Below are 55,614 nucleotides of genomic sequence, written 5' to 3'. Positions count from 1 at the left end.
TCCCGGCCCGGTGACACCACCCCCCGGGTCATGGTCGACAGGGGGCAAAAGTCATGCCGGGCCAGAAGGCCGGGAGCCTCATGATCGAGGCCGTCTAGAAGGTAACGGGGGCGGGCGGCTCTTGCGGGCCAGGTCCGTGGCAGGCGGCGGTCCGCTGATGAAGGGCGGGGCGGCGGTCCGTTGACGAAAGCCGAGGGGCGCAGGGCACGCCGGGCCTGGCGGCGGCCCGGCTCGCCGAGACGCCGCCGGCACGTCCCGCACCCCGCGTGCGGAAGCGCCTGAGCCGCGCTCACGTCACGGGAGTGCGCCCCCCGGATGCCGGTTGCCCGGGTCGGTGTCAGGCGCCGGAGGGCTGCGGCTGGGCCCGGCTGACGTCGTACACCCCGGCGACCTTGCGCATGGCGCGCATCAGGGCGGGCAGCTGGGCGGCGTCCGGCAGGTGCACGGTGTAGGTGTGCCGTACCTGCTGCTGGGTGGGGGGTTCGACGGTCGCGGAGACGATCTCGGCGCCCTCGACGGCCATGGCCTCGGTGAGGTCGGCGAGCAGGTGGGGCCGGACGAACGATTCGGCGACCAGGGTGACCCGGCACTCGGCGCCTTCGCCCCAGCGCACGCCGACCTCCTCCCGTCCGGCGTCCTTCATGCGCGTGACGGCGGAGCACCCGGCCCGGTGCACGGTGACCACGCCGCCGCGTACGGCGAAGCCGGTGATCTCGTCCGGTGGGACGGGTGTGCAGCAGCGGGCGAGCCGCACGGACGCGGCGGGGCGGTCGGCCAGGACCTCGGCGCGGGCCGCCGGGGGCCGCTCGGCGGACGCCCCGGACACGGGTCCCGGGGCGGCGGGTTCGGGCGCGCCGGGCCGGTCGTGGCCGGCCGGGGCTTCGGTCGCGGTGCCGTGCTCCTCGGCGGGGCGGGCGGCCAGCCGGCGCCGGATGGCGATCCGCGCGGCGGGCGTGCGGGCGTGGTCGAGCCATTCCCGGGACGGTTCGGAAGCGGGGTCCTGGCCCATCAGCAACTGCACCGTGTCGCCGTCCGTCAGCACGGTGCCGAGGGTGGCGAGGCGGCCGTTGACCCGGGCGCCGATGCAGGCGTGGGCGTCCTCGCCGTACTGCGCGTAGGCGGCGTCCACGCAGGTGGCCCCGTCGGGCAGGCCGAGGGTGCCGCCGTCGGGGCGGAAGACGGTGATCTCGCGGTCCTGGGACAGGTCCTCGCGCAGGGTGGACCAGAACGTGTCGGGGTCGGGGGCGGCCCGCTGCCAGTCCAGCAGGCGGGAGAGCCAGCCGGGGCGGGTCGGGTCGGCGCGTTCGCCGTCCGGCGCGGACTGCTCCTCCGGGGGCGCCGCGTAGGGGTTGCCCAGGGCGACGACACCGGCCTCGGCGACCTTGTGCATCTGGTGCGTGCGGATGAGGACCTCGACGACCTGGCCGTCCTCCCGTGCCACGGCGGTGTGCAGCGACTGGTACAGGTTGAACTTGGGGACGGCGATGAAGTCCTTGAACTCCGAGACCACGGGCGTCATGCAGGTGTGCAGTTCGCCGAGGACGCCGTAGCAGTCGGCGTCCTCGCCGACCAGGACCAGGACGCGGCCGAAGTCGGCGCCGCGCAGCTGCCCACGTTTGCGGGACACGCGGTGCACGGAGAGGAAGTGGCGGGGCCGGATGAGCACCTCGGCGGTGATGTCCGCCTCGCGGAGCACCGCGCGGACGTCGTCGGCGACCTCGGCGAGCGGGTCGTCGGAGCGGTCCGCGTTGGCCAGGATCAGCCCGCGGGTGTGTTCGTACTCCTCGGGGTGCAGGATGGCGAAGACCAGGTCCTCGAGTTCCGTCTTGAGCGCCTGCACGCCGAGCCGTTCGGCGAGCGGGATGAGGACGTCGCGGGTGACCTTGGCGATGCGTTCCTGCTTGGCGGGACGCATCACGCCCAGGGTGCGCATGTTGTGCAGCCGGTCGGCGAGTTTGATCGACATCACGCGCACGTCGTTGCCCGTCGCGACCAGCATCTTGCGGAACGTCTCGGGCTCGGCCGCGGCGCCGTAGTCGACCTTCTCCAGTTTGGTGACGCCGTCGACGAGGTAGCGGACCTCCTCACCGAACTGCTCGCACACCTGATCCAGCGTCACCTCGGTGTCCTCGACGGTGTCGTGGAGCAACGAGGCGGTCAACGTCGTGGTCTCGGCGCCGAGTTCGGCGAGGATCAGGGTCACGGCGAGCGGATGCGTGATGTACGGCTCGCCGCTCTTGCGCATCTGGCCGCGGTGCGAGGACTCGGCCAGGAGGTAGGCGCGGCGCAGCGGGTCGAGATCGGCGTCGGGGTGGTGGGCGCGGTGGGCCTCGACGACGTGCCCGATGGCGTCGGGAAGGCGGCTCCGGGCAGCGGGGCCGAGGAGCGCGGCGCGGCCGAGCCGGCGCAGGTCGAGCCGGGGGCGGGTCTTCCGGCGCGGTCCCGCCGGTGTGTCGTGACCGGCTGTCGCGCCACCCGGCGTCGCGGGATCGACGGCCTCGGCATTCATGGGCACCTCCGGCTGCGTGGACCGGCGGACGGGGCGTCCCAGGGCGGACTCGGGCTCGGGGGACGCTGAGCGTCCTCCCGTCCGGGCCGGTGCTTGATGCTACCGAGCCCAGCATGCGCGACCGGTCGGCTCCGGCCGAGCGTGAAACGGATCACCCATTCGAGCGATGGACGGCGCGGCGACGCTTTCACGCCACCGGACAGCCGGCTGCCCTTGATCCCGAAGCCGGACTCGGCTCCCGGCCCCGCGAAGGATGCCGGGAGACGCTCACGCCTCTGGGATGTCAAGCCGTCACCGTCCTCGACCGAGCGCCTTCTCCAGCCACTCGGGCTCGATCCAGCCCTCGGCGACGATCACCGCCGGTCCGGTCATCTCGATCTCCCCGTCGGGCCGCTCGGTGATCACCAGCGTCCCTCCGGGCACGTCCACGGTGTAGGTGGCGGGGGTTCCGGTCACCGCGGGGTCGGCTCCGTCCCGGCGGGCGGCGGCCACGGCGACGGCACAGGCGCCGGTGCCGCAGGACCGGGTCTCTCCCACGCCGCGCTCGTGCACCCGCATCGCCACGTGGCGCGGACCGCGGTCGGCCACGAACTCGACGTTCACCCCGTCCGGGTAGGCGTCGGCCGGGCCGACGGGGGGCGGCGCCAGCAGGTCGCCGGCGTGCGCCAGGTCCTCGACGAAGGCCACGGCGTGGGGGTTGCCCATGTTCACGTTGCGGGCGGGCCAACTGCGGTCGCCGACCCGCACCGTGACCTCCCCCTCGGGGAGCAGGGCCCGGCCCATGCCGACGGTGACGTCGCCGTCCTTGGCGAGGTGCACGGTCTTCACGCCCCCGCGGGTGGCGATCGCGAGGTCGCCCTCGGCCGCGTACCCGGCGTGCTGGAGGTAGCGCGCGAAGACCCGCACGCCGTTGCCGCACATCTCGGCGATCGAGCCGTCGCCGTTGCGGTAGTCCATGAACCACTCGGCCTCGGCCGCCAGGGCGCGCGCCTCCGGGTGGGCGGCGGACCGCACGACGTGCAGCAGTCCGTCGCCGCCGATGCCCGCGCGGCGGTCGCACAGGGCGGCGACGGCGGCCGGGGGCAGATCGACGGTGTTCTCGGGGTCCGGGACGATCACGAAGTCGTTCTCGGTGCCGTGCCCCTTGAGGAAGGCGGTCCGCGTGCTCATCCCTCGATCGTACGGGGTGGTGCTCCGGGGCGTTCACCGCCGTCCGGCCGGGTCAGCGGAGCCGGGCGACCCGCCAGACGGCCAGCGCCACCACGCCGACGACCAGCACGGCGTAGGCGCCGACGACACGCCAGTCGGGGCGGCGTCCGGAGCCCCGGGAGGGCAGGCCGGGCCAGGTGTGCCCGACCCGGCGGGCGGCCATCATGCCCCACCCCGCGGAGCAGGAGCAGATCAGCAGGCCCAGCATGGCGATCACGGCGCCGCTGTCGCCGAAGTCGAAGGCGAGCGGGAAGGCGAACATCAGGGAGCCGACCGCGGCCAGGCCGACGATGGGGGCGAGCTGCCACAGGCGCAGCCGGCGCTGCGGGCGCAGCTCGACCTCGACCTCGTCGCCGCCCGCGAACATCTCGTCCGGCTCCGGGCCGTCGTCGGTCACACCGCCCTGCGTCTCCTCCGGCCCGTCGGGGCTGAGACGGTCGGTTTCCTGCTCCGGTGCACCCCGCTCGGTGGTGAGGTGCTCGGTACCGTGTGCGGTGTCGCGAGGGCCGGCCTCCATCGCCACGCGCCCTCCCAACTTGGACTCCACTTGGTCGATCGAAGCTCGATGATGGCACGCCGTCACAGGCCCCGATGACGGCCTGGGCGTCCCGATGCCAGGACGTGATCAGGCTGTAACCGGTCGTTCGACCAACGACAGCGCGAGCTGCGGAAGTTCCCCCAGGTCCTCCGCGGCCCCACTCAACCAGTGCACCCGCGGGTCGCGCCTGAACCATGAATCCTGACGGCGCGCGAAGCGTTTGGTGGCGCGCACGGTCTCCGACCGTGCCTCGTCGAGGGTGCACTCGCCCGCGAGTGCCGCGAGCACCTGCTGGTAGCCGAGCGCGCGCGACGCCGTACGCCCCTCGCGCAACCCCTGCGCCTCCAGTGCGCGCACTTCCTCGACCAGTCCGGCCTCCCACATGCGGTCGACCCGGCGGGCGATGCGCTCGTCCAGCTCGGGCCGGGCCACGTCGACGCCGATCTGGAGGGTGTCGTAGACCGCGTCGTGGCCGGGGAGGTTGGCGGTGAACGGCCGGCCGGTGATCTCGATCACCTCCAGGGCACGGACGATCCGGCGCCCGTTGCTCGGCAGGATGGCCCGGGCCGCCTCGGGGTCGGCGGCGGCGAGCCGGGCGTGCAGCGCGCCGGAGCCGCGCAGCGTGAGCTCCTCCTCCAGCCTGGCCCTGACCTCGGGATCCGTGCCGGGGAACTCCAGGTTGTCGACGGCCCCCCGGACGTACAGCCCGGAGCCGCCCACCAGGACGGGCCAGCGCCCCTCGGCGAGCAGGGCGTCGATCCGTGCCCGCGCGAGGCGCTGGTACTCGGCGACGGAGGCGGTGACGGTGACGTCCCAGATGTCCAGCAGGTGGTGCGGCACTCCGCCGCGCTCCTCGGGCGTCAGCTTGGCGGTGCCGATGTCCATCCCTCGGTAGAGCTGCATCGAGTCGGCGTTGACGACCTCACCGCCCAGCTGTTGCGCCAGATAAACGCCCAGATCGGACTTTCCGGCCGCCGTGGGGCCGACGACGGCGATGACGCGGGGGGTGGGGGCTGCGCTGCTCACCGATCCAGTCTCCCAAACCTCCGGCCCGGCCCTCGAACGAGTTACGTGACGGGGCCCGGGCGGGGTCGTTCCCCGTTGCAGCGCGCGACCACGCGCCACGACGCGGGACGCCGCCCGCACGAGTACCGTATGGAGTTGACATGGGCGTTTTTGCACGGCTTCTTCGGAGAACCAAGGCCGGAACGGCCGAGGCCGCCGGAACCGCGGAGACGGAGGAGGTCCGGCCGGACGGGACCCCGGCGGACGACGGAACGGAGACCGGCGAGCGGCCGGCGGGCGAGTCGGCAGCCGACGGGGCGGCCGAGGACACCGCCGGGCCGACCCCGGAGGCGGAGCGCTCCGCCTCGGCTCCGGAAGCGTCGGACGGCGGCCGGGCCTCGGGGGCCGCCGGCGGCTCCGACGGCATCGGGATCCCGAAGCAGCAGTCCGCCGAGGCGGCCGGCAGCGACGCCGGTGAGGGCGCCCGCACGTAGACGTCCGCGACGGAAGGTGAACCATGGGTCTCCTGGACAATCTGAAGGCCAAACTGGGCCCGGCGAAGGGCAAGGTCTCCGACCTCGCCCAGCAGCACGGGGACAAGATCCAGAGCGGCCTGGACAAGGCCGCGAAGACCGTCGACCAGCGGACCAAGGGCAAGTACAGCGACCGGATCCAGACGGGCACCGGCAAGGCCAAGGGCGCCGTGGACCGGCTCGCGCAGAAGGACGACCCCGGCAGCAAGGGCACGGGTGGCACCACGCCGCCCGCGGGGCCGCCGCCCGCTTCCTGAGCGGAGCGGCAGGACGACGCCGGACGGCCGGAGGCAGGTGCGCCTCCGGCCGTCCGGCGTTGCGCCCGCTCCGTCCGTGCGGCGTTGCGCCCCGCTCCGTCCGTGCGGCGTCGTGGCGTTCCGGGCGTCGGGCCGTGTGAGTCTTCGCCGGGGCGGCGCGCCCTCGGACGGCGGTTCGACGCCGGCAGGATCCGGCGGTGCGGGGGGGGCCGGGGGCCGGGGGCCGGCGGGTCCGCGGACGGGACGGACCGCATCACGTCGTCCCGTTCGGGCGGCGTCCCGACGGTCCGTGTCAGGACCAGGTGATCCGTGTCAGGACCAGGTGGCCACCAGGTAGCCCACCCCGTAGGGGGCGTCCTCGTACAGCAGCGCGCCCTCCAGGCCGGCGTCCTCCGCCGCGCCCGCCAGCACCTGCCACGGTGCCCGTCCGGACACCTTGAGTTCCCGGGCCAGACCGGGGTCCAGGGCGCGCAGGGCCGCCGTGTCGACCGTCTCCAGCGCCCGCGCCACCCCGGCGTCGAAGGGCGCGGCCCGCTCGTCGAGGTACCCGGGCGCCTTGAGCGTGCGGCAGGCGCTGGCGTCGCCCAGCACGAGGAGCGCCACCCGCTCCGCCCGGGCACCGAGTTCGCGTCCCCGGTCCACGCACCGCTCCGCGGTGAGGAATTCGCCCACGCCGAGTCCCTCGACCGGGGCCCCCGTCCATCCGCTGCGGGCCAGCAGCCAGGCCCCCACGGCCAGCGCGGGCGGGAGGTCCTTCCCCCCGGCGGCGTCGGGCCGGGCGCCGGTACCCGTGTCACCGCCCGCGTGTGTCCCGAGCCGCACGTCGAGGTCGACGCCGAAGCCGCGGAAGGTCCCCGCCGTGCCCCCGGGGAAGGTCTCCGGGCCGGCGCTGTCCGTGGTGCCGTCCGTGGCGCTGTCCGAGGGGGTGTTCGAGGGGGTGTCCGTGGGGCCGACCACCACGAGCAGGTCGGGGCGGGCCGCGGCGAGCACCCCGATCGCGTCCGCGCAGGCGGCGCGAGCGGTGTCCAGTTCGGGGGCGGCGCCCGCGGCGATCTCGGGCAGCAGCAGCGGCGGGCAGGGGCAGACGGCGGCGGCGACTAGCATGATCGGCAGCGTAGCCCGCGCCCCGACGGCGCGGGCTACCGCACGCCCGTGGCCAACTTCCCCGGTACCTCGCCCCGCCACGGGAGCCGTCGCCGACCGGCCGGCCGAACCGCCGCGACCGTGCCCGCGTGGGCGGGCACAGTGGGCCGGGGCCGGGTCGTCCCGTCGGCCGACTCGCGACGGCCCCGCCCCCGCATCCCGGTCCGGGTCAGTCGCCGCCGCAGCCGCCGGTCACGGCCGGAAGCGGCTCGGGGACCCCGACCTTCGGCAGCCCGAGCATGACACCGGCGGGCTGGGGGCTCTTCTCCGCGGTGCGCCTCTCCCAGGCGTCGCCCGCGCGGGTGCGCCGCACGTCCAGGACGGCGCCCTCGGCGAGGAGGTGGTGCGGGGCGGCGTAGGTGATCTCGACGGTGACCACGTCACCGGGGCGGACCTCGCCGTCCGGCTTGGTGAAGTGCACCAGGCGGTTGTCCGGGGCCCGGCCGGAGAGGCGGTGGGTGGTGTCGTCCTTGCGGCCCTCGCCCTCCGCGACCATCAGGTCGACGGTCCGGCCGACCTGCTTCCTGTTCTCCTCCCAGGAGATCTCCTCCTGGAGGGCCACCAGTCGCTCGTAGCGCTCCTGGACGACCTTCTTGGGGATCTGGCCGTCCATCTCGGCCGCGGGGGTGCCCGGGCGCTTGGAGTACTGGAAGGTGAACGCCTGCGCGAAGCGGGCCTCGCGCACCACGTGCAGGGTCTGTTCGAAGTCCTCCTCGGTCTCGCCGGGGAAGCCCACGATGATGTCCGTGCTGATCGCCGCGTGCGGGATGGCGGCCCGGACCTTGCCGATGATCCCGAGGAAACGCTCCTGCCGGTAGGAGCGGCGCATCGCCTTGAGGATCGGGTCGGAGCCGGACTGCAGCGGCATGTGCAGCTGGGGCATCACGTTGGGCGTCTCGGCCATGGCGGCGATGACGTCGTCGGTGAAGTCCCGGGGGTGCGGGGAGGTGAACCGGACGCGCTCCAGGCCGTCGATGCCTCCGCAGGCCCGCAGCAGCTTGCTGAACGCCTCACGGTCGCCGATGTCGGAACCGTAGGCGTTGACGTTCTGTCCGAGCAGCGTGATCTCCGAGACGCCGTCGGCGACCAGGGCCTCGATCTCGGCGAGGATGTCGCCGGGGCGGCGGTCCTTCTCCTTGCCGCGCAGCGCCGGGACGATGCAGAAGGTGCAGGTGTTGTTGCAGCCGACGGAGATCGACACCCAGGCGGCGTAGGCGCTCTCGCGGCGGGTCGGGAGCGTGGAGGGGAACGCCTCCAGCGACTCGGCGATCTCGACCTGCGCCTCCTCCTGGACGCGGGCGCGCTCCAGCAGCACCGGCAGCTTGCCGATGTTGTGCGTGCCGAAGACGACGTCCACCCACGGAGCCCGCTTGACGATGGTGTCGCGGTCCTTCTGGGCCAGGCAGCCGCCGACGGCGATCTGCATGCCGGGCCGGCTCGCCTTCCTGGGAGCGAGGTGGCCGAGGTTGCCGTAGAGCTTGTTGTCGGCGTTCTCCCGGACGGCGCAGGTGTTGAAGACGACGACGTCCGCCTCCCCGTCGGCGCCTCCCGGGGCGCGGACGTAGCCCGCGTCCTCCAGCAGGCCGGCCAATCGCTCGGAGTCGTGGACGTTCATCTGGCACCCGTAGGTGCGGATCTCGTACGTCTTGGCTGCTCGAACGTCCACTGCCGTGCTCCGGTCGCTGCTGCTGGTCATTGCTCAAGGGTAGGCGCTGCGCGAAGCCCTCCGCCCCCGTCCTCCCCTCCGGCCCCCGCGACGGGATCCCGGGCCCGGCGGGCGCCCCGCCCGAGGAACGTCGCGCGTGAGACGCTCCATGGCCCACAGGCTCACATCCGTGCGCGGCCGTCTCGTCCGTCCGTGGGCGGACGGCGGGCGGCCGGGCAGCGGGCGGGCGGCTGGACGGCGGTCAGCGCAGGGGGCGGCAGTACAGCGCGTCCGGGGTGCGCCAGGAGCCGATGCGGCCGGTGTAGGCGATGCCGGCCAGGTACTCCCCGTCGGCGCACTGGCCCTTGTGGTGGCCGTGGGCGAAGTCGCCGCCCCGGGGAGCCGGGCCCCGGTTGTCACCGCGGTCGAACCACACCGTGCGGCCGTTCCCGCCGAGCCGGTCGGGGGTCGCTTCGAAACAGAGGGCCGAGGAGACGGCCGCACCGCGCACGGCGTACCCCGCCATGAAGTACCCCGCGGGGCACTGCAGCTTGGTGTAGCCGCCGGCCCAGTCGCGACCCGCTTCCACGTACCGCTCGTCGACGACGACGCGGTGTCCGCCGCCCTTCGCGGCGAGGTCCCCGGCGGTCACGTCCGAGCACAGGCCGCGGCCTCCGGTGTGGCCGAGGCCGATCAGGCGCTGTCCGTCGGGGCAGACGGCCTTGCGGGCACCGGGGTCGAAGTCCGGCAGGGCGCGTATCCGGCGGGACTGGACGACGTCCCCGTGGTCGGGGCTGAGCTGGGACCAGTCGGCGGCCGGGGGCACCGGTCCGGTGCGGCCCTCGGCCCGCACCAGGCGGCTCCAGGCGGCGGCCCGCCAGTCGTCGCCGTCGTGCACGCCCATGCGGTGGCCGGCCGCGTCCCAGTGCAGCAGGGCCCAGCCGTTGCCCCGGCGGTTCTCGTGCCAGCCGACCAGCGGCCAGTACGCGAAGTCGGCGTCGCTGCGGATCAGGTGGTCGACGAAGTTCTCGAACCAGGCGCGGGGTGCGGCGGCGGTCTCCTCGCGGCCCCCGACGCCGAACTCGCTGATCCAGACGGGGGCGGTGAAGTGCCGGTCGGTCTCGGCGGCGACGAACAGGGCCTGCCGGTTCACGACGTCGACCAGTTCGGCCGGGGTCAGGTCCTGGTAGCGGGGGTCGCTGGTCTCGCCCAGGCCGGTGGCGCCGGTGTGGCGGGGGCCGGTGTAGCCGTAGAAGTGGGCCGAGTAGACCAGTTTCCCGGAGTCGACGAGGGTGTGGGAGAGGTGGCGGGCCGGTTCCAGGGTGGGCCGCCCGTGCGGGAGGCCGTCGACGGGGAGGCCGGTCCAGTTGATGCCCTCGACGACGATCAGCAGGTCGGGGTCGGCCTCGGTCAGGATGCGGTCGGCGACGCGCTGCGAGGCGGCGAACCAGTCGTGCCGGTCGCCGAGCCCCCAGTTCGGGTCGTCCCAGACGGAGCGGCGCACCTCGTTGTACAGGTCGGCGCCCACGACCCGGTCGTTGTCCCGGTACCGGCGGGTCATGAACAGCCAGTCGTCCTCCCACTGCCCGGTGGTGCGGCTCGCGTTCCAGCGTTCGTTGCCGTCGACGCCGCAGCACCAGCGCGTGGTGTTGGTGTGGTTGTTGAGGATCACCGCGAGCCCGGCGGCGGTCAGTTCGCGCACCACCGTGTCGTACACCTGGAGCGGGGTTCGGCCACGCAGGGAGGGGTTGGCGGCGACGGCGTCGTCGGTGACGGGGACGGTGTCGTGGACCATCTCGTTGGAGAAGGGCAGCCGGACGCTGTTGATCCCGATCTCCCGGAAGCCCGCGATGATCTCGGCGATCGGGGCGCGGTCCAGGCCGAGCGGGACACGGCCCGCGTTCTCGCCGGCGTGGTGGTTGGCGTCGTCGTCCCGGCTGCCGGAGCCGTTCCAGGTGCCGCTGGCGCCGTGCCAGTTCCCGGAGCGGAGCTTGAAGCGGTCGCCGTCGGCGTCCACGATCCAGCGGCCCCGCGTGCTGAGCGGCGGGGTCCAGCCGGCCTCGGCGTCGGTGACCGCGCGCGGTGCGCCGGACGACGGGCCGGTGACCGGGACGGGGGTCGGGGGCGGCTCGCCGGCGGTGGTGGTCACGTCCCGGTGGTCCGGCGCCGCCGCCGCGGTGACCGGGGACAGGGGCGCCAAGAGGAGGGCCGCGGCGAGTGTGGCCCTGACGAGAAGTCCGCGCACGGTGACCGCCCTCGCTGCCGGATGCGACGGCACCGGACGCCCGATGCCATCGTTGTCATGGATCCGTCATAATGACGGACGGGCCGACAGAGGTCCAGACATCCGCACGGCGAACCGGCCCCGTCAGCCCCGGTCGTCCGGTTCCCACCCCTGACGCCGCAGCACCGCCGCCACGTCCGGCGCCCGGTAGTGCTCGCCCTTCAGCACCTTCCCGTCGGAGCGGCGCTCGACCTGGCCGTCGGGGCCCAGCTTCGTCATGTTGGAGCGGTGCACCTCGGCGATCACCGCGTCCAGGTCGATGCCGTGGACGAGGGCCGTGCCGTAGGCGACGTACACCACGTCGGCCAGCTCGTGCGCCAGCCGGTCCAGGGGGCCGGACACCGACACCTCGGCGACCTCCGCCGCCTCCTCCGCCAGCAACTCGCCCCGGCGGGCGGCGAGTTCGGGCGGGACCCGGGACGGCACCTCGCACGTCTCCAGGCCGAAGGCCTGGTGGAAGGCGCGGACCAGGTCGGCGGGCGATGCACTCATGCCGCGACTCTAGCGGCCCTCCCGGCCCCCGCCGGTCCCGCGCATCCGGAACCCGCGCACACCACAGGCCGCGCGACGGGACCCCGCCCGCACCACCGAGCACCCCGCCCGTCCCGTACGTCCCACCCCCGTCAGCGAGGCCGGCCGCCCGGCACTGCCCTGGTCAGCGGGGCCGGTCGGCTGGCAGGATCGCCGCATGCTCCACGCGCTGTCCCGGACCGGCAGGCGCCGGGCCCTGCGGGGCGCGGTCGCCGCCCTCCTCGTGCTCGGACTGCTGCTGTGGTGGCAGAAACCCTGGGCCGAGGAGCCGCCCGGCGGCACGGTGACCATGAGCACGGGCACCCGCGCCGGCGTCTACCAGAAGTACGGAGAGCTGCTGCGTACCGCACTCGGCAGGCACCTTCCGGACCTGGACATAAGCCTGCAGACCAGTGACGGCTCGCAGGAGAACCTCCGGCGGGTCGCGACCGGCCGTGCCGACTACGCGATCGCCGCCGCCGACGCGGTGGAGACCTACCGGCTGCGCGGCGGACCGGGCGCGGACCGGCTGCGCGGGGTGGCCCGCCTCTACGACGACTACGTGCAGCTGGTGGTCTCCCCCGACTCGGACATCCGCACCGTCTCCGACCTGCGCGGCAAGCGGGTCGCCATAGGGCCGCCCAAGTCCGGTGTCCGGCTCATCGCCAACCGCGTCCTGGAGGCGGCCGGCATCGACCCGGAGTCCGGCATCCGGCCGTCGTCCGAGGGCATCGACATCGGGCCGGAACGCCTCGGGCGCGACCTGGACGCCTTCTTCTGGTCGGGCGGGCTGCCCACCGACGGCCTGAAGGACCTGGCCGAGGACTCGGCGCTGCGCTTCGTGCCGATCGAGGCGAGCCTGGTCGCCGAACTGCACCGCAAGGGCGGGGCCACCCGCCACTACCGGGCCACCAACATGCCCGAGTCCGCCTATCCCGGCAGCCAGTACGGCGCCGCGGTCCCGACCATGGCCGTCTCCAACCTGCTGATCACCCGCACCGACGTGGATCCGCGGATCACCGAGTGGCTGACCCGCGTCGTCCTGCAGAGCCGGGACAACATCGGCGCGGACGTGCACTCCGCCCAGCTGGTCGACGTGCGCACCGCCATCTACACCGACCCGCTCCGGCTGCACGAGGGCGCCCGCCGCTACTACCGGTCCGTCAAGCCCTGAGGCCGGTCCTGCCCGGCGTCGAACCCGTTCCGCGGCACGGTGACCGTGACGCGCAGCCCGTGCGGGGCGTGGTGGTCGTACGCGATGGAGCCGCCGGACGCCGTGAGCAGGGCCCGCGAGATGGACAGACCGAGGCCGGAGCCGTTGACGTTCTGGTGCCGGCCGCTGCGCCAGAACCGGTCGCCCACCCGGGTCAGCTCCTCGTCGGTCAGCCCGGGTCCGGAGTCGGTGACGACGACGGAGGAGGTGTCCCGGCCGGAGGTGACGGACACCTCGACGGTCCCGTCCTCCGGCGTGAACTTCACCGCGTTGTCGATCACCGCGTCCAGGGCGCTGGACAGCGCGACCGGGTCCGCCCAGGCGGTGGCCGGCGGGCAGGTGCCGACCAGGCGGACCCCCTTCGCCTCGGCGGTCGGCGCCCAGGCGGCCACCCGTTCGGCAGCCAGCGCGCCGATGTCGGTGACCTGCAGCTGGGGCTCGCTGTGCTCGGCCAGGGCCAGCCCGAGCAGGTCGTCCAGGACCCGGGCCAGCCGCTTGCCCTCGGCCTGCACCGAGGCGATCTCCTCGTTGCCCTCCGGCAGCTCCAGGGCCAGCAGTTCGATGCGCAGCAGCAGGGCGGAGAGGGGGTTGCGCAGCTGGTGGGAGGCGTCCGCGACGAAGGCGCGCTGCTGCTCCAGCACGCTCTCCACGTGGTCCGCCATCTCGTTGAACGACCCAGCCAGCCGCCGCAGCTCCGGCGGCCCGCCGGCCACCGCCACGCGGGACTTCAGCCGCCCGGTGGCGATGTCGTGCGTGGTGGCGTCCAGGATCCGGACCGGCCGCAGCACCCAGCCGGTCAGCCGCAGGGCGGCACCGACGGCCAGCAGCATCGCCGCCGCCTCGCCCGCCGCGATCAGCAGCCAGCCCCGCAGGATGCGGGAGCGCATCTGCCCGGTGGGCGAGTCGGTGACCACCACCGCGACCACGTCACCGTCCCGGATCACCGGCGAGGCCACCACCAGGTTGCGCCGCTGCCAGGGCCACACCTGCTCGGGGTCGTGGCTGCGGCGGCTCAGCAGCGCCTCCTGGAAGGCGTCGCGGACCTCGCCCGTGCGGGGCAGGAACCAGTCGGCCGGCGCGTGCGCCATGGGTGAGTCGTTGAGGTAGAAGACCCCGGCTTTGATGCCGTAGACCTCGTGGTAGCTGCGCAGCTCCCGGCCGAGGGTCTCCTGGCGCTCGTTGATGTCCCCCGCGACCGGGTCGGTGGGCTCGGTGACGAACTGGGCCAGCGCCGCGAACCGCGCCGTGTCGTCGATCCGGTCCACGATGACCTTCTGCTGCTGCGCGCCGGCCAGGCTCACGGCGAGCGGCACGCCCAGGGCCAGCAGCACCGCCGCCATCAGGACGATGAGCAGCGGGAGCAGACGCGTGTGCACCCGGCCCCGCTACGGCGCGGGCGCGACGAGCCGGTACCCGACGCCGCGCACGGTCTCGATGAGGGCGGGCATCCGCAGCTTCGAACGCAGCGAGGCCACGTGCACCTCCAGGGTGCGTCCGGTGCCCTCCCAGGAGGTGCGCCACACCTCGCTGATGATCTGCTCCCGGCGGAAGACGACCCCGGGACGCTGGGCGAGCAGGGCCAGCAGGTCGAACTCCTTGCGGGTCAGCGGGACCACCGCGCCGTTCACGGTGACCTGGCGGGTGGGCAGCTCGATACGGACCGGCCCCAGGCGCAGCTCGCTCCCGCTCCCGCCGGGGACCTCCTCCTGGACGGAACGGCGACTGACGGCGTGGATGCGCGCCAGCAGCTCGCCCGTGTCGTACGGCTTGACCACGTAGTCGTCGGCGCCGAGGTTCAGGCCGTGGATGCGGGAGCGCACGTCGGAGCGGGCGGTCACCATGATCACCGGCGTGCTCGTGCGCTTGCGGATCCGGCCGCAGACCTCGTAACCGTCCTGGTCCGGCAGTCCGAGGTCGAGCAGCACGACGCCGAAGCCCTCGGCCTCGGGGACCAGCGCCTGGAGGGCCTCCTCGCCGCTGCGCGCGTGAGTGACATCGAAACCGTGCCGCGCCAGCACCGCGGACAGGGCGGCGGCGACGTGGTTGTCGTCCTCGACGAGCAGCAGTCTCATCCGGTCCCCTCTCGGTTCATCCGCCGTACGATCGATGCGTGTAGAAGTACGGGTGCACGCGCGCGTGCACCTTGCAGTCACGCCGATGCAGGAGGACGGCGTCAAGAGCGTTCCGGTTGCGCTTGGGTACCGTTACACGCACGAAATCACCCCTGCTCACAAGTGCTACGACAGGTGTCCGATTGCTATCGGATCGTGATGCTCAGATTCCCCTCAGATGTAATGACGCAGGTCTGAACGGTTACTACTGTCCTCCGAAACCGAGGAGGACGGAGCCTGAGAGCGATGACCGAAGTATCGGTGGCCAAGGAAGATGTGGCCGCGACCGGCGACCTGGTCGTCCTGAAGAGCGTCAACAAGCACTTCGGCGCGTTGCACGTACTCCAGGACATCGACCTGACGATCGCCCGAGGTGAAGTCGTCGTGGTCATCGGGCCCTCCGGGTCCGGGAAGTCCACCCTGTGCCGCACCATCAACCGTCTTGAGACGATCGACTCCGGGTCGATCACCATCGACGGCAAGCCCGTGCCGGCCGAGGGCAAGGAGCTCGCCAAGCTGCGCGCCGACGTGGGCATGGTCTTCCAGTCCTTCAACCTCTTCGCGCACAAGACCGTGCTCGAGAACGTGACGCTGGGCCAGGTCAAGGTCCGCAAGGCGGACAAGAAGAAGGCCGAGGAGCGGGCGCGCGCCCTGCTCGACCGGGTGGGCGTCGGCGCCCAGGCGGACAAGTACCCCGCGCAGCTCTCCGGCGGCCAGCAGCAGCGCGTCGCCATCGCGCGCGCCCTGGCGATGGAACCCAAGGTGATGCTCTTCGACGAGCCGACCTCGGCGCTCGACCCGGAGATGATCAACGAGGTGCTGGAGGTCATGCAGCAGCTCGCCCGGGACGGCATGACCATGATCGTCGTGACCCACGAGATGGGCTTCGCCCGTTCGGCCGCCAACCGCGTCGTCTTCATGGCCGACGGTCGCATCGTCGAGCAGGCTACGCCGGACCAGTTCTTCAGCAATCCGCGCAGCGACCGCGCCAAGGACTTCCTGTCGAAGATCCTGCACCACTGACGGCGCGCATCGCGCCCCGACGACTCGCGTCACCGGCCACACCGACCGGACCGCGTCACTTCACCAGTCAAAGGATGTGCACCATGAAGCTCCGCAAGGTCACCGCCGCCTCGGCCGTCGTCTTCGCCCTCGCCCTGACCGCCACCGCGTGCGGCGGCGACGACGGCGGCGACAGCGGTTCGTCGTCCTCCGGGGGTGGCGGCGAGAAGATCAAGATCGGCATCAAGTACGACCAGCCCGGTCTGGGCCTGAAGGAGCCGGACGGTTCCTTCTCCGGCTTCGACGTGGACGTCGCCACCTACGTCGCCAAGGAGCTCGGCTACGAGCCCGACCAGATCGAGTGGATCGAGACCAAGAGCGCCGACCGTGAGAACGCCCTCTCTCGCGGGGACGTGAAGCTGATCGCGGCGACGTACTCGATCACCGACGAGCGCAAGGAGAAGGTCGACTTCGCGGGTCCGTACCTGCTGGCCCACCAGGACCTGCTGATCAAGTCCGACTCGGACATCTCCGAGGCCACGGACCTGAACGACAAGAAGCTGTGCTCGGTCACCGGCTCGACCTCGGCGCAGAACGTCAAGAAGGACTTCGCCCCGAAGGCCCAGCTGAGCAACCGCGGTGGTTACTCCGAGTGCCTGTCCGCCCTGCAGAACGGGCAGGTGGACGCGCTGACCACCGACGACTCGATCCTCGCCGGCTACGCCGCGCAGGAGCAGTACAAGGGCAAGTTCAAGCTGGCCGGCCTGAAGCTCAGCAACGAGAACTACGGCGTCGGTGTCAAGAAGGGCGACACCGAGACCGTGGACAAGGTCAACAAGGCGCTGGAGAAGATGGTCTCCGACGGTTCGTGGCAGGAGGCCGTCGAGAAGAACTTCGGCCCCGCGAACTACAAGAACGAGGACGCGCCGAAGATCGGCGAGATCGTCCAGTAACGCGGGACTCCGCCGACGCAGGCTCCCCGCGCCCTCCGCGGGGAGCCGCGAACGTGCCGCCGCCTCCCATCTGGCCGGCGGCGGCACGTCACGTCCGCCACGTACGTCACACACCCGGAAGCGCGGGAGATCGTGTTCGACTTTCTTTCAAACTATGACGACCCGTCCCTACTGGGCGCCTTCTGGGTCACGGTGCAGCTCACCGTCTTCTCGGCCATCGGATCGCTGGTCTGGGGCACCCTGCTCGCAGCCATGCGGGTCAGCCCGGTCCCCCTCATGCGCGGCTTCGCCACCGTGTACGTGAACGTCGTCCGTAACATCCCGCTGACGGTCATCATCGTCTTCACCTCGCTCGGCCTCGCCGACATCTTCGGCCTGGCGATGGGCGCACCGGACAACTTCGAACTCAAGTACTTCCGGCTGGCCGTCCTCGGACTCGTCGCCTACACGGCGGCGTTCGTGTGCGAGGCGATCCGCTCGGGCATCAACACCGTGCCCGTGGGCCAGGCGGAGGCCGCCCGCGCGCTCGGGCTGAACTTCAGCCAGGTGCTGCGGCTCGTCGTGCTGCCGCAGGCCTTCCGCTCGGTCATCGGCCCGCTGGCCAACGTGCTGATCGCCCTGACCAAGAACACGACCGTCGCGGCCACGATCGGTGTGGCGGAAGCCGCGCTCCTGATGAAGGAGATGATCGAGAACGAGGCTCAGACGCTCCTCATCGGCGCGGTGTTCGCCTTCGGCTTCGTGGTGTTGACCCTGCCCACCGGCCTGTTCCTCAACTGGCTCAGCAAGCGCCTGGCGGTGAAGCGATGACCTCCGTCCTCTACGACGCCCCCGGCCCGCGGGCCAAGCGGCGCAACGTGATCCTCTCCGTGGTCTTCTTCGTCCTCCTGGCACTGCTGCTGTGGTGGGTGTGGCAGGTCATGGACGACAAGGGACAGCTGGAGTGGTCCCTGTGGAAGCCGTTCACGGAGGCCAACGCGTGGACGACCTACCTGCTGCCCGGCCTGGCCGACACCCTGAAGGCCGCGGCCCTGTCCATGATCATCGCCCTCCCCCTGGGCGCCGTCCTCGGCATCGCCCGGCTGTCGGACCACCGGTGGGTCCGCGGGCCGGCCGCCGTGGTGGTGGAGTTCTTCCGGGCCATCCCGGTGCTGCTCCTGATGCTGTTCGCGAACGAGTTCTTCGCGCGGTCCACGGACGTCAGCAGCGCCGACCGCCCGCTGTACGCGGTCGTCACGGGTCTGGTGCTCTACAACGCCTCGGTCCTCGCCGAGATCGTCCGCGCGGGCATCCTCTCCCTGCCCAAGGGCCAGGCGGAGGCCGGCTACGCGATCGGTCTGCGCAAGAGCCAGACCATGAAGAGCATCCTGCTGCCGCAGGCCGTCACCGCGATGCTGCCGGCCATCGTCAGCCAGCTCGTCGTGATCGTGAAGGACACCGCGCTCGGTGGTGTGATGCTCGGCTTCACCGAGCTGCTGAACTCGCGCGGCACGCTGGCGGCGAACTACGCCAACGTCGTCCCCAGCTTCATCGTCGTGGCGATCATCTTCATCGTGCTCAACTTCATCCTCACCTCCTTCGCCTCCTGGCTGGAGAACAAGCTCCGCAGCAGCAAGCGCGGCACGGGCGCCGTGCTGGGGGCCGAGGACGTCGCCGACCTCAACGCGGGAGAGGTCGGGGCGAACCCCGACGGCGGCGCGGGAGGCAAGACTCTCTGACGCCGTCCGGACACGGAAGTCGACTGTGGCCCACCGGTGACCGGTGGGCCACGGTCGTGTCCGGGGACACGCCCGTGCGCGCAGGCCATGGGGGTGACGCACTCCGGCGACCTTCATGATCGCCACTCGCTGCGGTCACTTGACGCAAGCACCGGCAATGGGTTGCATACGTTGTGTGATCGTGCACCCTGCTCCATTCTTCTGTTCACCCCCGTCCCCCGGGACGTCACTTCGAGCAGGGGACGCGGCGCCGTGGACCCGGTGATCATCGTCGGGGCGGGGCCCGTCGGGCTCACGCTCGCCCTGGCGCTGGCGCGTCAGGAAGTGCCCTGCGTGGTCCTCGACGAGGGGCCGGGCAAGGAGGAACCACGCGCCGCGCGCACCGTCGTGCTGCGCGAGGACACCGCGGCGCTCCTGGAGAGACTGACCGGCGTCGCCCTCGACGAGTACGGCACGCGTTGGGCCGGATGGCGGTCGATGCGGCGCAAGCAGGTGATGCGCGAGATCCTCTTCGACGACACCGGTGAGCCCGCCCCCCTGCACATCGCCCAGCACGAACTCACGCATGCCCTGCGCGCGGCCCTGGCCGGCGAACCGCTCGCCGAGATCGCGGTGGGCAGCCGCCTGGACTCGCTGGAGCAGGAACCTTCAGGCATCACCGCCCACACCCGCGGACCGGCGGGCACCTGGTGGCGCGGCAGCTATCTCGTCGGCTGCGACGGCCCCCGCTCGACCGTGCGCAAACTGCAGGACATCCGCTTCCCGGGCCGTACGGCGGTGGAGCGGCACGCCGTGGCGGCCCTGCGCGCCGACCTGCCCTGGGACGACGTGGCCCTGCTGCACCGCCTCCCCCCGTGGCGCACCAGCGGGCCCTCGGCCGGGGAGATCACCGCGCGACCGCTGCCCGACGGGGCCTGGCGGCTGGACTGGCTGCTGCCCCCCGGGAAGGACCTGGTCACACCGGAAGTGCTCCTGGCGCTCGTCCGGGAGACCCTGGCGGGCTGGACCGGCGGCCCGACCCCGCCGTACGACCTGCTGGACACCGGGGTCCACACCGTCCACCACCGGCTCGCCCGGCGCTGGCGCGCGGACCGCGTGTTCCTGGCCGGGGACGCCGCCCACCTCCTCGGCGCGCTGGGCACGCACGGCCTGGACGAGGGGCTGCGCGACGCCGACAACCTCGCCTGGAAGCTGGCACTGGCCTGGCACCACGGTCCGCACGAGGCACTGCTGAACAGCTACCAGACCGAGCGGCGGGCCCTCGTCGCCGCCCGGTTGCGGGCGGCCGACCAGACGCTGCCGTTGCTGCGCGGCGGCGGCGGGCTGCGTTCCCGACTGCCCGTGCCCGGCCGCGGGCACGACGCGCTGCTGATGGACGGTCACCTGGGGCAGGGCCCGGTCGGCGCCCCGGGGACGTACGACGCCTCGCCGCTGACGCCCCACGGCCTGGAAGGCTCCGTGCCGGTCGGCACGGAACCCGGTGCGCCGGTCACGGACGTCGTCGTGACGGCGGAGGACGGCACCTTCGTCCCCCTGCGGAACCGGCTCGGACGGGGCGCCCTGCTCGTGGTGCTGATCGCCCCCGGTACGGGTGTCTGGGCGCGGCGACACTGGGTCTCCGCCGGCATCATGCCCCGGCTCGCGGCGGCCGTGGCCGCGTTGCCGCATCCGGCGGAACTGCTGGTCGCCGAGGAGTACCCGGGGGCGGCGGCACACACGGTGCTGCTGGTCCGTCCGGACGGGCACCTGGTCACGGCGTTGAACGGAGTCCGGCCGACGGATCTCCACGCGGCGGCCGAGACGGTGCTCGGCGGTCCGTCGAGCGCGGACACGGGCTCCGGCCCGGAAGCCGGCACGGAGAGCGAGGCGGAAGCGAGGGCGGAGACCGTCTCGCCCTGACGGCTGGGCGCTTGACGCGGCGCGCCCACCCCACGGCAGCGCACTCGCTGCGACGCGCGCCCCGGACGGCGGCGCAGTCGGGGCGGCGCGCGCTCCTCCCGGCTCTCCCCGCCTCGGTGACCTGCCGTCACGGGTAGACTCGGGACAGGGACTTCCGTGCGCGCTCTGCGGCGGGCCACCAGGCCCCGGCCTCCCGGCGCCCCGAAGCCCCGGCGCCCGTGACAGGGCGCGCCGGGCGGGGCACGACCACCACACGCATGGTGCCGACATGCCGTCACCGCTCCTGCCCCTGCCTCTACCCCTCCCCCTGCCCGGATGTCACCTGGTGGTCGTGAGTTGAAGGCGTGGTCCGCCGCGTGGTGTACTCCCGCCGTGACCGACACCTGCGTGCACCTCTGGCGGAGGGTCCACATGGACCTCGTCCGCTACGCGGGCTGCGTGTGTCGCACGTCCTGTTGATTCGCGTTCTCTTCCTTCCTTCCGCGCGCCGACCGCCGCCCCCGTGCGTCGACGTCCCGCGCGCTCCGCGAACCTCCCTCAGGACGGTGCACATGTCCTCCTCCTCAGCCGCCTCTTCATCCCCGGCCCTGTCCCCGACCCCGGCCGGGCCCTCGTCCTTCGCCGGTCCTTCACCCTCCGGCAGTCCTTCTTCCTCCGCCGCCCCCTCCTCCCTCGGCGCGTCCCCCGCCCCGTCGGCACGACCCGCTCCCTCGGCGCCCTCGGAGCGCCTGACGCCCGCGGCGCCCTCGCAGGCGGACCTCCTGGCCTACGTACGACGCGTCGCCGCCGACCGTGAGCTGATCGCCGCCCTCCCCCTCGACCCCCACGACCGCACCTGGGTGCGGCTCGACGGCCCCCAGGGCAGCGAGGCGTGGCTGATCGGCTGGCCACCGGGCAGCGGCACCGGGTGGCACGACCACGCCGACTCGAACGGTGCCTTCGTGACCGCCTCGGGCGAACTGAGGGAGGACTCGCTCGCCGTCCGCCTGCCCACCGACGGCTGGCGGACGCTCGAACTGACCGACGGGGTGGACCGGAAGCGCCTGCTGCCGACCGGGCGAGGCCGTGCCTTCGGGCAGCACCACGTGCACGAGGTGCTCAACGCGTCCCCGGACCGGCACGCGGTGTCCGTGCACGCCTACTACCCGCCGCTCCCCCGCATCCGGCGCTACAGTCGCAGCGGCCCGGTGCTGCGCCTGGAGCAGGTCGAGCGCCCGGAGGACTGGCAGTGAGCCACAACGACGCCGGCGCCGGCGAGCCTCCGGCCGGGTCTCCCGAAGGCCGGGGCACGCCCGCCGGAATCGATGACCTGCTGGAGCGGGTGCGGGCGGGTTACGTCCGCGTCGGGCCGCACGCGGCCGCCGAGTCCGTCCGCACCGGCGAGGCCCTGGTGGTGGACATCCGGTACGCCGCCCTGCGGGAGCACGACGGGCTGATTCCCGGCGCCGTGGTCGTGGAGCGCAACGAGCTGGAGTGGCGGCTGGACCCTTGGGGCAGTCATCGCCTGCCCGAGGCGACGGGGCACGACCTGCACGTGATCGTGGTCTGCAACGAGGGCTACGCCTCCAGCCTCGCGGCGGAGTCACTGCACCGGCTGGGACTGCACCGGGCCACCGATCTGATCGGCGGTTTCCAGGCATGGCGGGCGGCGGGCCTGCCGGTGGTGCCTCCGGAGGGTTAGCGCGCCCAGCAGCACGGGCGTCGGCGGGGAACGCGCCCCTGGCGTCCCGGGCGCTGCCCCACCGTCGGCTGCGGCGGCCCGGTCGCCCGCTCTCTCCGCCCCGCTCCATGCTTCCACCGGGCCCGCCCGGGACCGGGCACTTCGCAGCGGCAGGTGGACGGGAGCCCTGTCGGGCCGGTCGTCACCCCGGATCTGGACCCGGCCGGGTCGTCACCCCGGAGCTGGGCCGGGCCAGGCGTCGCCAGTCATCGCAAGTCGTCGCCCCGGACCGGCGTGAGTGCGACACCGCCGCGCCCCGGACCGGCGTGCGGCACCGTCCGCAGCGGTTTCAGTCGGTGGCGTCCCCGAGGAAGTCCGTGTCCTCGCCCTCCTCCTCCAGCGCCTGCCGGACCACCCGCAGGGCGAGGCCCTCGGAGTAGCCCTTGCGGGCGAGCATGCCGGCGAGGCGGCGTATCCGCTTGTCGCGGTCCAGCCCACGGGTGGCGCGCAGCTTGCGGGCGACCAGCTCGCGGGCGGTGGTCTCCTCCTGCTCGGAGTCGAGCTGGGAGACGGCGGCGTCGATCAGCGTCGGATCGACGCCCTTGGTGCGCAGTTCCCGGGCCAGTGCGCGGCGGGCCAGGCCGCGTCCGTGGTGCCGGGACTCCACCCAGGCGTCGGCGAAGGCACTGTCGTTGATCAGTCCGACCTCCTCGAACCGGGACAGCACCTCCTCGGCGGCCTCGTCCGGGATCTCCCGCTTGCGCAGGGCGTCGGCGAGCTGCTTGCGGGTACGCGGGGTCCCGGTGAGCAGGCGCAGGCAGATGGCCCTGGCCCGCTCGACCGGGTCCCCCGGGGGCTCCTCCCGCTCGGCCCTCGACGAGGAGGAGAAGCCCCCGTCCTCCGCGGCCGCGTCACCGAAGGTCCGGCGTCTGCGACCGCGACCGCCGCCCGGCCCGCCGTCACGCGGGCCGTCCCCCCGTCGGCCGCGCGCTCGGCGCCGCCCGCCCCCTTCGGCGTCGCCGTGCGCGGACGGCCCGTCCGGCCGGTCCCCGTCGGCCTGCTCCGCCTCCGGCCCGGTTCCCCGCGCAGGGGCACCGAAGGACCGGCCGTGCGGCAGTCCCTCGTCCGGGACCGGGCCGTCGCCGCCTCGTCCTCCCCCCGCAGGGGTGTCGGAGGCGGCGATGTCGTACTCGGCCCAGTCGGTCCGCCGGGTCACGGGTCAGCTCTTGGCCGCGGCGGCCTTGGACTTGGCCGCCTTGGCCGTGGGAGCGGGCACGGCGGCGGGTGCGGCCGGAGCCGCGGCGTCGGCGGTGTCCGGGCCGGCCTCGGCGGCAGGCTCCTCGGGCCGCACGCCGACGCCCAGCTTCTCCTTGATCTTCCGCTCGATCTCGTTGGCGAGGTCGGGGTTGTCCTTGAGGAAGTTACGGGCGTTCTCCTTGCCCTGGCCCAGCTGGTCGCCCTCGTAGGTGTACCAGGCACCGGCCTTGCGGACGAAGCCGTGCTCCACGCCCATGTCGATCAGACCGCCCTCGCGGCTGATGCCCTGCCCGTAGAGGATGTCGAACTCGGCCTGCTTGAAGGGCGGCGCCACCTTGTTCTTGACGACCTTGCAGCGGGTCCGGTTGCCGACCGCCTCGGTGCCGTCCTTGAGCGTCTCGATCCGGCGGATGTCGATCCGCACGGAGGCGTAGAACTTCAGGGCGCGGCCACCGGTCGTGGTCTCGGGGGACCCGAACATCACGCCGATCTTCTCGCGGAGCTGGTTGATGAAGATCGCGGTGGTCTTGGACTGGTTGAGCGCGCTGGTGATCTTGCGCAGCGCCTGGCTCATCAGGCGGGCCTGGAGACCCACGTGGCTGTCGCCCATCTCGCCCTCGATCTCCGCCCGCGGGACGAGCGCGGCGACGGAGTCGATGACGATGAGGTCGAGGGCGCCCGAGCGGACCAGCATGTCCACGATCTCCAGCGCCTGCTCGCCGTTGTCCGGCTGGGACAGGATCAGGTTGTCGATGTCGACGCCGAGCTTCTTGGCGTACTCGGGGTCGAGGGCGTGCTCGGCGTCCACGAAGGCGACCTGGCCGCCGGCCTTCTGTGCGTTGGCCACCGCGTGCAGGGTCAGGGTCGTCTTGCCGGAGGACTCCGGGCCGTAGATCTCCACCACGCGGCCGCGCGGCAGGCCACCGACGCCGAGGGCGACGTCGAGCGCGGTCGACCCGGTCGGGATGACCTCGATGGGCTCCTTCGTCCGGTCGCCCATGCGCATGACCGCGCCCTTGCCGAATTGCCGTTCGATCTGTGCGAGAGCGGCGTCCAGCGCCTTCTCGCGGTCGGTTCCTGCCATGGGTTCCACCCGATTTGCTTGAGTCGATCGCTTCACGTCAAAGACGCTAGCGCCTGCCACTGACAATGCGCCCCGACGCACGTCCCGCCTGTGGACAACCGGGGTGCATATCCCTATGAACCGGAACAGAACACCCACCGTCGAGCCTCACCGGCACCCCCATGAGAATAGATGTTCGATTTCAGTGTCAAGCTCACCCGGAGCGTGTCGCGGGATCGCGATCGCGGGTCCGCGGGTGGGTACAGGGTGCGCCTGAGGTCCGAAGCAGGGAGAGGACGGCGAGGTCGCGGGTGAGGTCCGGGGCACCGCCGCCGCTCGACGGAGGAGCCGTGGACCGACCGCGCCGCTCGGCACCGGACACCGCGCGGTCCCCCGGCCTCCCGCCGGCACGGGCTGCCCCGGCCGGAAACCCAAACGCCCCGGCTCCCCGGCGCTCCCGGCCCCGCGGCCCAGCGTTCAGGCGTCCGGCGACGACCCGTCGCGGTCGTCGCCGGGGAGTGCGGCCCCCGGGCGGCGTCTCCACAGCCGTCCGACACCCTGCACGACCCCGCGCCCGGCGCCCGTCCCCCGGTGGCCGTGCACGCGCGGGTCGTCGGTGACGTCGTACCGCTTCACGTACGCGCCCAGGAACGCCTGGAGCGTGGCGATGGCGGGGATGGCGATCAGGGCCCCGACGGCGCCCAGCAGGGAGGTCCCGACGATGACGGAGCCGAAGGCGACCGCCGGGTGGATGTCGACGGTCTTCGAGGTCAGCTTGGGCTGCAGCACGTAGTTCTCGAACTGCTGGTAGATCACCACGAAGATCAGCACCCAGAGCGCGTACCAGGGGTTGACCGTGAAGGCGATCAGCATGGGCAGGGCGCCCGCGAGGTAGGTGCCGATGGTCGGGATGAACTGTGACACCAGGCCCACCCACACCGCCAGCACCGGCGCGTAGGGCACCTCGAGGAACTCCAGCAGTATGTAGTGCGCGCCCCCCGAGATCAGGGCCATGAGACCGCGCGAGTACAGGTACCCGCCGGTCTTGTTGACGGCGATCTCCCAGGCGCGCAGCACCTCGGCCTGCCGGGCGGGCGGCAGGACGGAGCAGATGGTGCGGCGCAGGCGGGGCCCGTCGGCGGCGAAGTAGAACGAGAACAGGGCGATGGTCAGCAGCTGGAACAGTCCGCCGAGCACCTGCGCGGAGACGTCGAGGACACCCGTGGCGCTGTTCTGCACGTAGTTGCGCAGCCAGTCGGACCGCAGCAGCCCCTCCTGGATGTCCACGCGCCGCAACTCGGTGTGGAAGTGGCCGTTGATCCAGTTGATCACGGAGTCGAGATACTCCGGGAAGTCCTCGACGATCTTGATGATCTGTCCGGCGAGCATCGACCCGAGCAGGGTGACGAATCCGGCCGCCGCGACCAGCACGCCGAGGAACACCAGGAAGGTCCCCAGGCCCCGGCGCACCCCGCGCGCCGCCATCCAGCTCACCGCCGGTTCGACGGCGAGCGCCAGGAAGAACGCGATGAGGATGTTGATCAGCAGGCCGGTCAGCTCGTGGAACGCCCAGCTGCCCAGCTGGAACACAGCGATCAGGGCGAGCGCGAGCACCATGGCGCGCGGCAGCCAGCGCGGCATGCCCGAACCCGGCCGCCCGGCCACGGGGTCGGCCGGAGGGGGCCCGCCCGGAGGGTCGGCAGGGGTGGGTGCGCCGAGCGTCGGCGGGTGCGGGGCTGCCTGCCCGGCCTCGTCAGTGGGTGCCACGGATCAAGTTTCGCCCACCGCACCGACAGCCGTCTGCCGTCCTGCGGTCACTGTGACGATCAGCGCTTTTCCCGGGGGACGTCCATCACGGAGCAGACGACGTGCCAGACGTCCTTGGCGTCCCAGCCGGCCGCCAGTGCCTCGTGCACCGTGCGCCCGCCCAGCTCGGCCATGACGTGGTCGCGCGCGAAGGTGTCGGCGTAGCCCGCACCGAAGTGCTCCGCCATCCGCTGCCAGAAGACCGTCAACCGCATGCCTCCAGTATCCCGCCTGCGGGGTGCCCCACGGCCGGGGCCACCGTCCGGAGCCGCTCCGCGCTCTACGGTCGGACCCATGGCCGACACGAGAGCTTCCGCAGCCCCACCGTCCCCGGCACCCCCCACGTCCCGGACACGCACCCCGCTCGCGCGGGCCGAGCGGTTCGTCTGGCTGACCGCCCGCGTGCTCGAACAGCGCCTGTTCGCCCACGACTTCCGGGGCGGCGACGCCGAGCCGGTGGAGACCGCCCTGGACGCCTACCGCAATCCCGACGGCGGTTACGGGCACGCCCTGGAGCCCGATCTGCGCGGTCCGGTCAGCCAGCCGCTGCACACCGCCCACGCCCTGCGCGTGCTGGACGCCGTGGACCGCTGCGGCGGCCGGCGCGCGGAGCAGGTGTGCCGCTACCTGACGTCGGTCTCCACCGCGGACGGCGCCCTCCCGGCCGTCCACCCCGTCCAGCGCGGCTACCCGGCGGCGCCCTTCGTGCCGGTGGTGGACGACCCGCCCAGCGAGCTGCTCGCCACCGGGCCGGTGGTGGGCCTGCTGCACCGCAACGAGGTGTGGCACGCCTGGCTGTTCCGCGCCACCGACTTCTGCTGGCACGCCGTCGAGAACCTGACGGAGTCCCACCCCTACGAGGTGCGGGCCGCCGTGTCCTTCCTGGACTCCGTCCCGGACCGCCCCCGCGCGCGGGCCGCAGCCGACCGGCTCGGCCGGCTGGTGCGCGGGCAGCGGCTCGTGGTGCTCGACCCGGACGACCGCGACAGCCACCCGGTCGCTCCCGGCTACGCCCCCGGGGAGCACCACTTCCCGCACGACTACGCGCCGACCCCGCGCTCGCTCGCCCGGGCATGGTTCACGGACGCGGAGATGGAGCGGTCGCTCGACTTCCTGGCGGCCGAGCAGCAGGAGGACGGCGGCTGGCCGGTCCGGTGGCGCCCCTGGGCGCCGGCGCCGGCCCTGGAGTCCGGTCCCCTGGTGACGATCGACGCGTTGCGCACCCTGCGGGCGTACGGGCGTTCCGTCGGCTGACGGGACCCGGGCGGGTTCCGTCAGTGCGCCCGGGAGTGCGCTCCGGGGCGTGCCGGGGGGGCGCGCGCTCCGGGCCCGACCGCAACGGCCCCACCGGCCGTCCCGGCCGCCCCACCGCCCCTCCTCCTCGGCGGCTCGACCGATCCGGCCGACCGGTTCACAGCCCCGTTCCACGGCCCCGTTTCACGCCTCCCGGCGACTCAGCGGCTCGGCGGCTCGACGACTCGACGACTGGACGGACTCGACGGCCCGGCGCCCCGGCGGCTCAGCCGCCCGCCACCGCCCGCACGCCCGCCGTCACCACGACGGCCGCCGCCACCACGACCAGGAAGGGCGCCCGCAGGACCAGGGCCACGGCGGCAGCGCCGAGCCCCGCCGCCCGCGCGTCCAGGACCAGGGCCTGCCCGTCGCCGAACGTCTGCTGGGCGGTGAGGGCGGCGAGCAGGGCGACCGGAACCAGTGCCGCGAGACGCCGCACGAGGGGCCGTTCGAGGACGCCGGCCGGGACCATGAGACCGGCCAGCTTGACGGCGTAGCAGCCGAGGACGGTCACGCCGATGGCGATCCAGATGTTCAACGGTCCTCCTCGGACACCTCGTCCGGCGCACCGACGCGCGGTGCGTCCTGGACCCGGTCCCGGGCGCCCAGGGCCCGGCCCCGCGCCCACAGCACGGCCGGCGCGGCGAGGGCGGCCACCAGGACCGGCACCCCGGCCGGCAGGACGGGCAGCAGACCGAGCCCCAGCAGGACGGCGAGCCCGGCCACCAGGCGCTCGGTGGTGGTGCGCAGCATCGGTGCGAGCAGCGCCAGGAACACGGCGGGGCCGGCCGCGTCCAGGCCCCAGGCGGCGGTGTCGCCGATGGCCTCGGCGCCGAGGGCGCCGAGCAGCGTGGTGAGGTTCCACAGCACGTACAGGCTCAGGCCGGTCACCACGAAGCCGAGCCGGGCGCTGCGCCGGGTGGGCTGGGCGAGGGACACCGCGGTCGTCTCGTCGATGACCCACTGGGCGGCGAAGGGCCGTACCGCGCGCGGAAGGGCCAGCAGCTGGGACAGGCGCAGCCCGTAGAAGGCGTTGCGCACGCCCAGGAAGAACGCCCCGGCGGCGGCCGTGAACGGGCTGCCGCCCGCCGCGATGGCCCCCACCAGCGCGAACTGCGAGGCCCCGGTGAACACCAGCAGGCTCAGTACGCAGGTCTGGAGCAGGGTGAGCCCGCTGCCCGCCGAGGTCACGCCGAAGGCGAAGCCGGAGAGTCCGACCGCGACGCCGACACCGAGGGCGTCCCGGACGACGGCACTGTCGGGTTTCTCCTCCCCGGTGTCCGGAGGGTTCACTGCCACTGCCTGTTCTGCTGCCACGCGCCGGACCGTAGGACGGGGCCGGGCGGTGCGTCTTGTACGTTCTTGCGCCCGCTTCGCATCCCGGGGCGCCCGGTCCGCCCGATCAGCCGCTCCGCTTGTCCGGCCTGCCCGGTTCGCTCGATCCGTCCGGCTTCCGGAGCCTGCCCGGTCTGCCCGGCCTGCCCGGCCTGCCCGGCCCGTCCAGCCTGCCCGGCTTGCAGGGCCTGCGAGGCTGCTCGTCCGGCCTGCGGGGCCTGGCGGGCCTGCCCGGTCAGCCGCGCGGCCCGGCGGGCCTGCCCGGGGCCCAGGCGCTCCCGCTGGTACGCGCCCGGCGGGACGCCGATCATGCGGCTGAAGTGCCGGTTCAGGTGCGGCTGGTCGGTGAAGCCGACCTCCAGGGCGGCCAGGGAGGGTGCCGTCCCCGCGTCCAGCAGCCGCCGGGCGCGCCGCACCCGGGCGTCGGTGAGCCAGGTGTGCGGCGGCATGCCGTAGGCGTCCCGGAACGCCCGCAGCAGGGCGAACGGGCTGGTTCCCAGTTCGGCGGCCAGCTGCTCCAGCGTCGGGGGCGCGGCCATCCGCTCCTCCAGCAGGGCCCGCGCGCGGGCCGCGGTCCGGGTGCCCGCGGTCCGCACCTCCCGGCGGGGCAGGGCGCCGCCGTTGCGCCGCAGCAGGCGGGTCACGACGACCTTCAGGAGGGTGTCGGCGGCGAGCGCGTTTCCCTCGTCGGTGGCCCGCAGCACCTGGTGGACCAGGCGCACCGAGCCGGGGTCGTCCAGGACCGGATTCACGAAGCCGGGCGTGCCGCGCAGGGTGGTGGTCTCGGCGGCGATGGCGCCCACCACCTCGGGCGAGGGGTAGACGGCGCCGTACCGCCACCCCTCGGGGACGCCCGCACGGCCGGTGTGCGGGGTGTCCGGGTTGACGAGGGCGAGGGATCCGGCGCCGGCGTACTGGTCGCCGTTGCCGTGGTGGAAGACCTCCACGCCGTCGGCGATCGCGGCGATCACGAAGTGCTCGTGCGTGTGCCGGACGAACGTCTTGCGGATGTACCGGGCACGCAGCAGGTCGACACCGGGCAGTTCGTCGTACTGCCAGTGCCGTGCGCGCTCCCTGCCCGTTTCGGCCATACCGACATTGTCACGCCATCCCGGCCACGGCCGCGCGGGCCCCCCGTGCCGCGGTCACGACCCCGCAGGCGCTCCCTGCGGGGTCTGCGCCGCACCCGCGGCGCGGACGCGCAGCGTGCCGTCCGGGCAGCTCAGAGCCATTGTCGGTGCCCGGGTGCAGGATGGACGCATGGTCGGCTCTCCGCATCACGCCCTGGACGGCTTCTCCTCCGCGACCCGTGGCTGGTTCTCGGGGGCGTTCTCCGCGCCCACCGCGGCGCAGGCCGGGGCGTGGCGGGCCATCCACGAGGGGTCGGACGTCCTGGTCGTCGCCCCGACCGGCTCCGGCAAGACCCTGGCCGCGTTCCTCGCGGCCCTGGACCAGCTGGCGTCCACGCCGCCGCCCGCCGACCCGAAGAAGCGCTGCCGGGTGCTCTACGTCTCGCCGCTCAAGGCCCTGGCCGTCGACGTCGAGCGCAACCTGCGCAGTCCGCTGACCGGTATCCGGCAGGAGGCGGTGCGTCTGGGCATGCCCGAGCCCGAGGTGAAGGTCGGCATCCGCTCGGGTGACACCCCGCCCGCCGAGCGCCGCGCGCTGTCCACGCGCCCGCCGGACATCCTGATCACCACGCCGGAGTCCCTGTTCCTCATGCTGACGTCGGCCGCGCGCGACGCGCTGTCGGGAGTGGAGACGGTGATCCTGGACGAGGTCCACGCGGTCGCGGGCACCAAGCGCGGCGCGCACCTGACGCTGTCCCTGGAGCGGCTGGACGAGCTGCTGCCCGAGCCGGCCCGCCGCATCGGCCTGTCGGCGACGGTCCGCCCGGTCGACGAGGTGGCCCGGTTCCTCTCCCCGGGCCGCCGGGTGGAGATCGTCCAGCCGGAGTCGGGCAAGGAGTTCGACCTGTCCGTGGTGGTCCCGGTGGAGGACCTGGGCGAGCTGGGCGGCTCCCCCGTCGCCGACGGGGGGTCGGAGGGCGCCGAGCGGCCGTCGATCTGGCCGCACGTCGAGGAGCGCATCACCGATCTGGTCCAGTCCCACCGGTCGACGATCGTCTTCGCGAACTCCCGCCGCCTGGCCGAGCGCCTGTGCAACCGGCTCAACGAGATCGCCTACGAGCGGGCCACCGGGGAGCCGCTGGACGAGCAGCACTCCCCCGCGGAGCTGATGGGCGGCTCGGGGGCCGCCCAGGGCGCGCCGGCGGTCATCGCGCGGGCCCACCACGGCTCGGTGTCCAAGGAGCAGCGCGCCCAGGTCGAGGAGGATCTGAAGGCGGGCCGGCTGCCGGCCGTGGTCGCCACCTCCAGCCTCGAACTCGGCATCGACATGGGCGCCGTGGACCTCGTGGTGCAGGTGGAGTCGCCGCCGTCGGTGGCCTCCGGGCTCCAGCGGGTCGGGCGCGCGGGCCACCAGGTGGGCGCGGTGTCCACGGGCGTGGTGTTCCCGAAGTACCGGGGCGACCTGGTCCAGGCGGCCGTGGTCACCGAGCGGATGCGTTCGGGTTCCATCGAGTCGCTGCGGGTGCCGGCCAACCCGCTGGACGTCCTAGCCCAGCAGCTCGTCGCCATGACGGCCATGGACACCTGGCAGTTCGACGACCTGCTCGCCCTGGTCCGCAGGGCGGCGCCGTTCGCCTCCCTGCCGGAGTCGGCGTTCACGGGCGTCCTGGACATGCTGGCCGGCCGCTATCCGTCCGACGCGTTCGCCGAGCTGCGCCCGCGGGTGGTGTGGGACCGGGTGACGGGTGAGATCACCGGCCGGCCGGGCGCACAGCGCCTCGCCGTCACCTCCGGGGGCACCATCCCCGACCGGGGCCTGTTCGGGGTGTTCCTGGCGGGCGCCGACCCCAAGAAGGGCGGAGGCCGGGTCGGTGAGCTGGACGAGGAGATGGTCTACGAGTCCCGCGTGGGCGACGTGTTCACCCTGGGCACCAGCTCCTGGCGCATCGAGGACATCACCCGTGACCGCGTCCTGGTCTCCCCCGCCCCCGGGGTCCCCGGGCGGCTCCCCTTCTGGAAGGGCGACCAGCTGGGCCGCCCCCTGGAGCTGGGCCGCGCGGTGGGCGCGTTCCTGCGCGAGGTGGGGTCGCTGTCCGCGGAGGACGCCCGCCTCCGGCTGGTCGCGGCGGGGCTGGACGCCTGGGCCGCGGACAACGTCCTGGCGTACCTCGCCGAGCAGCGCGAGGCGTGCGGCCACGTCCCGGACGACCGCACCATCGTCGTGGAACGCTTCCGCGACGAACTGGGCGACTGGCGGGTCGTCGTGCACTCCCCGTTCGGCGCCCAGGTGCACGCCCCGTGGGCGCTCGCGCTGGCCGCGCGCCTGTCCGAGCGGTACGGCATGGACGCCCAGGTGATGCACGCCGACGACGGCATCGTGCTGCGGCTGCCGGACGCCGACCTGATGGGCCTGGACCTCCTCGACCAGGAACCGGCGCGGGCGGGCACCGCGTACGACGCGGACCAGGCGCCCGTCGGCGCCGCGGACGTCGTCTTCGACAAGGGCGAGGTCGACCAGGTCGTCACCGACCAGGTGGGCGGGTCGGCGCTGTTCGCGTCCCGGTTCCGGGAGTGCGCGGCCCGGGCGCTGCTGCTGCCGCGCCGCAACCCGGGCCGCCGCACGCCCCTGTGGCAGCAGCGGCAGCGCGCCTCCCAGCTGCTGCAGGTGGCCGGTGAGTTCGGCTCGTTCCCGATCGTCCTGGAAGCGGTCCGCGAGTGCCTCCAGGACGTCTTCGACGTGCCCGGGCTCGTGGAGCTGATGGGCGACCTGGAGGCCCGCCGGGTGCGGCTGGTGGAGGTGACCACGCCCGAGCCGTCCCCCTTCGCCCGCTCCCTGCTGTTCGGGTACGTGGCCCAGTTCCTCTACGAGGGCGACTCGCCGCTCGCCGAGCGCCGCGCCGCCGCCCTGTCACTGGACTCCCGGCTGCTGGCCGAGCTGCTCGGGCAGGCGGAGCTGCGCGAACTGCTCGACGCCGAGGTCCTCGCCGAGCTGGAGCGCGAGCTGCAGTGGCGCACCGAGGACCGGCGGGTGAAGGACGTCGAGGGCGTCGCCGACCTGCTGCGGATGCTCGGGCCGCTCAACGACGCCGAGCTCGCCGAACGGGGCGCCGAGCCGCGGTGGGCGCAGGACCTGGCGTCCGCGCGGCGCGCCATCCGGGTGCGCGTGGCCGGGGCGGACCACTGGGCGGCCATCGAGGACGCCGGGCGGCTGCGGGACGCCCTGGGCACGGCGCTGCCGGTCGGGGTGCCGGAGGCGTTCACCGAACCGGTGAAGGACCCCCTCGGCGACCTGCTCGCCCGGTACGCGCGCACCCACGGCCCGTTCACCTCGGCCACCGCGGCGGCCCGCTTCGGCCTGGGGGTGGCCGTCACCGAGGGGGCGCTCCAGCGGCTCTCGGCGGCGGGCAGGATCGTGCAGGGCGAGTTCCACCCCGCCGGCATCGGCCAGGAGTGGTGCGACGCGGCCGTGCTGCGCAGGCTCCGCCGCCGGTCCCTGGCCGCCCTGCGGCACGAACTGGAACCGGTCCCGCCGCAGGCGCTGGCCCAGTTCCTCCCCCAGTGGCAGCACATCGGCACGGGGCACGCCCTGCGCGGGGTCGACGGCCTGGTGCGCGCGGTGGAGCAGTTGCAGGGGGCGTCGGTGCCCGCGTCCGCGCTGGAGAAGCTGGTGCTGCCGTCCCGCGTGGCGGGATACACCCCGGCGATGCTGGACGAGCTGACCGCCGCGGGCGAAGTGGTGTGGGCCGGGGCCGGCTCACTGCCCGGGAAGGACGGCTGGGTCTCGCTCCTCCTGGCGGACGCGGCTCCCCTGCTGCTGCCGCCGCCGCACCCGCTGGAGCTCACCGCGCTCCACGAGTCGGTGCTGACCACCCTGGCGGGCGGCTACGGCCTGTTCTTCCGCCAGATCGCCGACCAGGTCCGCGCCACCACGCACCCCGAGGCCACCGATCCGCAACTGGCCGACGTCCTGTGGGACCTGGCCTGGTCGGGGCGGCTGACCAACGACACGCTCGGTCCCCTGCGCGCCCTGCTGAGCTCCGGCCGCACCGCCGGTTCCACGGCCCACCGCGCCAAGCGCCAGGTCCCGCGCGGGCGCTACGGCTCGCTCACCGCCGCCGCCCGCGGCAGCGCGCGCACCGGCCCGCCCACCGTGGGGGGCCGCTGGTCCCTGCTGCCGGACCGCGAACCGGACCCCACGGTGCGCGCCCACGCGCTGGCCCGCACCCTGCTGGACCGGCACGGCGTGGTGACCCGGGGCGTCGTCGGCGCGGAGGGCGTCGAGGGCGGCTTCTCGGCGGTGTACCGCATCCTGGCCGCCTTCGAGGAGACCGGGCAGGCGCGGCGCGGGTACGTGGTGGAGGGGCTCGGTGCCGCCCAGTTCGCGATGGACGGCGCGGTCGACCGCCTCCGCGCAGCGGCCAACGCCCGCGACCGGGGCGACTCCGTCCCCGCGGCTCCCGGCCCGGACCCGTTCGCCGCCCCGGGGACCGCCGACGTCCACGACGCGTTCCCGGGCCCCGGCGACCCGTCCGCGTTCCCGGCCGGTCCCGGCCCCTGGGAGCCCGACCCCGACGGGGCCCACCGCCCGGCTCCCGGCGACTACGTCTCCCCGCGCGACCGCCCCCGGGAGCCGGCCCCGCCGCCCTGGCAGAACGGCGGGCGCTCCTCCTACGACCCGTTCGCCGGCCGTCGCACCGGTCCGGACGCCGCGTCCCGGGCCGTGGTCCTCGCCGCCGCGGATCCGGCGAACGCGTACGGGGCGGCCCTGGGCTGGCCCGAGCCGCCGGACGGCGCCGGACACAAGCCGGGCCGCAAGGCCGGTTCGCTGGTGGTGCTGGTCGACGGGGAACTGACCCTCTACATGGAACGGGGCGGCAAGACCCTGCTGGCCTGGCCCGCCGACCCGGACGGCGAGCCCGCCGACGACCCCCGCCTGCCGGCCGCCGCGCGGGCCCTGGCGGAGGCCGCCCGGGCGGGCTCCCTCGGCACGGTCACGGTCGAGCGCGTCAACGGCACCCCGTCCCTGACCTCCCCGCTGGGCCCGCTGCTGGAGGGCGCCGGCTTCATCGCCACGCCCCGCGGGCTGCGGCTGCGCCCCTGAGCGACGGCAGGGGCGACGGCAGGGGTGGGGACCGGCGTGCCACTCTGGACGCATGCCCGAAGGAGACACGGTCTGGCAGGCCGCGAAACGACTGGACGACTCCCTGGCCGGCCGGGTGCTGGTCCGCAGCGACCTGCGCGTGCCCCGCTTCGCCACCGCCGACCTCACCGGCCGGACGGTCCTGGACGTCACCGCGCGCGGCAAGCACCTGCTGACCCGGATCGAGGGCGGTCTGACCCTGCACTCGCACCTGCGGATGGACGGCTCCTGGCGGGTGTTCGAGCCCGGTCAGCGCTGGAACGGGGGCCCGGCCCACCAGATCCGGGCGATCCTGGCCAACGCCGACCGCGCGGCCGTCGGCTACCGCCTGCCGGTGCTGGAGCTGCTGCGCACCGCCGAGGAGGAGCGGGCCGTGGGTCACCTCGGGCCGGACCTCCTCGGCCCCGACTGGGACCCGGACGCGGCGCTGGCCAATCTGCTCAAGGACCCGGACCGTGCGCTGGGCGAGGCCCTGCTGGACCAGCGCAACCTCGCCGGCGTCGGCAACGTGTACAAGAGCGAGCTGTGCTTCCTGCTCGGCGTCACCCCCTGGCTGCCCGTCGGGCGCCTCCCCGCCGACCGTGCCGCCCGGCTCGTCGGCCTGGCCCGTGAGCTGCTGGAGTACAACCGCGAGCGCCCGGTCCGCACCACCACGGGCCGACGGGGCGAGGAGCTGTACGTGTACGGCCGCCGGCGCCGTCCGTGCCGCCGCTGCCGCACACCGATCCGGGTCGCGGAGCAGGGCGACGGCTCCCGCGAGCGCCCCACCTACTGGTGTCCCGTCTGCCAACCCGGCCCGACCCCGAACAGCTGACGGAACCGAACCGCCGGGCGGGGCGCCGAAGGAGCCCGCACGCGGCTCAGCCAGGCGACGCGAGGCGCTGCGGCCCGGCGACACGGCGCACGACCCCACGGTGACCCCGCCTCGCGCACCCCGTCGACGGGCGAGCGCGGTCACCACCGCAGCTGCGGCCCGCCGCCCGGTACAAAGGCGTCGGGCCGGGGTGCGCGGACCGCCGCTCCGTACGATCTCCCGTCACCCGCCGCCCGCTCCCCCGGAGCAGATCCACCGAAGGTCAGCGCCCCACACCTCACCGCCCCGCCGCACGGCCCCCGCCCCTCCCGGTGTTCCAGGCCCGTCGCCACCGTCCGGCCGGCAGGGCACCCTCCGCGTCCCCCTTCGGCACGCAGTGCACCGGCAGCACGCTCAGCCCCCAGCCGCCGGCGGCGACGGCACCCTCCAGGACGCCCGCGTCGGGCGCGTACACCAGCCGGGCCACCGCCCAGCACCACAGGACGCCCAGCCCCGCGGCGGCCCCCCGGCGCACTATGTGCCCGGTCACGGCCGCCACCTCCCGCCCGGAGCACGGCGCCCGCCCTCGGGGCCGCCGGCGCGTCCGTGGCGCCGCCGCGGGTCCACGGCGGGGCCGGAGGGGATCCCGCTCAGCCGTTCCCGGCCTGGAACATCCAGCGCTGCTTCTCGAGGTCCGCGGTCACCGCGATGAGGATGTCCTGGCTCACCGGGTCCGCCTCCTCGGTCGACGTCACCCGTTCCCGCATCCGGGCGATCACCGCGCCCAGCGCGTCCACCAGCGCGCCCACCGCGGCCGAGTCGTCGACCCAGCCCTCCGGCGTCACTCCGATTCCGCTGCCGACGGCGACCGTCGCGGCCCGCCCGTCGGGCGAGACGCCGAGCGCCGCGGCGCGCTCCGCGACGGTGTCGGAATGGGTCCGGGCGACCGTGACCACCTCGTCGAGCTGGAGGTGCACCGAGCGGAACCGCGGCCCGACGACGTTCCAGTGGATCTGCTTGGCCACCAGCGAGAGGTCCACCAGGTCGACGAGCGCGCCCTGCAGCGCCTCGGACACGGTCTTCAGGTTCGCATCGGACAACGGGCTCTTCACGACGTACATCCGCACCTCCGGGGTCACCCCCACCGTCTTCTCCCTCAACGATGACCGCCACCCGGCGGACCGGCAAACGCACACCCGGTCCGCCGCGGGCGCCCCGAGGGGCGGGCCCGGACACGCGAAAACCCCGGCGGCACCTTCCCGGAAGTCCCGGAAAGGCCCCCACCGGGGCATCTCTCAGCGTCACGCCCCAGGGGCGTGCGCCACCGCGGTCAGGCGGCGACGACGTCCACCGCTTCGGCGGGCGCCTTGATGGTCACCCGTTCCGGCGGCACACCGGTCACCGATACGGAGCCGAGCATCGGACGCACCGGCGTGGTGACGGGCTCGCTGGGGGTCGCTGCAGCAGACTGGGCCAGCTCCGCGAGGGCGAGCTCGTCGCTCACTTCCCGCATGAGCTCGGACATCCGTACGTCCAGCGCGTCGCAGATGGCGGAGAGCAGCTCGGAGGAAGCCTCCTTCTGCCCCCGCTCCACCTCGGAGAGATAGCCGAGTGAGACTCGGGCGGACGAGGAGACTTCGCGCAGAGTACGGCCCTGGCGCTGGCGCTGCCGACGCAGCACGTCACCCAGCAGGCGACGGAGCAGAATCATCGGTGGCTCCCTCCTCGGACCGTGTAGCCGCATCCTTCTCGCCCCACCGTACCGCCTCGCGCCGCGGCCGTGCGGGGAGCGATGTCGTGTTCACTCTGGGCTGCAAACATCAAAACCCCCCGTTCCGTTCCGTATCCTGTGCCCGCTCGTTTCCGGTCTGTTCGTCCGCAAGCTCCCTCAGGAGCAGTGCGAGTACGCTGCGTACACTCTCCATACGAATTTCCGCGCGGCCGCCGTTCAACCGCAGTCGCTCCACTTTTCCGTCGGCGTGGGAATCAGGACCGGTCCCGGAGGGTCCGTGGACGGCCACGAACACCGTCCCGACCTCCTGCCCGTCCTGGGGATCGGGGCCCGCCACTCCGGTCGTGGCGATGCCCCAGTCGGCGCCCAGCGCCCTGCGCACCCCGGCCGCCATGTCCGCCGCGACCTGCGGGTCCACGGCTCCGCGCGCCGCCAGCAGGGCGTCGTCGACGCCGAGCAGTCGATGCTTCAGGTCGGTGGCGTAGGCGGTCACCGACCCCCGGAAGACCCGGGATGCCCCGGGGACGGCGGTGATCTCCGCCGCCACCAGGCCGCCCGTCAGCGACTCGGCCACGGCCAGCGTCCCGCCGCTCGCCGTGAGGAGTCGCACCACCTGGGCGGCCGTCGAACTCACGCTTCCTTCTCCTCCAACGACGCACGGCGCTCGCCCATTCCCCGCCTGCGCAGGACCACCGCCTGGCGCACGTAGTCCAGTCCGGTGGCGACGGTCAACACGACGGCGGCGGCCATCACCCAGAAGCGCAGCGTCGCCAGCGGCCCCGTCAGCGCCAGGACGTACATGCCGACGGCCACGCCCTGGGTGAGCGTCTTGAGCTTGCCGCCGCGGCTGGCCGGGATGACCCCGTAGCGGATGACCAGGAAACGCAGCAGCGTGATGCCGAGTTCCCGGCCGAGGATGACGCCGGTGACCCACCACGGCAGATCGCCCAGCGCCGACAGACAGATCAGCGCCGCCCCCATGATCGCCTTGTCGGCGATGGGGTCGGCGATCTTCCCGAAGTCGGTGACCAGGTTGTAGGTCCGGGCCAGGTGACCGTCGAACAGGTCGGTGATCATGGCGATCGCGAAGGCCGCCCAGGCGAGCGACCGCCAGGCCGGGTCGTAGCCGCCGTCGGCCAGCATCAGCATGACGAAGGCCGGGACGAGCAGCAGCCGCAGCATGGTCAGCAGGTTGGCGATGTTCCAGACACTGGCCTGGTTCACGGCCGCCGCGGTGATCTTCCCGCCGCGGGCACGCGTCCCGGCGTCGTCGGACGGGTGGTCGGCCGCGCCGGAGGCGCCGGCCCCGCCGGCGAGCACCCGGTCGGTCCCCGGTGCCGCGTCCCCGGCCCTGCGGGCCGCCGGACGTCCGGCCACCGGCCCCGGGACCGCTCCCGGGGCGGCATGCGCCGCCGCCGGCCTCCTCGCGCCGGAGGGGCCGCCTGCCGCGGATGCCGGGGCGCCCGTCATCTGCCCGCCTCCTCGATGTGTGCGAGCGAGCCCTGGAACAGCGGCTCGGCCACCAGGTCGACACCCTCGGTGCCCACCACCTTCGCCTCGACCATACGGCCGACCCGCACACCCTCGCCGCTCGTGAGCAGCACCTGGCCGTCCGTCTCCGGCGCCTGGTGGGCGGCACGGCCGTACACGCCCTCCTCCTCGTCGACGGACTCCACCAGCACGTGCACGGTCTCGCCGACGCGCTCCTCGGCGCGCTGCGAGACCAGTTCCTCGGCCAGCCGGGAGACCCGCGCGAGCCGCTCGGCGACGACGTCCTCGTCCAGCTTGCGGTCGTAGGTCGCCGCCTCGGTGCCCTCCTCGTCGGAGTAGCCGAAGACGCCGATGGCGTCCAGGCGCGCGTGGTTGAGGAAACGCTCCAGCTCGGCCAGGTCGTCCGCGGACTCGCCGGGGAAGCCGACGATGAAGTTGGAGCGCACGCCCGCCTGGGGCGCCTTGCTCCGGATGGTGTCGAGCAGCTCCAGGAAGCGGTCGGTGTCACCGAAGCGGCGCATGGCGCGCAGCACGCCGGGCGCGGAGTGCTGGAAGGACAGGTCGAAGTAGGGGGCGACCTTCGGGGTGGAGGTCAGCACGTCGATGAGTCCCGGGCGCATCTCGGCGGGCTGGAGGTAGCTGACCCGCACCCGCTCCAGGCCGTCGACCTCCGCCAGCTCGGGCAGCAGCGACTCCAGCAGGCGGATGTCGCCGAGGTCCTTGCCGTAGGAGGTGTTGTTCTCGGAGACCAGCATGATCTCCTTCACACCCTGTTCGGCCAGCCACCGGGTCTCGTTCAGCACGTCGCTGGGACGACGCGAGATGAAGGAGCCCCGGAAGGAGGGGATGGCGCAGAAGGAGCAGCGCCGGTCGCAGCCCGACGCCAACTTCACCGAGGCCACCGGCGCCCCGTCCAGCCGGCGGCGCAGCGGCGCCCGGGGGCCCGAGGCGGGCGCGAGACCGTCGGGGAGGTCGGCCGGCGCGTGGCCCGGGAGGGCGACTGCGGCGGCGGAGTCCTGCCGCTCGGCCGGGCTGATCGGCAGCAGCTTGCGCCGGTCGCGCGGGGTGTGGGAGGCGTGGATGCCGCCGTTCAGGATGGTCTGGAGGCGGTCGGAGATGTCGGCGTAGTCGTCGAAGCCGAGCACGCCGTCCGCCTCGGGGAGGGCGTCGGCGAGTTCCTTGCCGTACCGCTCGGCCATGCAGCCCACCGCGACGACGGCCTGCGTTCTCCCGTGTCCCTTGAGGTCGTTGGCCTCCAGGAGGGCGTCGACGGAGTCCTTCTTGGCCGCCTCGACGAAGCCACAGGTGTTCACGACCGCGACGTCGGCGGCCTCGGCGTTCTCCACGAGCTGCCAGCCGTCCGCCTCCAAACGGCCTGCGAGCTCCTCCGAGTCCACCTCGTTACGGGCGCAGCCAAGGGTGACGAGTGCGACGGTACGGCGTTCAGGCATGGGCTCAAGACTACTTCGTCCCGGCCTCGCCCCCCGCCGACGGGGTTGGCCGCTGCCGGCCGGGCCCGTCGGCGGGACGCTCCCCCGGGGCCGGCTATCCGGCCTGGGGGTCGCCCTTGGTGTAGGTCAGGCGCTCCACGGCGCCCGGCTGGAAGTCGTCCTCGATCTTCTTGCCGTTGACGAACAGGTCGATCGCACCGGCGTCGCCGAGCACCAGGTTGATCTTCGAGCTGTCCTGGAACGTCTTGGAATCGCCCTGTTTGAGCAGGCCGTCGAAGAGCAGCCGGCCGTTGTGGTCCTTGGCGGAGATCCAGCTGCGTCCGTCGGTGGCGCTGACCCGGACCGTCACCTTGTCCTGGGGTGCGGCGGCGATCGCGCTGTCGGAGGGGTCGGGCTCGGGGGCGGCGGGCTTCTTGGACTTGGGGGTGGGCGAGGGCGAGGTGCTGGGAGTGGTGTCGTCCGCCACGTCGACCTTGCCGCCGTCGTCGCCGTTGACCATGGTGAAGCCGACGAAGCCGATCACCGCGACGATCGCGGCGACCATGGCGGCGGTCCAGTTGGGTCCGCGGCGCTCGGGACGGATGCGTTCCGCCTCGAACAGCGGGGCCGCGGGGGTCGGTGCCGCGGGCGCGCCGTGCTCGCGCTCGAACTGTGCGATCAGCGGAGCCGGGTCGAGGCCGACGGCGCGGGCCAGGGTCCGGATGTGCCCGCGGGCGTAGACGTCGCCGCCGCAGGGCGCGAAGTCGTCCGCCTCGATGGCGCGCACGATGGCGATCCGGACGCGGGTGGCGGTACTGACGTCGTCGACGGTCAGCCCGGCGGCGATGCGGGCCTGCTGCAGGGCACGGCCGACGGAGGGGCGGGCTTCCTCGGATACGTCTTCGAACGGACGCTCGTCTTCAGGGGAGTTGCCGATGGACACGGGGGCGCCTTTCGAGCGTGTAGCCGCCTGTGCTGGAGGTTCAGTCTAGGAGGGGTACGAGAGGGTGGGGCAACCGGGCGGTCGGACTTTGTACGCCATCGGAATGGCCCGACATCCCGACGGCGCTCCTGCGGTGTGTTCTTCCCTCAACTTGACGTACGTCACAGGGAAACGGTTGCTCACGGATCCCTTACGGGTGAGTCACGATCCGCCACCCGGCCGCGCCGGGGTGACGACCGTGTCCCGCGTGCCTACCCTTCAGACTCCCCCCGGATCAGCGCGAGCACGCCATCCAGCTCGTCAGGCTTCACAAGAACGTCACGAGCCTTCGACCCCTCGCTCGGTCCGACGATGTTCCGGGACTCCATGAGGTCCATCAGCCGGCCCGCCTTGGCGAAGCCGACGCGCAGCTTGCGCTGGAGCATGGACGTCGACCCGAACTGGGTGGAGACCACCAGTTCCGCCGCCTGGCACAGCAGGTCGAGGTCGTCGCCGATGTCCTCGTCGATCTCCTTCTTCTGCTTGGTCCCGACGACGACGTCCTCCCGGAAGACGGGCGCCATCTGGTCCTTGCAGTGCTGGACGACGGCCGCGACCTCCTCCTCGGTGACGAAGGCGCCCTGCAGCCGGGTCGGCTTGTTGGCCCCCATCGGCAGGAACAGCCCGTCGCCCTTGCCGATCAGCTTCTCGGCGCCGGGCTGGTCGAGGATGACGCGCGAGTCGGCGAGGGAGGAGGTGGCGAACGCGAGCCGGGAGGGCACGTTCGCCTTGATCAGACCGGTGACCACGTCGACGGACGGCCGCTGGGTGGCGAGCACCAGGTGGATGCCGGCCGCCCGCGCGAGCTGCGTGATCCGCACGATGGCGTCCTCGACGTCCCGCGGCGCCACCATCATCAGGTCGGCCAGCTCGTCCACGATCACCAGCAGGTACGGGTAGGGCTGCAGTTCGCGCTCGCTGCCCTCGGGCGGCTTGACCTTGCCCTCGCGGACCGCGCGGTTGAAGTCGTCGATGTGCCGGTAGCCGTAGGCCGCGAGGTCGTCGTAGCGCAGGTCCATCTCGCGCACGACCCACTGCAGCGCCTCCGCGGCCCGCTTGGGGTTGGTGATGATCGGCGTGATCAGGTGCGGGATGCCCTCGTAGGCCGTCAGCTCGACGCGCTTGGGGTCGACGAGGATCATGCGGACGTCCTCCGGGGTCGCCCGCATCATGATCGAGGTGATCAGGCAGTTGATGCAGGACGACTTGCCGGAGCCGGTGGCGCCGGCCACCAGCATGTGCGGCATCTTCGCCAGCGAGTCCATCACGTAGCCGCCCTCGACGTCCTTGCCGAAGGCCACCAGCATCGGGTCGTCGTCCTCGGCGGACTCCGCGAGCCGCAGCACGTCGCCCAGGTTCACCATCTCGCGGTCGGTGTTGGGGATCTCGATGCCGACCGCGGACTTGCCGGGGATGGGGCTGATGATCCGCACGTCGGGGCTCGCCACGGCGTAGGCGATGTTCTTGGTGAGGGCGGTGACCCGCTCGACCTTGACGGCCGGGCCCAGTTCGACGACGTAGCGGGTGACCGTGGGGCCGCGGGTGAAGCCGGTGACGGCGGCGTCCACCTTGAACTCGGTGAACACCTTGCGCAGCGCGTCCACTATGGCGTCGTTGGCCGCGCTGCGCGCCTTGCCCGGGCCGCCGCGGGTCAGCAGGTCGAGGGAGGGCAGCGCGTAGGTGATGTCGCCGGAGAGCTGGAGCTGCTCGGCGCGGGCGGGCAGGTCCCGGGGCTCGGGAGGCGGCGCCTTGGTCATGTCCAGCACACCGGCCGGCGGGCGGTCGCCCCGCGGCTCCTGCTTCGCCTTCCCGGGACGGGAGGAGTCCTGCTGCGGCCGGGCGGCCGGGACGGGCGTGGGGGTGGTGGGCTCGGTGTCCCCGACGCGCACGCCCTGGGTGAGGTCGGCGACGACCGGCGAGGGCGGCATGCCGTGCAGCACGGCGCCGTCGAGGGCGGCTGCCGCCGCGGCGGCCACGTCGACGGCGTCCTGGGCACGGTCCAGGTCGGGCTGCGGCACCGCGGACCGGCGGGTGCGGCCCCGGCGCCGGGTCAGCGCCTGCTCCTCGGCCGCGTCGGGGTCGTACTCCTGGGGCGCGGGTCCCCGCCTGCGGCGGCTCGCGGGCAGCGCCTCGCGCCACTGCTCCTCGTAGCGCTGGTCGTCCTCGCCGAAGTCCTCCGGCTCGGGGTCGTGGACCAAGCCGAGCTTCACGCCGAGCAGCCGCAGCCGCTGCGGGATGGCGTTGACGGGGGTGGCGGTGACCACGAGCAGCCCGAACACCGTGAGCAGCACCAGCAGGGGCACGGCGAGGACATCGGTCATGGTGGACGACAGGGGCGTGGCCGCCGCCCAGCCGATGAGGCCGCCGGCGTCCCGTATGGCCTGCATGCCCTCGCTGCGGGCGGGCGAGCCGCACCCGATGTGGACCTGGCCGAGGACGCCGACGACGAGGGCCGACAGGCCGATCACGATCCGGCCGTTGGCCTCCGGCTTCTCCGGGTGCCGGATGAGGCGCACGGCGATGACCGTCACCAGGATCGGCACCAGCAGGTCGAGCCGGCCGAAGGCGCCGGTCACCAGGATCTCCAGCAGGTCGCCGACCGGGCCCTCCAGGTCGGCCCAGGTGCCGGCGGCGACGATGAGCGCGATGGCGAGCAGCAGCAGGGCCAGCCCGTCCTTGCGGTGGGCCGGGTCGAGGTTCCGGGCTCCCGTCCCTATGCCGCGGAACACCGCGCCGACGGCGTGCGCCAGGCCGAGCCAGATCGCGCGGACGAGGCGGTAGACACCGTTGGTCGGGTTCGGGGCGGGGCCGGGCTTCTTCGCCGGAGCCTTGCGCGCGGGCGCCTTCTTCGCGGGGGCCTTCTTGGCCGCGGCCTTCTTCGCCGGAGCCTTCGCGGAAGCGGCCGCCTTCTTCGCGGGCGGCTTCTTGGCTGCGGAGGGACGTGAGGCCATGGGTGTGAGGTTACCGCCGGAGACGCCCGGGGACACGTGTGCCCACTGCTTCACCCGTTCGTGTCGCGCCTGTTGAGGCGTGGAGGTGACGAGACGGTTGACGGCGCGTCAGGCCCACCCGTGTCCGCGGGACGCGCAACACCCGCGCGCACGGCGGTGGTTGTGCGGCGGTTGTGCGGCCCCGCGCCCCGGTTCAGTTCTGCGAGGAGACGGAGGAGGCGTTTCCGGCGCCCGGCTCCAGCGCGTCGAGGGCGCGCCGCAGCCCCGTGAGCTTCCGCTCCAGGTGCGCGGCCGTGGCCACCGCGGCGGCGTCCGTCGCCTCGTCGTTGAGCTGCTTGGTGAGCGCCTCGGCCTGCTCCTCGACGGCGGCGAGCCGCGCCGAGAGCTCGGCGAGCAGGCCCGCCGGCTCCTCCGGGCGGTCGGCGTTCTTCTCGTCGCCCTCCAACTGCAGCCGCAGCAGGGCCGCCTGCTCGCGCAGCTGGCAGTTCTTCATGTACAGCTCGACGAAGACCGACACCTTCGCCCGCAGCACCCACGGGTCGAACGGCTTGGAGATGTAGTCGACCGCTCCTGCCGCGTAGCCGCGGAAGGTGTGATGAGGGCCGTGGTTGATCGCCGTCAGGAAGATGATCGGGATGTCCCGGGTGCGCTCCCGCCGCTTGATGTGCGCCGCGGTCTCGAACCCGTCCATGCCCGGCATCTGGACGTCCAGCAGAATGACCGCGAAATCGTCCGTGAGCAGCGCCTTGAGCGCTTCCTCCCCGGACGATGCCCGCACCAGCGTCTGATCGAGCGCCGAGAGGATCGCCTCCAGCGCCAGCAGATTCTCCGGCCGGTCATCGACCAGGAGGATCTTGGCCTTCTGCACCATGGCCCGCCCTCCTCGCCCCGGCGTGGGGCCTCCCCTACTCGCAGGACCTGGAACGGCACCGGCAGGTGCCACCCCGAGGGACGGCTCCCTTGCGCCGCCCGTCCTTGTGCCGGTCATCGTAGCCGCACCCCGCCCGTCACCACACCCTGTCACCGTGATGTCACTGTGCACACACCGGAAACGCGGCGGGAGACCAGAAGGTTCCCCGGATCGGGCCCTTCTACACGGCTTCCCGCACACCGGGTGGGCGGCTGCGGAACGAACACCGGCGCCTCCCCCACGGTCGCACACCGCACGGCCGGCGGTCCCACCGCCCCGGCCCCGCCGGGCGGCCCTCGCTCAGCTGCCCATCCACTGCTCCATCACCGACAGCAGGTGGTCGGGGTCGACCGGCTTCGTCACGTAGTCCGAGGCACCCGACTCGATCGCCTTCTCCCGGTCGCCCTTCATCGCCTTCGCCGTCAGCGCGATGATCGGCAGCCCCGCGAACTGCGGCATCCGCCGGATCGCGGTGGTGGTCGCGTACCCGTCCATCTCCGGCATCATGATGTCCATCAGCACGACCGCCACGTCGTCGTGCTGCTCCAGCACCTCGATGCCCTCCCGGCCGTTCTCCGCGTACAGCACCGACAGGCCGTGCTGCTCCAGCACGCTGGTCAGCGCGAACACGTTGCGGATGTCGTCGTCGACGATCAGCACCTTCTGCCCGCCGAAGCGGATGCCCCGCGCCGACCGGGGCGCCGGCTCCTGCTCGACGCCCGCCCACTGCTCCGGCTGCGGCTCGGGAGCCGGCGACTCCAGCGCCGGCGTGCTGCGGCGGCGCCGCAGGAACAGCGCGGCCGGGGCCTCAGCCGGATCCGGGCGCACCGCGGCCCCGCCCGGCGCGTCGGCCGCCGCTTCCGGGCCCGGCGACGTCACCGGCTCACCGGCCTCCAGGGCGGGCAGCGCGTGCTGGTAGCCGTTGGGCGGCAGCTCACCGGGGTGCAGCGGCAGGTACAGCGTGAAGGTGGAGCCGCGGCCCGGCTCGCTCTGCGCGTGGATCTCACCGCCGAGCAGCTGCGCGATCTCCCGGGAGATCGACAGCCCGAGCCCCGTCCCGCCGTACTTCCGGCTGGTCGTGCCGTCCGCCTGCTTGAACGCCTCGAAGATGACCCGCATCTTGCTCGCCGCGATGCCGATGCCCGTGTCGGTCACCGAGAACGCGATCAGGTCGGCGTGCGGATCGGTCAGCGACCCGGCCTCCAGCAACTGCTCCCGGATCCGCTGCGGGACGTCGTCCCGCGCGGGCCGGATGACCAGCTCCACCGACCCGGAATCGGTGAACTTCACCGCGTTCGACAGCAGATTGCGCAGCACCTGCAGCAGCCGCTGCTCGTCGGTGTGCAGGGTGGCCGGCAGCTCCGGCGACACCCGCACGGACAGGTCCAGGCCCTTCTCCGCGGTCAGCGGCCGGAAGGTGGCCTCCACGTAGTCCACCAGCTGCACGAGCGCGATCCGGGTCGGCGAGACGTCCATCTTGCCCGCCTCGACCTTCGACAGGTCGAGGATGTCGTTGATGAGCTGCAGCAGGTCGGAACCGGCCCCGTGGATGGTCTCGGCGAACTCCACCTGCTTCGGCGAGAGGTTGCCCTCGGCGTTGTCGGCGAGCAGCTTGGCCAGGATCAGCAGCGAGTTGAGCGGGGTGCGCAGCTCGTGCGACATGTTGGCCAGGAACTCGCTCTTGTAGCGCATCGACACCGCGAGCTGTTCGGCACGCTCCTCCAGGACCTGGCGCGCCTCCTCGATCTCGGTGTTCTTCACCTCGATGTCGCGGTTCTGCCGGGCCAGCAGCTCGGCCTTCTCCTCCAGTTCGGCGTTGGACGCCTGCAGCGCCTTCTGCCGCTGCTCCAACTCCGCCGAACGCTCCCGCAGTTGCTCGGTCAGCTCCTGCGACTGACGCAGCAGCCGCTCCGTCTTGGTGTTGACCGAGATGGTGTTGACGCTGGTCGCGATCATCTCGGCGATCTGGTTGAGGAAGTCCTTCTGGATGTGCGTGAACGGCGTGAACGAGGCCAGCTCGATCACGCCGAGCACCTGGCCCTCGAACAGCACCGGCAGCACGATGACCTGTGCGGGCGGCGCCTCACCGAGCCCCGAGGAGATCTTCAGGTAGCCGCTGGGGGCGTTCTCCACGAGGATCGTGCGCTTCTCCATGGCGGCGGTGCCGATCAGCCCCTCGCCGGGGCGGAACGACGTCGGCATGGAGCCCATGGAGTAGCCGTACGAGCCGAGCATCCGCAGCTCGAACTGGTCGTCGTCGGCGGAGTGCAGGTCCTCGCCGTCCACCAGCGGCATCGCCAGGAAGAACGCGCCGTGCTGGGCGGAGACCACCGGCGTCAGCTCGCTCATGATCAGCGAGGCCACGTCCTCCAGGTCGCGGCGGCCCTGCATCAGCGCGGAGATCCGGGCGAGGTTGCCCTTGAGCCAGTCCTGCTCCTTGTTGGCGATCGTGGTGTCGCGCAGGTTGGCGATCATCTTGTTGATGTAGTCCTGCAGTTCCTGGATCTCCCCGGACGCGTCCACGTCGATCTTCAGGTTCAGGTCGCCCCGGGTCACCGCGGTCGCCACCCGCGCGATGGCCCGCACCTGCCGGGTCAGGTTCCCGGCCATCTCGTTCACCGACTCGGTCAGGTCCCGCCAGGTGCCGTCCACGTCCCGCACCCGCGCCTGACCGCCGAGCTGGCCCTCGGTGCCCACCTCGCGGGCCACCCGGGTGACCTCCTCGGCGAACGAGGACAGCTGGTCCACCATCGTGTTGATGGTGGTCTTCAGCTCCAGGATCTCCCCGCGCGCGTCGATGTCGATCTTCTTGGTCAGGTCGCCCTTGGCGATGGCGGTGGTCACCATCGCGATGTTGCGCACCTGGCCGGTCAGGTTGGACGCCATCTGGTTCACGGACTCGGTGAGGTCCTTCCAGGTGCCGGCCACCCCCGGGACGTGCGCCTGGCCGCCCAGGATGCCGTCCGTGCCCACCTCGCGCGCCACCTTGGTGACCTGCTCGGCGAACGCGCTGAGCGTCTTCACCATGATGTTGATGGTGTCGGCGAGCTGCGCCACCTCACCGCGCGCCTCGATGCTCACCTGCCGCGTCAGGTCGCCGTTGGCGACCGCGGCGGACACCTGGGAGATGTTCCGCACCTGGGTGGTGAGGTTCTTCGCCATCAGGTTGACGTTGTCGCTCAGGTCCTTCCAGATGCCCGTCACACCGGGCACGTGCGCCTGGCCGCCCAGGATGCCCTCGGTGCCCACCTCGCGCGCCACCCGGGTCACCTGCTCGGCGAACGACGACAGCTGGTCCACCATCGTGTTGACCGTGGTGACCAGTTCGAGGATCTCGCCCTTGGCGTCGACGGTGATCTTCTTCGACAGGTCGCCCTTGGCGACCGCGGTGGTGACCTCGGCGATGTTGCGCACCTGCAGGGTCAGGTTGTTCGCCATGCCGTTCACCGACTGCGTGAGGTCCTTCCACGTGCCGGACACGCCCTGCACCTCGGCCTGGCCGCCGAGGATGCCCTCGGTACCGACCTCACGGGCCACCCGGGTGACCTCCTCGGCGAACGACGACAGCTGGTCCACCATCGTGTTCAGCGTGTTCTTGAGCTCGAGGATCTCCCCGCGCGCGTCCACGGTGATCTTCTGCGACAGGTCACCGCGCGCCACCGCCGTCGCCACCTGCGCGATGTTGCGCACCTGGCCGGTCAGGTTCGACGCCATGCCGTTCACGGAGTCCGTCAGGTCCCGCCACACCCCGGCGACCCCGGGCACCTGCGCCTGACCGCCGAGGCGGCCCTCGGTGCCCACCTCGCGGGCCACCCTCGTGACCTGGTCGGCGAAGGAGGAGAGCTGGTCCACCATCGTGTTGATGGTGTTCTTCAGCTCCAGGATCTCCCCGCGCGCGTCCACGTCGATCTTCTGCGACAGGTCCCCGCGCGCCACGGCCGTCGTCACCTGCGCGATGTTGCGCACCTGGGAGGTCAGGTTGCCCGCCATCGAGTTGACGGAGTCGGTCAGCTCCTTCCAGGTGCCCGAGACACCGTCTACCCGGGCCTGACCGCCCAGCCGGCCCTCCGTGCCCACGTCCCGGGCCATCCTGGTGACCTGGTCCGCGAAGGACGACAGCTGGTCCACCATCGTGTTCACGGTGTTCTTCAGCTGGAGCATCTCGCCGGACACGTCGACCGTGACCTTCTGCGACAGGTCACCGTTGGCGACCGCCGTCGTCACCTGCGCGATGTTCCTCACCTGTCCGGTGAGGTTGCGGAACGCCGTGTTGACGGAGTCCGTCAGGTCCTTCCACGTCCCCGCCGCGCCCGGCACCTGGGCCTGCCCGCCCAGCTCGCCCTCCACACCGATCTCCCGCGCCACCCGCGTGACCTCGGCACCGAAGGAGGACAGCTGGTCCACCATCGTGTTGACGGTGTTCTTCAGCTCCAGCATCTCGCCGGCCACGTCCACCGTGACCTTCTGCGACAGGTCACCGTTGGCGACCGCCGTCGTCACCGCGGCGATGTCCCGCACCTGCGTGGTGAGGTTCCGGAACACCGTGTTGACGGAGTCCGTCAGGTCCTTCCACGTCCCCGCCGCGCCCGGCACGTTCGCCTGGCCGCCCAGCCGCCCCTCGGCCCCGACCTCGTTGGCGACCCGCGTGACCTCGTCCGCGAAGATCCGCAGCGTCTCGGTCATCTGGTTGATCGTCTCGGCGAGCTGGGCCACCTCGCCCCGGGCCGGAACCGTCACCTTCCGGGACAGGTCACCGTTGGCGACCGCCGTCGTCACCTCCGCGATCCCTCGCACCTGGGCCGTCAGGTTCCCGGCCATGGTGTTCACCGAATCGGTGAGTTCCTTCCACACCCCGGCCACCCCGGGCACCTGCGCCTGACCGCCCAGCGCGCCCTCGGTGCCCACCTCGCGCGCCACCCGGGTCACCTCGGAGGAGAACGCGGAGAGCTGGTCCACCATCGTGTTGACGGTGTTCTTCAGCTCCAGCATCTCGCCCTCGACGTGCACGGTCACCTTGCGCGACAGGTCACCGCGCGCGACCGCCGTCGTCACCAGGGCGATGTCCCGCACCTGCGCGGTCAACCGCTCCGCCATGGTGTTGACCGAGTCCGTCAGGTCCTTCCACGAGCCGGACATGCCGCGCACCCGCGCCTGACCGCCCAGCTTGCCCTCGGTGCCCACCTCGCTGGCCACCCGCGTGACCTCGTCGGTGAACGTCGACAGCTGGTCGACCAGGTTGTTGACGGTCCGGGCGACCTTCAGGAACTCCCCGCGCAGCGGATGACCGCTGCCGTCCTGCGCCTGCGTCCGCAGCTCCATGCGCGGCGACAGATCACCCTCGGCCACCGCCGACAGCACCCGGCTCACCTCGGACACCGGGCGCACCAGGTCGTCCACCAGCGCGTTCGAGTGGTCGATCGCCGTCGCCCAGGAGCCCTCGCAGGCCCCCGTCTCCAGCCGCTCCGTGAGCTTGCCCTCACGCCCGACCATCCGCCGCACCCGCGCCAGCTCGCCCGTCAGGTGCAGATTGCGGTCGGCCACCTCGTTGAAGACCGCCGCGATCTCCGACATCACGCCGTCGCCGGACACCGTGAGCCGCTTGCGGAAATTGCCGTCGCGCATCGCCACCAGAGCCACCAGGAGCCGGTTCAGGGCCGCGGTGTCCACCACGGTGGTCCCGGACCGCTTCTTGCCCGGTCCACTGGAGGACGGTCCGCCCTTCGCGCGCGCCTTCGTGCTCCGCGTCGCTGCGCCAGACTCCACTGTGTCCCTCCCGCAGGGCTAGACCGTTACCGCTGTGCCCCGGCATCACCGCACGGTGTACCGGTTACTACTGCGCATTTCTGTACTACTGCGATGTCCGCCCGGCACGGCAGGGCGCCCCCCGACGGGCTGCTGCCCATCCGGCGCGAAGCACACTCCGCCTGCCCGGACCTTCACGACTAGCCTGCCCAGTGTTTCACCCCCACCGAACCAGGCCATAACAGTTCGGCAGCTTCGCACACCGTCCGCACACGACCCCGGACGGCAGACGCCTCCGGACGACAACACAGCAGACCGGCATCCGCTTGACCCGCGAAGGTAAGTAACCTTGCATGCGGCTGTCCAGCCGCGCCGGTCCGTCCGGCCTGGGCGGTGGACGAAGACGAGCGGGCATCGGAGGGGCGGCCGCACCAATGACCACCGGACTGATCCCGGGGGAGCACCCCCCGGAGCCACGGCCGACGGGTGAGCTGCCGCAACAGCGGCAGGAGCCGGTCGGCCACGGAGTCATGCCCGTCGAGAACCGGTCGAGGAGTTCTGTGATCACCGCGCGCGCGGCCGCCACCTTCGAGCCCGTCGGGCGCTCGGTCGCGAGTGCCCGCGCCTTCGTCCGCGACACCCTGCAGGGCTGGGGCTTCGGTGACATCGTCGACGACGCCGTCGTTCTCACCAGCGAACTGGTGACCAACGCCGTGGTGCACGCCGGCACCTCCGCTGACCTGCTCTGCCTGCGCGGCGACGACGGCGTCCGCATCGAGGTGGCCGACCGGTATCCGGAACGCGAGGTCCCCGTCCAGGGCTCCCTCGCCACCATGGGCAGCCTCGACCGGGAGGGCGGGCGCGGCCTCCAGCTGTGCGCGGCCCTGGCATCCCGCTGGGGCGTGGAGTACACCCCCGCCCACAAGACCGTCTGGTTCCAGCTGGACCTCCCGGAACGCCCCGTGGGCACCCGCGCGGCCGGACCCGCCCTGCCGCCCAACCTGCTGCCCCTCGCCGACGGACGGGTCCGGGTCGCCGTGCTGCAGATCGACCGGGCCGGCACCATCACCTCCTGGAACGAGGACGCGGAGGAACTGTTCGGCTACCCGGCCGAGCAGGTCACCGGCAAGCCCCTCACCGACCTCGCGGCCTGGCCGCACACCCCCGGCACCGGCACCGGCATCGCCGAGGCCCTCCAGCTGTCCCGCTGGGAGGGCAGCTACGGCATCCGCGGCGCCCACGGCCGCGTCCTGCCCGTGTACGCCTCCCACCTGCGCGTCCGCGACACCGACGGCGAACCGTCCACCGTGTGCCTGCTGGTCCGGGACCACGAACGCGCGGTCCTCCAGACACCGCTGCGCTCACCGTCCTCCGACAGTGCCGGCTCCCTGGGCGAGGGCCAGAACACCGACCCCTTCGAGGTCTTCATCGGCTCCCCCGCCCCCGACGACCTCGACGGCCTCCTGCAGCGCACGGTCGAACGCGCCCGCGACATGCTCGACGGCGACTCCGCCTTCCTGCTCCTCGCCACCGACGACGAGACGGAACTGGAGGTCCGCGCCTCCACCGGCCTGCCCTCCGCCCGGCAGCGCTTCGCCCGCGTGCCCGTCGAAGCCGGCCCCGGCCGCTACGGCTCGGCCCGCATGCCCGCCGTCCACGACGACCTGACCGCCGTCCACGGCGCGGTCCCCCTCCTCAACGGCACCGGCATGCGGTCCGTCGTCACCGTCCCGCTCAAGGTCGAGGGCCGCCTCACCGGCTCCCTCGGCGTCGCCGCCGAGGCACCCGGCCGCTACTCCAACGAGGAGGCGCTGCGCCTGCAGTTCGCGGCCGACCGGATCGCCCTGGCCGTCGAGTCCGCCCGCCTCGGCGAGCTGGAACGGCTGCGCCGGGGCTCCCTGAGCTTCCTCGTCGAGGCGTCCGACCTGCTGGCCGGCACCCTCGACCGCGACCAGACCCTGGCCCTGATGGCCCAGATGACGGTGCCCACCCTCGCCACCTGGTGCGCCGTCTACACGATCGCCGACCAGTCCTCCGAGCCGTACCTGTCCTACGTCCTGCACGAGGACGAGGAGCAGATCGACGGCATCAAGTCGCTGCTGTCGAAGATCCCGCCGCCCGACCCGGTGCCCACGCCCGGCGCCCGCGTGTGGTCGGCCCCCGGCGAGGTGGCCCACCAGGCGGCCCTGCGCACCTCCATGCGCAGCCTCGGCCTGAGCGGTCCCGACCACCGCGTCACCCCGGGCATCGGCCCCACCCTCGCCACGGCCTCCGCGGTCGGCGGCGAGATCGTCGTGCTGCCGCTGGTCGCCCGCAACCGCGTCATCGGCATACTGACCCTCGGCAAGCCGACCGACGAACACTTCCGCCAGGAGATCCTGGAACTCGCCGAGGACCTCTCCCGCAGGGCCGCCCTGGCACTGGACAACGCCCGCCTCTACTCGGAGCGCACCGCGATCAGCCAGTCGCTCCAGCGCAGCCTGCTGCCGCCGGAACTCCCGCTGGTGGAGGGCGTCGAGGTCGAGGTCATCTACCGCGCGGCCGGCGAGGGCAACGAGGTCGGCGGCGACTTCTACGACCTGTTCCCGATCAGCGACGGCGCCTACGGGTTCGCCATCGGCGATGTCTGCGGCACGGGGCCCAACGCGGCGGCGGTCACCGGTCTCGCCCGGCACGCCCTGCGCCTGCTCGCCCGCGAGGGCCTCAGCGGCCCGGCCGTCCTGGAGCGGCTCAACTCCGCGATCCTCGACGAGGGCGCCCGCAGCCGCTTCCTCACGCTCCTCTACGGGGAGTTGCGCCCCCAGGAGGACGGCAGCGCCGAACTGAAGGTCGTCTGCGCCGGCCACCCGCTCCCGCTGCGCCTGCGGCAGGACGGCACCGTGGAACCGGCCGCCGAACCCCAGCCGCTCCTCGGCGTGCTGGAGGACCTGGAGCTCTACGAGCAGACGGTCGTCCTCGATCCGGGCGACGTCCTGCTCTGCGTCACGGACGGGGTCACCGAACGCCGGGAGGGCTCCCGGATGCTGGGCGACGACGGACTCGCCGACGTCCTGACGACGTGCACGGGCCTCACCGCCGGCGCCGTCGCGGCCCGCATCATGCGTGCCGTGGAGCGCTTCGCCTCGGACGCCCCGTCCGACGACATGGCGATCCTCGCGATGCGCGTTCCGGGGCTGCACACGGACTGAGGAACCGTGAGGCGCGGGGCAGCCGTGCGCATGTGGACTGCGACACGTGCGGTACGAGGACTGCGAGGTGCGCGGCCGGGATGCGGCGCTCGCCCGCGTCGACGTCCCGGTCCCGGTCCTGTTCCCTGCCGCGCACACGGTCGCGGCCACGAACATGAGAAAGGCCCCGCCCGAATCATGGGCGGAGCCTTTTCGTCACGGAGCCCCCAAACGGAATCGAACCGTTGACCTTCTCCTTACCATGGAGACGCTCTACCGACTGAGCTATAGGGGCCTGTTACCGGCCGGGTTTCCCCGCGGCAACGGAATAGATCATACCCCGAACAGGACCGTGCTCCCAACCACCCTTCCGGGGCTTCAGGAAGCGGGCTGGAGCAGTCCGCCGAGGGCATTGCACGCGGAGGCCATGCGTTGCATGTCCCGCTTGGTGAGTGCCGCGTGCACCGGAAGCGCCAGCGTCTCGTCGGCGGCCCGCTCGGTTTCGGGCAGGGACACGCACCGGCGGAACCCGGGCAGCCGGTGCACGGGGGTCTTGACGGGCACCGAACACTCGACGCCCCTGGCCCGTACGGCACGGGCGAAGGCGTCCCGGTCGGGCCGGCCGTTGCCGGGCACCCGGACGACGTACTGCTCGTAGGTGTGCCCGGCGGCTCCGTCCGGTGTCGCCACGCCTGTGAGCCTTGCGTCGAGAAAGGCGGCGCGTTCCCGGCGCCGGGCTATGTCGTCCCGCGGCGCGCTGCCCTCGTGGTGCTCGAGGACCAGCAGCCCGTGCCGCTGCCCGACGGACCTCAGTCGCGCCAGGTCGGCGGGCCTGCCGAAGCGGTGCACGGCGACCACGGCGGCGCTCCGGAGAGTCAGGGCGTCCGCCACGGCGGCCGGGGACAGTCCGTACGTCACCGGATCTATGTCGGCGAACACCGGCATCGCGCCGACCGTCGTGACGGCCTCGGCGATCTCCACGTTCCCGAAGGCCGGTACGACGACTTCGTCACCGATGCCGACGCCGGCGGCTCTGAGCAGTGCGGCAATACCCATGAGGCGGATGCTCGTCGGGCGACGTGAACTCCAAGTGACCGGCAACAAAAAAGGGTTGGACCCGAAACCGAAGTTCCGGGTCCAACCCTGTCACGTATTGTTCGGCGGCGTCCTACTCTCCCACAGGGTCCCCCCTGCAGTACCATCGGCGCTGTAAGGCTTAGCTTCCGGGTTCGGAATGTAACCGGGCGTTTCCCCTACGCTATG

43 protein-coding genes, 1 tRNA gene and 1 rRNA gene are annotated in these 55,614 nt (G+C 72.9%); 15 read left to right on the top strand and 30 right to left on the bottom strand.

Annotated elements, in window-relative coordinates; translation table 11 throughout:
* Positions 1 to 337: 337 nt before the first annotated feature.
* From AC02VZ_RS24175 to miaA, 4 genes are all read right to left on the bottom strand, one after another.
* Entirely contained in the window at positions 338 to 2,509 is a 2,172-nt protein-coding gene (locus AC02VZ_RS24175) for a RelA/SpoT family protein (protein ID WP_432057745.1), read from the bottom strand.
* Positions 2,510 to 2,800: 291 nt separating this feature from the next.
* On the bottom strand, positions 2,801 to 3,679 hold the full coding sequence (gene dapF, locus AC02VZ_RS24170; RefSeq protein ID WP_432057746.1) for a diaminopimelate epimerase: 879 nt from the start codon (positions 3,677 to 3,679) through the stop codon (positions 2,801 to 2,803).
* Positions 3,680 to 3,731: 52 nt separating this feature from the next.
* A complete protein-coding gene (locus AC02VZ_RS24165) occupies positions 3,732 to 4,235 on the bottom strand; it encodes a hypothetical protein (RefSeq protein ID WP_432057782.1) in 504 nt (167 codons plus the stop codon).
* Positions 4,236 to 4,343: 108 nt separating this feature from the next.
* Positions 4,344 to 5,282 (bottom strand): tRNA (adenosine(37)-N6)-dimethylallyltransferase MiaA, encoded by a 939-nt coding sequence (gene miaA, locus AC02VZ_RS24160; protein WP_432057747.1) that lies wholly within the window; start codon positions 5,280 to 5,282, stop codon positions 4,344 to 4,346.
* Positions 5,283 to 5,422: 140 nt separating this feature from the next.
* On the opposite strand from miaA, the gene AC02VZ_RS24155 reads away from it, so the two are divergent.
* Complete coding sequence (locus AC02VZ_RS24155) at positions 5,423 to 5,755, top strand: hypothetical protein (protein ID WP_432057748.1); 333 nt, start codon at positions 5,423 to 5,425, stop codon at positions 5,753 to 5,755.
* 23 nt (positions 5,756 to 5,778) lie between these two features.
* Positions 5,779 to 6,051: an antitoxin gene (locus AC02VZ_RS24150; protein ID WP_432057749.1), complete on the top strand. Its 273-nt coding sequence runs from the start codon at positions 5,779 to 5,781 to the stop codon at positions 6,049 to 6,051.
* 312 nt (positions 6,052 to 6,363) lie between these two features.
* On the opposite strand, the gene AC02VZ_RS24145 is transcribed toward AC02VZ_RS24150, so the two are convergent.
* The 4 genes from AC02VZ_RS24145 to AC02VZ_RS24130 form a co-directional block, all read right to left on the bottom strand.
* Positions 6,364 to 7,155: a class III extradiol dioxygenase subunit B-like domain-containing protein gene (locus AC02VZ_RS24145; RefSeq protein WP_432057750.1), complete on the bottom strand. Its 792-nt coding sequence runs from the start codon at positions 7,153 to 7,155 to the stop codon at positions 6,364 to 6,366.
* A gap of 208 nt (positions 7,156 to 7,363) precedes the next feature.
* On the bottom strand, positions 7,364 to 8,890 hold the full coding sequence (gene miaB, locus AC02VZ_RS24140; protein WP_432057751.1) for a tRNA (N6-isopentenyl adenosine(37)-C2)-methylthiotransferase MiaB: 1,527 nt from the start codon (positions 8,888 to 8,890) through the stop codon (positions 7,364 to 7,366).
* Between the two features lie 211 nt (positions 8,891 to 9,101).
* Positions 9,102 to 11,084, bottom strand: coding sequence for a glycoside hydrolase family 5 protein (locus tag AC02VZ_RS24135; protein WP_476476380.1), 1,983 nt, complete (start codon positions 11,082 to 11,084; stop codon positions 9,102 to 9,104).
* 123 nt (positions 11,085 to 11,207) lie between these two features.
* Entirely contained in the window at positions 11,208 to 11,615 is a 408-nt protein-coding gene (locus tag AC02VZ_RS24130) for a pyrophosphohydrolase domain-containing protein (protein WP_432057753.1), read from the bottom strand.
* A 196-nt stretch (positions 11,616 to 11,811) separates the two neighbouring features.
* Here AC02VZ_RS24130 and AC02VZ_RS24125 point away from each other — a divergent pair, with 196 nt between their 5' ends.
* On the top strand, positions 11,812 to 12,807 hold the full coding sequence (locus tag AC02VZ_RS24125) for a TAXI family TRAP transporter solute-binding subunit (RefSeq protein WP_432057754.1): 996 nt from the start codon (positions 11,812 to 11,814) through the stop codon (positions 12,805 to 12,807).
* On the opposite strand, the gene AC02VZ_RS24120 is transcribed toward AC02VZ_RS24125, so the two are convergent.
* Positions 12,786 to 14,222 (bottom strand): sensor histidine kinase, encoded by a 1,437-nt coding sequence (locus tag AC02VZ_RS24120; protein WP_476476379.1) that lies wholly within the window; start codon positions 14,220 to 14,222, stop codon positions 12,786 to 12,788. The genes AC02VZ_RS24125 and AC02VZ_RS24120 overlap by 22 nt on opposite strands.
* Before the next feature lie 9 nt (positions 14,223 to 14,231).
* Positions 14,232 to 14,918 (bottom strand): response regulator transcription factor, encoded by a 687-nt coding sequence (locus AC02VZ_RS24115; protein ID WP_432057756.1) that lies wholly within the window; start codon positions 14,916 to 14,918, stop codon positions 14,232 to 14,234.
* A 285-nt stretch (positions 14,919 to 15,203) separates the two neighbouring features.
* On the opposite strand from AC02VZ_RS24115, the gene AC02VZ_RS24110 reads away from it, so the two are divergent.
* From AC02VZ_RS24110 to AC02VZ_RS24075, 8 genes are all read left to right on the top strand, one after another.
* On the top strand, positions 15,204 to 15,980 hold the full coding sequence (locus AC02VZ_RS24110) for an amino acid ABC transporter ATP-binding protein (protein WP_432057757.1): 777 nt from the start codon (positions 15,204 to 15,206) through the stop codon (positions 15,978 to 15,980).
* Between the two features lie 83 nt (positions 15,981 to 16,063).
* Entirely contained in the window at positions 16,064 to 16,912 is an 849-nt protein-coding gene (locus AC02VZ_RS24105; protein WP_432057758.1) for a glutamate ABC transporter substrate-binding protein, read from the top strand.
* Between the two features lie 132 nt (positions 16,913 to 17,044).
* Positions 17,045 to 17,722 (top strand): amino acid ABC transporter permease, encoded by a 678-nt coding sequence (locus AC02VZ_RS24100; RefSeq protein ID WP_362096132.1) that lies wholly within the window; start codon positions 17,045 to 17,047, stop codon positions 17,720 to 17,722.
* Entirely contained in the window at positions 17,719 to 18,630 is a 912-nt protein-coding gene (locus AC02VZ_RS24095) for an amino acid ABC transporter permease (RefSeq protein ID WP_432057759.1), read from the top strand. The genes AC02VZ_RS24100 and AC02VZ_RS24095 overlap by 4 nt, the downstream gene beginning before the upstream one ends.
* Positions 18,631 to 18,882: 252 nt before the next feature.
* Positions 18,883 to 20,529: an FAD-dependent monooxygenase gene (locus tag AC02VZ_RS24090; protein ID WP_476476378.1), complete on the top strand. Its 1,647-nt coding sequence runs from the start codon at positions 18,883 to 18,885 to the stop codon at positions 20,527 to 20,529.
* Between the two features lie 315 nt (positions 20,530 to 20,844).
* On the top strand, positions 20,845 to 20,988 hold the full coding sequence (locus AC02VZ_RS24085) for a putative leader peptide (RefSeq protein WP_432057761.1): 144 nt from the start codon (positions 20,845 to 20,847) through the stop codon (positions 20,986 to 20,988).
* Positions 20,989 to 21,080: 92 nt separating this feature from the next.
* Positions 21,081 to 21,761 (top strand): cupin domain-containing protein, encoded by a 681-nt coding sequence (locus AC02VZ_RS24080; protein ID WP_476476377.1) that lies wholly within the window; start codon positions 21,081 to 21,083, stop codon positions 21,759 to 21,761.
* Positions 21,762 to 21,829: 68 nt separating this feature from the next.
* Positions 21,830 to 22,210, top strand: a complete 381-nt coding sequence (locus tag AC02VZ_RS24075; protein ID WP_476476382.1) for a rhodanese-like domain-containing protein — start codon at positions 21,830 to 21,832, stop codon at positions 22,208 to 22,210.
* Between the two features lie 328 nt (positions 22,211 to 22,538).
* On the opposite strand, the gene recX is transcribed toward AC02VZ_RS24075, so the two are convergent.
* From recX to AC02VZ_RS24055, 4 genes are all read right to left on the bottom strand, one after another.
* Positions 22,539 to 23,405, bottom strand: coding sequence for a recombination regulator RecX (gene recX / locus AC02VZ_RS24070; RefSeq protein ID WP_476476376.1), 867 nt, complete (start codon positions 23,403 to 23,405; stop codon positions 22,539 to 22,541).
* Between the two features lie 3 nt (positions 23,406 to 23,408).
* Positions 23,409 to 24,530 carry a recombinase RecA gene (recA, locus tag AC02VZ_RS24065; RefSeq protein ID WP_432057764.1) on the bottom strand — a complete coding sequence of 374 codons (1,122 nt, stop codon included), beginning with the start codon at positions 24,528 to 24,530 and terminating at the stop codon, positions 23,409 to 23,411.
* A gap of 456 nt (positions 24,531 to 24,986) precedes the next feature.
* The gene (locus AC02VZ_RS24060; RefSeq protein WP_476476375.1) at positions 24,987 to 26,276 is read right to left on the bottom strand and encodes an AI-2E family transporter; all 1,290 of its coding nucleotides are present in this window, start codon (positions 26,274 to 26,276) and stop codon (positions 24,987 to 24,989) included.
* A gap of 59 nt (positions 26,277 to 26,335) precedes the next feature.
* Positions 26,336 to 26,530 (bottom strand): DUF3046 domain-containing protein, encoded by a 195-nt coding sequence (locus tag AC02VZ_RS24055; protein ID WP_362096114.1) that lies wholly within the window; start codon positions 26,528 to 26,530, stop codon positions 26,336 to 26,338.
* A gap of 79 nt (positions 26,531 to 26,609) precedes the next feature.
* Between AC02VZ_RS24055 and AC02VZ_RS24050 the strand changes: the two genes are divergently transcribed.
* On the top strand, positions 26,610 to 27,569 hold the full coding sequence (locus AC02VZ_RS24050) for a hypothetical protein (RefSeq protein WP_432057767.1): 960 nt from the start codon (positions 26,610 to 26,612) through the stop codon (positions 27,567 to 27,569).
* A 265-nt stretch (positions 27,570 to 27,834) separates the two neighbouring features.
* Here AC02VZ_RS24050 and AC02VZ_RS24045 read toward each other — a convergent pair whose 3' ends face one another.
* From AC02VZ_RS24045 to AC02VZ_RS24035, 3 genes are read right to left on the bottom strand one after another with little or no spacing between them, the layout of a single operon-like run.
* Positions 27,835 to 28,146, bottom strand: coding sequence for an AzlD domain-containing protein (locus AC02VZ_RS24045; RefSeq protein WP_432057768.1), 312 nt, complete (start codon positions 28,144 to 28,146; stop codon positions 27,835 to 27,837).
* Positions 28,143 to 28,925, bottom strand: a complete 783-nt coding sequence (locus AC02VZ_RS24040) for an AzlC family ABC transporter permease (protein ID WP_476476374.1) — start codon at positions 28,923 to 28,925, stop codon at positions 28,143 to 28,145. The genes AC02VZ_RS24045 and AC02VZ_RS24040 overlap by 4 nt, the downstream gene beginning before the upstream one ends.
* The gene (locus AC02VZ_RS24035; RefSeq protein WP_476476373.1) at positions 28,898 to 30,034 is read right to left on the bottom strand and encodes an AraC family transcriptional regulator; all 1,137 of its coding nucleotides are present in this window, start codon (positions 30,032 to 30,034) and stop codon (positions 28,898 to 28,900) included. The genes AC02VZ_RS24040 and AC02VZ_RS24035 overlap by 28 nt, the downstream gene beginning before the upstream one ends.
* 169 nt (positions 30,035 to 30,203) lie before the next feature.
* Between AC02VZ_RS24035 and AC02VZ_RS24030 the strand changes: the two genes are divergently transcribed.
* Entirely contained in the window at positions 30,204 to 35,114 is a 4,911-nt protein-coding gene (locus AC02VZ_RS24030; RefSeq protein ID WP_476476372.1) for an ATP-dependent helicase, read from the top strand.
* A 52-nt stretch (positions 35,115 to 35,166) separates the two neighbouring features.
* Positions 35,167 to 35,967, top strand: coding sequence for an Fpg/Nei family DNA glycosylase (locus AC02VZ_RS24025; protein WP_432057772.1), 801 nt, complete (start codon positions 35,167 to 35,169; stop codon positions 35,965 to 35,967).
* A 277-nt stretch (positions 35,968 to 36,244) separates the two neighbouring features.
* Here AC02VZ_RS24025 and AC02VZ_RS24020 read toward each other — a convergent pair whose 3' ends face one another.
* The 10 genes from AC02VZ_RS24020 to AC02VZ_RS23975 all read right to left on the bottom strand — a co-directional run bounded on the left by AC02VZ_RS24020 (position 36,245) and on the right by AC02VZ_RS23975 (position 51,205).
* Positions 36,245 to 36,496: a hypothetical protein gene (locus AC02VZ_RS24020; protein WP_476476371.1), complete on the bottom strand. Its 252-nt coding sequence runs from the start codon at positions 36,494 to 36,496 to the stop codon at positions 36,245 to 36,247.
* A 100-nt stretch (positions 36,497 to 36,596) separates the two neighbouring features.
* The gene (locus AC02VZ_RS24015; RefSeq protein WP_432057784.1) at positions 36,597 to 37,067 is read right to left on the bottom strand and encodes a Dps family protein; all 471 of its coding nucleotides are present in this window, start codon (positions 37,065 to 37,067) and stop codon (positions 36,597 to 36,599) included.
* A gap of 209 nt (positions 37,068 to 37,276) precedes the next feature.
* Entirely contained in the window at positions 37,277 to 37,657 is a 381-nt protein-coding gene (locus AC02VZ_RS24010) for a helix-turn-helix domain-containing protein (protein ID WP_164347000.1), read from the bottom strand.
* A 109-nt stretch (positions 37,658 to 37,766) separates the two neighbouring features.
* A complete protein-coding gene (locus tag AC02VZ_RS24005) occupies positions 37,767 to 38,312 on the bottom strand; it encodes a CinA family protein (protein WP_476476370.1) in 546 nt (181 codons plus the stop codon).
* Positions 38,309 to 39,148: a CDP-diacylglycerol--glycerol-3-phosphate 3-phosphatidyltransferase gene (pgsA, locus tag AC02VZ_RS24000; RefSeq protein WP_476476369.1), complete on the bottom strand. Its 840-nt coding sequence runs from the start codon at positions 39,146 to 39,148 to the stop codon at positions 38,309 to 38,311. Before pgsA ends, AC02VZ_RS24005 begins: the two co-directional genes overlap by 4 nt.
* Entirely contained in the window at positions 39,145 to 40,620 is a 1,476-nt protein-coding gene (gene rimO, locus AC02VZ_RS23995) for a 30S ribosomal protein S12 methylthiotransferase RimO (RefSeq protein ID WP_432057776.1), read from the bottom strand. Before rimO ends, pgsA begins: the two co-directional genes overlap by 4 nt.
* 94 nt (positions 40,621 to 40,714) lie before the next feature.
* Positions 40,715 to 41,542, bottom strand: a complete 828-nt coding sequence (locus AC02VZ_RS23990; RefSeq protein WP_476476368.1) for a helix-turn-helix domain-containing protein — start codon at positions 41,540 to 41,542, stop codon at positions 40,715 to 40,717.
* Between the two features lie 251 nt (positions 41,543 to 41,793).
* Complete coding sequence (locus tag AC02VZ_RS23985) at positions 41,794 to 44,532, bottom strand: DNA translocase FtsK (protein ID WP_476476367.1); 2,739 nt, start codon at positions 44,530 to 44,532, stop codon at positions 41,794 to 41,796.
* A gap of 193 nt (positions 44,533 to 44,725) precedes the next feature.
* Positions 44,726 to 45,403 carry a response regulator gene (locus AC02VZ_RS23980; protein WP_432057779.1) on the bottom strand — a complete coding sequence of 226 codons (678 nt, stop codon included), beginning with the start codon at positions 45,401 to 45,403 and terminating at the stop codon, positions 44,726 to 44,728.
* A 339-nt stretch (positions 45,404 to 45,742) separates the two neighbouring features.
* On the bottom strand, positions 45,743 to 51,205 hold the full coding sequence (locus AC02VZ_RS23975) for a HAMP domain-containing protein (protein ID WP_476476366.1): 5,463 nt from the start codon (positions 51,203 to 51,205) through the stop codon (positions 45,743 to 45,745).
* 413 nt (positions 51,206 to 51,618) lie between these two features.
* On the opposite strand from AC02VZ_RS23975, the gene AC02VZ_RS23970 reads away from it, so the two are divergent.
* Positions 51,619 to 54,372 (top strand): SpoIIE family protein phosphatase, encoded by a 2,754-nt coding sequence (locus AC02VZ_RS23970; protein ID WP_476476365.1) that lies wholly within the window; start codon positions 51,619 to 51,621, stop codon positions 54,370 to 54,372.
* Between the two features lie 201 nt (positions 54,373 to 54,573).
* On the opposite strand, the gene AC02VZ_RS23965 is transcribed toward AC02VZ_RS23970, so the two are convergent.
* From AC02VZ_RS23965 to rrf, 3 genes are all read right to left on the bottom strand, one after another.
* Positions 54,574 to 54,646: transfer RNA gene (locus tag AC02VZ_RS23965), tRNA-Thr, on the bottom strand.
* 83 nt (positions 54,647 to 54,729) lie between these two features.
* Entirely contained in the window at positions 54,730 to 55,392 is a 663-nt protein-coding gene (locus tag AC02VZ_RS23960; RefSeq protein ID WP_476476381.1) for a DegT/DnrJ/EryC1/StrS family aminotransferase, read from the bottom strand.
* Positions 55,393 to 55,506: 114 nt separating this feature from the next.
* Positions 55,507 to 55,614, bottom strand: a 5S ribosomal RNA gene (rrf, locus tag AC02VZ_RS23955); the annotation flags it as partial.

The organism is Streptomyces sp. 3-6 (assembly GCF_056323165.1).
Note: the sequence above shows the minus strand (reverse complement) of the source record. Positions and strands in the feature narration are given on the sequence as shown.

Excerpts from the sequence above, each read along its gene's own strand:
- AC02VZ_RS24175 (WP_432057745.1), bottom strand. The coding sequence starts at position 2,509 with ATGAATGCCGAGGCCGTCGATCCCGCGACGCCGGGTGGCGCGACAGCC.
- dapF (WP_432057746.1), bottom strand. The coding sequence starts at position 3,679 with ATGAGCACGCGGACCGCCTTCCTCAAGGGGCACGGCACCGAGAACGAC.
- AC02VZ_RS24165 (WP_432057782.1), bottom strand. The coding sequence starts at position 4,235 with ATGGAGGCCGGCCCTCGCGACACCGCACACGGTACCGAGCACCTCACC.
- AC02VZ_RS24155 (WP_432057748.1), top strand. The coding sequence starts at position 5,423 with ATGGGCGTTTTTGCACGGCTTCTTCGGAGAACCAAGGCCGGAACGGCC.
- AC02VZ_RS24150 (WP_432057749.1), top strand. The coding sequence starts at position 5,779 with ATGGGTCTCCTGGACAATCTGAAGGCCAAACTGGGCCCGGCGAAGGGC.
- AC02VZ_RS24145 (WP_432057750.1), bottom strand. The coding sequence starts at position 7,155 with ATGCTAGTCGCCGCCGCCGTCTGCCCCTGCCCGCCGCTGCTGCTGCCC.
- miaB (WP_432057751.1), bottom strand. The coding sequence starts at position 8,890 with ATGACCAGCAGCAGCGACCGGAGCACGGCAGTGGACGTTCGAGCAGCC.
- AC02VZ_RS24130 (WP_432057753.1), bottom strand. The coding sequence starts at position 11,615 with ATGAGTGCATCGCCCGCCGACCTGGTCCGCGCCTTCCACCAGGCCTTC.
- AC02VZ_RS24125 (WP_432057754.1), top strand. The coding sequence starts at position 11,812 with ATGCTCCACGCGCTGTCCCGGACCGGCAGGCGCCGGGCCCTGCGGGGC.
- AC02VZ_RS24115 (WP_432057756.1), bottom strand. The coding sequence starts at position 14,918 with ATGAGACTGCTGCTCGTCGAGGACGACAACCACGTCGCCGCCGCCCTG.
- AC02VZ_RS24110 (WP_432057757.1), top strand. The coding sequence starts at position 15,204 with ATGACCGAAGTATCGGTGGCCAAGGAAGATGTGGCCGCGACCGGCGAC.
- AC02VZ_RS24105 (WP_432057758.1), top strand. The coding sequence starts at position 16,064 with ATGAAGCTCCGCAAGGTCACCGCCGCCTCGGCCGTCGTCTTCGCCCTC.
- AC02VZ_RS24095 (WP_432057759.1), top strand. The coding sequence starts at position 17,719 with ATGACCTCCGTCCTCTACGACGCCCCCGGCCCGCGGGCCAAGCGGCGC.
- AC02VZ_RS24085 (WP_432057761.1), top strand. The coding sequence starts at position 20,845 with ATGTCACCTGGTGGTCGTGAGTTGAAGGCGTGGTCCGCCGCGTGGTGT.
- AC02VZ_RS24080 (WP_476476377.1), top strand. The coding sequence starts at position 21,081 with ATGTCCTCCTCCTCAGCCGCCTCTTCATCCCCGGCCCTGTCCCCGACC.
- recA (WP_432057764.1), bottom strand. The coding sequence starts at position 24,530 with ATGGCAGGAACCGACCGCGAGAAGGCGCTGGACGCCGCTCTCGCACAG.
- AC02VZ_RS24055 (WP_362096114.1), bottom strand. The coding sequence starts at position 26,530 with ATGCGGTTGACGGTCTTCTGGCAGCGGATGGCGGAGCACTTCGGTGCG.
- AC02VZ_RS24050 (WP_432057767.1), top strand. The coding sequence starts at position 26,610 with ATGGCCGACACGAGAGCTTCCGCAGCCCCACCGTCCCCGGCACCCCCC.
- AC02VZ_RS24035 (WP_476476373.1), bottom strand. The coding sequence starts at position 30,034 with ATGGCCGAAACGGGCAGGGAGCGCGCACGGCACTGGCAGTACGACGAA.
- AC02VZ_RS24030 (WP_476476372.1), top strand. The coding sequence starts at position 30,204 with ATGGTCGGCTCTCCGCATCACGCCCTGGACGGCTTCTCCTCCGCGACC.
- AC02VZ_RS24025 (WP_432057772.1), top strand. The coding sequence starts at position 35,167 with ATGCCCGAAGGAGACACGGTCTGGCAGGCCGCGAAACGACTGGACGAC.
- AC02VZ_RS24015 (WP_432057784.1), bottom strand. The coding sequence starts at position 37,067 with ATGTACGTCGTGAAGAGCCCGTTGTCCGATGCGAACCTGAAGACCGTG.
- AC02VZ_RS24010 (WP_164347000.1), bottom strand. The coding sequence starts at position 37,657 with ATGATTCTGCTCCGTCGCCTGCTGGGTGACGTGCTGCGTCGGCAGCGC.
- pgsA (WP_476476369.1), bottom strand. The coding sequence starts at position 39,148 with ATGACGGGCGCCCCGGCATCCGCGGCAGGCGGCCCCTCCGGCGCGAGG.
- rimO (WP_432057776.1), bottom strand. The coding sequence starts at position 40,620 with ATGCCTGAACGCCGTACCGTCGCACTCGTCACCCTTGGCTGCGCCCGT.
- AC02VZ_RS23985 (WP_476476367.1), bottom strand. The coding sequence starts at position 44,532 with ATGGCCTCACGTCCCTCCGCAGCCAAGAAGCCGCCCGCGAAGAAGGCG.
- AC02VZ_RS23980 (WP_432057779.1), bottom strand. The coding sequence starts at position 45,403 with ATGGTGCAGAAGGCCAAGATCCTCCTGGTCGATGACCGGCCGGAGAAT.
- AC02VZ_RS23970 (WP_476476365.1), top strand. The coding sequence starts at position 51,619 with ATGACCACCGGACTGATCCCGGGGGAGCACCCCCCGGAGCCACGGCCG.